The 57,671-nt window shown below is 37.9% G+C and carries 45 protein-coding genes (2 of these 45 cut by a window edge); 16 read left to right on the top strand and 29 right to left on the bottom strand.

Features of this window, described 5'->3' with window-relative positions; genetic code table 11:
- The 11 genes from LPB89_RS09325 to LPB89_RS09275 form a co-directional block, all read right to left on the bottom strand.
- Positions 1-1,032 carry the start of a GH92 family glycosyl hydrolase gene (locus LPB89_RS09325; protein ID WP_230701484.1) on the bottom strand. 1,161 nt of this gene lie to the left of the window's left edge, so the window shows 1,032 of its 2,193 coding nt (coding positions 1-1,032); its start codon is at positions 1,030-1,032; its stop codon lies beyond the left edge, outside the window.
- Between the two features lie 58 nt (positions 1,033-1,090).
- Positions 1,091-2,575, bottom strand: a complete 1,485-nt coding sequence (locus LPB89_RS09320) for an alpha-L-fucosidase (protein WP_230701483.1) — start codon at positions 2,573-2,575, stop codon at positions 1,091-1,093.
- Positions 2,576-2,609: 34 nt separating this feature from the next.
- Positions 2,610-4,931 carry a glycoside hydrolase family 20 protein gene (locus tag LPB89_RS09315; protein ID WP_230701482.1) on the bottom strand — a complete coding sequence of 774 codons (2,322 nt, stop codon included), beginning with the start codon at positions 4,929-4,931 and terminating at the stop codon, positions 2,610-2,612.
- Between the two features lie 6 nt (positions 4,932-4,937).
- A complete protein-coding gene (locus LPB89_RS09310) occupies positions 4,938-8,078 on the bottom strand; it encodes a glycoside hydrolase family 2 TIM barrel-domain containing protein (protein ID WP_230701481.1) in 3,141 nt (1,046 codons plus the stop codon).
- Between the two features lie 356 nt (positions 8,079-8,434).
- A complete protein-coding gene (locus tag LPB89_RS09305) occupies positions 8,435-9,457 on the bottom strand; it encodes an isoaspartyl peptidase/L-asparaginase family protein (RefSeq protein WP_230701480.1) in 1,023 nt (340 codons plus the stop codon).
- Positions 9,458-9,493: 36 nt separating this feature from the next.
- Entirely contained in the window at positions 9,494-10,570 is a 1,077-nt protein-coding gene (locus tag LPB89_RS09300) for a putative glycoside hydrolase (RefSeq protein WP_230701479.1), read from the bottom strand.
- Positions 10,571-10,577: 7 nt separating this feature from the next.
- Positions 10,578-11,645 (bottom strand): carbohydrate-binding family 9-like protein, encoded by a 1,068-nt coding sequence (locus LPB89_RS09295; RefSeq protein WP_230701948.1) that lies wholly within the window; start codon positions 11,643-11,645, stop codon positions 10,578-10,580.
- A gap of 6 nt (positions 11,646-11,651) precedes the next feature.
- Positions 11,652-12,617, bottom strand: coding sequence for a glycoside hydrolase family 130 protein (locus tag LPB89_RS09290; protein ID WP_230701478.1), 966 nt, complete (start codon positions 12,615-12,617; stop codon positions 11,652-11,654).
- Between the two features lie 40 nt (positions 12,618-12,657).
- Positions 12,658-12,834, bottom strand: a complete 177-nt coding sequence (locus tag LPB89_RS09285; RefSeq protein WP_230701477.1) for a hypothetical protein — start codon at positions 12,832-12,834, stop codon at positions 12,658-12,660.
- Between the two features lie 22 nt (positions 12,835-12,856).
- Positions 12,857-14,734, bottom strand: coding sequence for a sodium:solute symporter family protein (locus tag LPB89_RS09280; RefSeq protein WP_230701476.1), 1,878 nt, complete (start codon positions 14,732-14,734; stop codon positions 12,857-12,859).
- A 37-nt stretch (positions 14,735-14,771) separates the two neighbouring features.
- Positions 14,772-17,015 (bottom strand): GH92 family glycosyl hydrolase, encoded by a 2,244-nt coding sequence (locus tag LPB89_RS09275; RefSeq protein ID WP_230701475.1) that lies wholly within the window; start codon positions 17,013-17,015, stop codon positions 14,772-14,774.
- Positions 17,016-17,137: 122 nt separating this feature from the next.
- Here LPB89_RS09275 and LPB89_RS09270 point away from each other — a divergent pair, with 122 nt between their 5' ends.
- A complete protein-coding gene (locus LPB89_RS09270) occupies positions 17,138-18,196 on the top strand; it encodes a sensor histidine kinase (protein ID WP_230701474.1) in 1,059 nt (352 codons plus the stop codon).
- 68 nt (positions 18,197-18,264) lie between these two features.
- Positions 18,265-18,981, top strand: coding sequence for a LytTR family DNA-binding domain-containing protein (locus LPB89_RS09265; RefSeq protein ID WP_230701473.1), 717 nt, complete (start codon positions 18,265-18,267; stop codon positions 18,979-18,981).
- 1,100 nt (positions 18,982-20,081) lie between these two features.
- On the opposite strand, the gene nagB is transcribed toward LPB89_RS09265, so the two are convergent.
- Positions 20,082-21,995 carry a glucosamine-6-phosphate deaminase gene (gene nagB, locus LPB89_RS09260; RefSeq protein ID WP_230701472.1) on the bottom strand — a complete coding sequence of 638 codons (1,914 nt, stop codon included), beginning with the start codon at positions 21,993-21,995 and terminating at the stop codon, positions 20,082-20,084.
- A gap of 146 nt (positions 21,996-22,141) precedes the next feature.
- Positions 22,142-24,244, bottom strand: a complete 2,103-nt coding sequence (locus tag LPB89_RS09255; RefSeq protein ID WP_230701471.1) for an alpha-L-fucosidase — start codon at positions 24,242-24,244, stop codon at positions 22,142-22,144.
- 453 nt (positions 24,245-24,697) lie between these two features.
- Here LPB89_RS09255 and LPB89_RS09250 point away from each other — a divergent pair, with 453 nt between their 5' ends.
- A complete protein-coding gene (locus LPB89_RS09250) occupies positions 24,698-25,144 on the top strand; it encodes a response regulator (RefSeq protein ID WP_230701470.1) in 447 nt (148 codons plus the stop codon).
- A gap of 11 nt (positions 25,145-25,155) precedes the next feature.
- Entirely contained in the window at positions 25,156-28,755 is a 3,600-nt protein-coding gene (locus LPB89_RS09245; protein WP_230701469.1) for a PAS domain S-box protein, read from the top strand.
- An 89-nt stretch (positions 28,756-28,844) separates the two neighbouring features.
- Here the strand turns inward: LPB89_RS09245 and LPB89_RS09240 are convergent, their stop codons facing one another.
- Positions 28,845-29,273 (bottom strand): lipocalin family protein, encoded by a 429-nt coding sequence (locus tag LPB89_RS09240; protein ID WP_230701468.1) that lies wholly within the window; start codon positions 29,271-29,273, stop codon positions 28,845-28,847.
- A gap of 397 nt (positions 29,274-29,670) precedes the next feature.
- Between LPB89_RS09240 and LPB89_RS09235 the strand changes: the two genes are divergently transcribed.
- Complete coding sequence (locus LPB89_RS09235; protein WP_230701467.1) at positions 29,671-31,032, top strand: GH1 family beta-glucosidase; 1,362 nt, start codon at positions 29,671-29,673, stop codon at positions 31,030-31,032.
- 48 nt (positions 31,033-31,080) lie between these two features.
- On the opposite strand, the gene LPB89_RS09230 is transcribed toward LPB89_RS09235, so the two are convergent.
- Positions 31,081-31,269 carry a hypothetical protein gene (locus tag LPB89_RS09230; RefSeq protein WP_230701466.1) on the bottom strand — a complete coding sequence of 63 codons (189 nt, stop codon included), beginning with the start codon at positions 31,267-31,269 and terminating at the stop codon, positions 31,081-31,083.
- A gap of 110 nt (positions 31,270-31,379) precedes the next feature.
- On the opposite strand from LPB89_RS09230, the gene LPB89_RS09225 reads away from it, so the two are divergent.
- The 3 genes from LPB89_RS09225 (at position 31,380) to LPB89_RS09215 (ending at position 33,224) form a co-directional block, all read left to right on the top strand.
- A complete protein-coding gene (locus tag LPB89_RS09225) occupies positions 31,380-32,231 on the top strand; it encodes an AraC family transcriptional regulator (RefSeq protein WP_230701465.1) in 852 nt (283 codons plus the stop codon).
- A gap of 184 nt (positions 32,232-32,415) precedes the next feature.
- Positions 32,416-32,883 carry a type II toxin-antitoxin system antitoxin SocA domain-containing protein gene (locus LPB89_RS09220; RefSeq protein ID WP_230701464.1) on the top strand — a complete coding sequence of 156 codons (468 nt, stop codon included), beginning with the start codon at positions 32,416-32,418 and terminating at the stop codon, positions 32,881-32,883.
- The gene (locus LPB89_RS09215; RefSeq protein WP_230701463.1) at positions 32,883-33,224 is read left to right on the top strand and encodes a hypothetical protein; all 342 of its coding nucleotides are present in this window, start codon (positions 32,883-32,885) and stop codon (positions 33,222-33,224) included. The genes LPB89_RS09220 and LPB89_RS09215 overlap by 1 nt, the downstream gene beginning before the upstream one ends.
- 77 nt (positions 33,225-33,301) lie before the next feature.
- Here the strand turns inward: LPB89_RS09215 and LPB89_RS09210 are convergent, their stop codons facing one another.
- From LPB89_RS09210 to LPB89_RS09175, 8 genes are all read right to left on the bottom strand, one after another.
- Positions 33,302-34,735 (bottom strand): TolC family protein, encoded by a 1,434-nt coding sequence (locus LPB89_RS09210; RefSeq protein ID WP_230701462.1) that lies wholly within the window; start codon positions 34,733-34,735, stop codon positions 33,302-33,304.
- Positions 34,728-37,895 (bottom strand): efflux RND transporter permease subunit, encoded by a 3,168-nt coding sequence (locus LPB89_RS09205; RefSeq protein ID WP_230701461.1) that lies wholly within the window; start codon positions 37,893-37,895, stop codon positions 34,728-34,730. Before LPB89_RS09205 ends, LPB89_RS09210 begins: the two co-directional genes overlap by 8 nt.
- Before the next feature lie 34 nt (positions 37,896-37,929).
- Positions 37,930-39,012, bottom strand: a complete 1,083-nt coding sequence (locus LPB89_RS09200; RefSeq protein WP_127339536.1) for an efflux RND transporter periplasmic adaptor subunit — start codon at positions 39,010-39,012, stop codon at positions 37,930-37,932.
- Between the two features lie 172 nt (positions 39,013-39,184).
- Positions 39,185-39,565, bottom strand: a complete 381-nt coding sequence (locus LPB89_RS09195) for a hypothetical protein (RefSeq protein WP_230701460.1) — start codon at positions 39,563-39,565, stop codon at positions 39,185-39,187.
- A 251-nt stretch (positions 39,566-39,816) separates the two neighbouring features.
- Positions 39,817-40,221, bottom strand: a complete 405-nt coding sequence (locus LPB89_RS09190; protein WP_230701459.1) for a GNAT family N-acetyltransferase — start codon at positions 40,219-40,221, stop codon at positions 39,817-39,819.
- A gap of 49 nt (positions 40,222-40,270) precedes the next feature.
- Positions 40,271-42,142, bottom strand: a complete 1,872-nt coding sequence (locus LPB89_RS09185) for a M1 family metallopeptidase (RefSeq protein WP_230701458.1) — start codon at positions 42,140-42,142, stop codon at positions 40,271-40,273.
- A 275-nt stretch (positions 42,143-42,417) separates the two neighbouring features.
- Positions 42,418-43,998, bottom strand: a complete 1,581-nt coding sequence (locus LPB89_RS09180) for an NADP-dependent glyceraldehyde-3-phosphate dehydrogenase (RefSeq protein WP_230701457.1) — start codon at positions 43,996-43,998, stop codon at positions 42,418-42,420.
- Positions 43,999-44,073: 75 nt separating this feature from the next.
- A complete protein-coding gene (locus LPB89_RS09175) occupies positions 44,074-44,385 on the bottom strand; it encodes a rhodanese-like domain-containing protein (protein WP_127339532.1) in 312 nt (103 codons plus the stop codon).
- A 1,032-nt stretch (positions 44,386-45,417) separates the two neighbouring features.
- On the opposite strand from LPB89_RS09175, the gene LPB89_RS09170 reads away from it, so the two are divergent.
- Positions 45,418-46,044, top strand: coding sequence for a Crp/Fnr family transcriptional regulator (locus tag LPB89_RS09170; RefSeq protein WP_230701456.1), 627 nt, complete (start codon positions 45,418-45,420; stop codon positions 46,042-46,044).
- A 319-nt stretch (positions 46,045-46,363) separates the two neighbouring features.
- On the top strand, positions 46,364-47,149 hold the full coding sequence (locus LPB89_RS09165; RefSeq protein WP_230701455.1) for a sulfite exporter TauE/SafE family protein: 786 nt from the start codon (positions 46,364-46,366) through the stop codon (positions 47,147-47,149).
- 265 nt (positions 47,150-47,414) lie between these two features.
- On the opposite strand, the gene LPB89_RS09160 is transcribed toward LPB89_RS09165, so the two are convergent.
- The 6 genes from LPB89_RS09160 to LPB89_RS09135 all read right to left on the bottom strand — a co-directional run bounded on the left by LPB89_RS09160 (position 47,415) and on the right by LPB89_RS09135 (position 53,222).
- On the bottom strand, positions 47,415-47,834 hold the full coding sequence (locus LPB89_RS09160) for a helix-turn-helix transcriptional regulator (RefSeq protein WP_230701454.1): 420 nt from the start codon (positions 47,832-47,834) through the stop codon (positions 47,415-47,417).
- Between the two features lie 188 nt (positions 47,835-48,022).
- Positions 48,023-48,781, bottom strand: a complete 759-nt coding sequence (locus LPB89_RS09155; RefSeq protein WP_230701453.1) for an SDR family NAD(P)-dependent oxidoreductase — start codon at positions 48,779-48,781, stop codon at positions 48,023-48,025.
- Positions 48,782-48,880: 99 nt separating this feature from the next.
- Entirely contained in the window at positions 48,881-49,471 is a 591-nt protein-coding gene (locus LPB89_RS09150; protein ID WP_230701452.1) for a Crp/Fnr family transcriptional regulator, read from the bottom strand.
- Positions 49,472-49,818: 347 nt separating this feature from the next.
- On the bottom strand, positions 49,819-50,895 hold the full coding sequence (cydB, locus tag LPB89_RS09145) for a cytochrome d ubiquinol oxidase subunit II (RefSeq protein ID WP_230701451.1): 1,077 nt from the start codon (positions 50,893-50,895) through the stop codon (positions 49,819-49,821).
- Positions 50,896-50,897: 2 nt separating this feature from the next.
- Complete coding sequence (locus LPB89_RS09140; protein ID WP_230701450.1) at positions 50,898-52,244, bottom strand: cytochrome ubiquinol oxidase subunit I; 1,347 nt, start codon at positions 52,242-52,244, stop codon at positions 50,898-50,900.
- A gap of 387 nt (positions 52,245-52,631) precedes the next feature.
- Positions 52,632-53,222, bottom strand: a complete 591-nt coding sequence (locus LPB89_RS09135) for an HD family hydrolase (RefSeq protein ID WP_230701449.1) — start codon at positions 53,220-53,222, stop codon at positions 52,632-52,634.
- A 343-nt stretch (positions 53,223-53,565) separates the two neighbouring features.
- Between LPB89_RS09135 and LPB89_RS09130 the strand changes: the two genes are divergently transcribed.
- The 6 genes from LPB89_RS09130 to LPB89_RS09105 form a co-directional block, all read left to right on the top strand.
- Complete coding sequence (locus LPB89_RS09130) at positions 53,566-54,981, top strand: rhodanese-like domain-containing protein (RefSeq protein WP_230701448.1); 1,416 nt, start codon at positions 53,566-53,568, stop codon at positions 54,979-54,981.
- 84 nt (positions 54,982-55,065) lie between these two features.
- Positions 55,066-55,635 carry a YeeE/YedE family protein gene (locus LPB89_RS09125; protein ID WP_230701447.1) on the top strand — a complete coding sequence of 190 codons (570 nt, stop codon included), beginning with the start codon at positions 55,066-55,068 and terminating at the stop codon, positions 55,633-55,635.
- A gap of 10 nt (positions 55,636-55,645) precedes the next feature.
- Positions 55,646-56,125 carry a DUF6691 family protein gene (locus LPB89_RS09120; RefSeq protein WP_230701446.1) on the top strand — a complete coding sequence of 160 codons (480 nt, stop codon included), beginning with the start codon at positions 55,646-55,648 and terminating at the stop codon, positions 56,123-56,125.
- A 22-nt stretch (positions 56,126-56,147) separates the two neighbouring features.
- Entirely contained in the window at positions 56,148-56,663 is a 516-nt protein-coding gene (locus LPB89_RS09115; protein WP_230701445.1) for a GNAT family N-acetyltransferase, read from the top strand.
- Between the two features lie 396 nt (positions 56,664-57,059).
- Positions 57,060-57,524, top strand: a complete 465-nt coding sequence (locus LPB89_RS09110; protein ID WP_127339519.1) for a MarR family winged helix-turn-helix transcriptional regulator — start codon at positions 57,060-57,062, stop codon at positions 57,522-57,524.
- Positions 57,525-57,528: 4 nt separating this feature from the next.
- Positions 57,529-57,671: the beginning of an NAD(P)H-dependent oxidoreductase gene (locus LPB89_RS09105; RefSeq protein ID WP_230701444.1), read on the top strand. Its footprint extends 490 nt past the window's final position; only the first 143 of its 633 coding nucleotides appear in the window; its start codon is at positions 57,529-57,531; its stop codon lies beyond the right edge, outside the window.

Here is a 57,671-nt window from a genome sequence, read left to right as displayed (position 1 = left end):
TTCCGGGTATTCTCCATTATAATCATTTAAAGTATTGGGATGAATTAAAGTATGATACAGCGCTGTGTAAAAAATAGTCTTATCTTCTTTTGATCCGCCTTCGACCAGAATTTTCGAAAGTTCAGTATTCCATTCGTCACAGGTTTCTTTATAAACCGTTTCAAAGGATTTATTTCCGGTTTCTTTTTCTAAGTTTTCACGGGCATTTTCGATGCTTACATACGAAACCCCAATTTTCACCTCAACGGTTTCTTCTTTGTCAAACTGATACGAAAAATAGGTTCCTATGCTGTCCCCAACGACCATTTTCGTGGTGTTTTCCATCATTCTCGCTTTCCCGTTATAGGTCATCCATTGGGCTTCTGTGCCTTCATATTTTGATGGTTTTTTCCAAACGCCAAACTGATCGGCAGGTTTGGAAAATCTCGCCACAAAATAGACCGGATAAGCCGCTTCGGGACTGTTATAACAAAAAGAACCGACACTTCTCATGCCTTCAATTTCTGAGGGAGACACTACTTTTACCATTGCTCCTTCTTCGTTGGTTAAACCCAGACCAAGATTTAAAAGCACATTCGATTTTCCTTTTGGGAAAGTAAATTTACTGACCCCTACTCTTTTTGATGCTGTAAATTCTGCTTTTACGTTGTATTTGTCAATATTGACGCTGTAGTAAGCCGCCCTGGCCACTTCGTTTGAGTAGGTGGAGCCGTAAGTGAGATGATTGATTTCTACGGCTCCTGTTGTTGGCATTAACAATATAACGCCTAATTCGGGGCAACCTACTCCACTTAAATTGACCTGACTGAATCCGGTCAGGAATGTATTCTCCTGTACATACGGATTGGACAGCCACTGACTGTCTTTTTCTAATTTATTCTGCGATCCTGCTACGTTAAACGGACTAATACTGGCCATTCCTCTTGGCGCAATCGGTCCCGGAAAAGCAGCTCCGTAATTTGAAGTTCCAATAAACGGATTTACAAAATCTGCCGGTTGCTGTGCTAAAACAGCTGTGCTAAAAAACAGCATGCCCAAAAAACATGCTGTTTGTATTGTGATCCTTTTATTTAAAACCATATTCTAATTGCTATCGGTTAATGGCTTCCACTTTTAACGTCCAGGCTTCTTTTGCCGGTAAATTATTTCTTAAGCTTTCCGGAATTACAACTTTGAATCCCTGAGTTTCTTTGGTCCATTTTAAGGCTGTTTTTGAACCTAACATGGTGATTTTGGTTCCTTTTTTAGGATTTATGGATTTTACCACCACTTCCGCAGGAATTTTTGTTTCTCCTTCTTTCGCCAGATAAAACAGGAATACGTTTCCAGCTTTATTTTGCGTCATGCAAATGTTATTTTCCTTAAAAGGCTCGATTGGTCTGGTATTATAAATACCGGAACTGTTTACTTTCATCCAGTCTCCGTAGGCTTGCAGTAAATCATAAGCCCCCTGCTCCCATTCACCTTCCGGGCTTGGAGCCACATTCAGCAATAAGTTTCCGCCTTTTGCCACAACATCAATCAGCATGTGGATGCCTTCTCTTCCGGTCATGTATTTCGCACCCGGACTATACGACCATCCCCCGCCTGACGTAATACAGGATTCCCATGGATAAGGCAATGTTTTATCAGGAACACGGTTTTCAGGCGTTAAATAGTTTTGGTTTTTTCCGTGTACGGCTCTGTCCACCACGATTAATCCCGGTTGTTTTTGACGTGCTTTTACCACCAGTTCATCCATTTTTGGGTCCTGATCCACTACTCTGTGTTTGATAAAACCATTTTTGGATTCGTTTTCGGCAAACTTCTCTTCGTAGTTTTCTTTTAAGTTTTGCTGGTCTCTTTTTCTCACCCATCCGCCATCTAACCATAAAATATCAATTTTACCGTAATCGGATAATAGTTCTAAAATCTGGTTGTGCGTGAAATCAACATATTTCTGCCATTTCTCCGGATATAAGGCCGGATCATAGTTTACGTTTCTGTCGAATGGCGGAAAGTACGGATCCCAGTAATTTTCGTTATGCCAGTCCGGTTTAGAGAAGTACGCCCCAACGGATAAGTTTTCGTTTCTGAAGGCATTAAAAACTTCTTTGGCAATATTCGCTTTTGGATTTGTACTGAATGCACATCCGGCGTCAGTTACTTTATAATCGGAATATTTGGTATCAAACATATTGAAACCGTCATGGTGTTTCGTGGTAAAAACCATGTATTTCATTCCGGCATATTTAGCGGCTTTGGCCCATTTTGCAGGGTCGAATTTTACCGGATTGAATGTTTTTTTCAGGCCTTCGTATTCTTTTACATACGCGTTGTAATTACCGGGATTGCTTCCTTTTTTACGTTCGCACCATCCATAATCTTCCGGGCAGATGGACCAGGATTCTACGATTCCCCATTCGCTGTATGTTCCCCAGTGCATGAGCAGACCAAATTTTTCGCCCTGCCAGGTGTCTAAATTTTTTAATACTAACGGATCGGTTTCCGGCACGTATCTTTCATCTTCGTAAATGGCTTGTGAAAACATTTGAACCGAAAATAAAATGGCGATTATGAATATTCCTCTTTTCATTTTTACTCTATTTATCATGTTTTATTTATTCTTTTTAATTCACTAAAATTTCATCGACAAACAACCAGGAACTTTCTCCTTTCGGGCTCTTTTTTAAATTACCTGCGATTACTTTTACATATCTGGCATTTTGTTTCGCAAAACTGATTTTAAAATCTTTCAGTTCCGAAGCAGGATTTACGGCGTACGGACGCACTATTTTTCCAACTTCTTTGTATTTAATGCCGTCATTGGATACCAGCACTTTCAGGAATATGGGAAAATTAACCCCGGCGCCCTGACTTTCCAGCGTTCCGATCGTTACTTCTTCGACACTTTCGACTTTATCAAGATCAACCACTAATTCCATATCATTGACCAGCCAGGCCTGCCATTGTCCGTCATGAAAATTTTTGCTTCCCCTGATGGCATTGACCATCTGAAAAGGGCCGTCTCCTTTGTAATTCTGATTAAAAGGCGTTAGATAATTCACTTTATGTCCCACTCCCTTGTGGAATACAATACTGTCTGTGAACGTTTTCCCAACCGGTTTATCATTTTGAAATAAGGATGCTTTTAAAACCGTTGTTTCTGTAAACGCTATCGGGCTGGTGTATTTTAAGGCATTGTGATCGATATTTTTATTGCCTAAAACGTAACGGATATCCGGGTTTGGAAATTCATTTTTTAAAGTCACATTGATTTTCTTTTGTGACATGTCTGCCGCAGATGAGGCCGTCACCAGATAAGCACTTTTTGCATAGTTGATTCCGAGATGGTCATAACGTCTTAATAATGAAGCCAGTCTTCCGGTAAAATCTACCCAGTTGCGGCTTTCTTTCGTGCTCCATAAGGTTTCAGACAAAGCAGCTAATCTTGGAAAAATCATATATTCTGAATCTTTTGGCCCCGGTAAATGCTCGGCCCATAAATTCGCCTGTCCGCCTAATACATGTGCCGCTTCCTGAGGCGTCATTCCGGGAACAACAGGATCAAATTTGTACACTTCATTGAGTGGATTATAGGCATCAAAAGCAATGGGTTCTTCGTTTTGCGGGCCCTGGTAAAAATTAAAATAACAGGGAGATTCCGGTGTCATAATAACATCGTGACCTTGTTTTGCCGCATCAATACCGCCCTGTGTTCCTCTCCAGCTCATCACGGTTGCTTCCGGAGCTAAACCTCCTTCTAATATTTCATCCCAGCCAATGATTTTTTTGCCTTTCGAATTGATGTATTTCTCCATTCTTTTCACAAAATAACTTTGCAGTTCGTGGGTGTTTTTCAAACCATTGTCTTTCATTCTTTTTTGGCAGTTCGGACATTTTTCCCAATTGGTTTTGGTGGCTTCGTCGCCTCCGATATGAATGTATCTGGAAGGAAAAATGGCAATGACCTCATCGATTACGTTCTGTAAAAATTCAAACGTAGTTTCTTTCCCGGCACAATAAATATCGGTAATAGGCCATAATCCGCCTGACGGAACTCCGATACGCTGATCGAAACACGCCAGTTCAGGATAAGAGGCAATCGCGCTGCTGACGTGTGCCGGCATTTCGATTTCGGGAATAATTTCGATGTTTTTGGCAGCGGCGTATTTTACAATTTCTTTTAATTCTTCCTGAGTCAGAAATCCGCCGTAGGTTCCTTTTTCATCCGGATTTACGGTAAGTCTGGCATTCCAGCTTGTGTTTTCCTGATCTACTCTCCAGGCTCCTACTTCTGTAAGTTTCGGGTATTTTTTTATTTCGATTCTCCAGCCCTGATCGTCCACTAAGTGCAAGTGCAAAACATTCATTTTGTGCATGGCGAGACGGTCGATAGTCTGCAGGATGTACTTTTTATCAAAGAAATGGCGTGACAGATCCAGCATGAGTCCTCTCCACTGAAAGCGCGGCTGATCATTTATGGTAACAGCCGGAATTTCCCATCTGGCAGAAGTCACCACGTACTGACTTTCTATCGCTTCGGGAAGTAACTGCCTGATACTTTCCAGTCCATAAATAAAACCGGCATTGCCCTTCGCAGTAATGGTGATGCTTTTTGAATTTACGTCCAAAACATACGCTTCATTTTTTAAAGCCGGATCAACTTTGAATTGTACAAAGTTACTAGCCGGAATGGCAGTGGCGATTTCAGGTTTCCAGCCTGCAGCGGTTTCAAATTTCTGAATTAAAGCTGCTGCGGCTTCTTTTTGAAAATCACCGCTCACCACAAATTTAGTTTCTTTGGAAAATTTAAAAACACTTTCTTTTACCACCAGCTGTGTGGGTTTCGGAATGATTTGAATATCCTTTTCGGTATAGGTTTTCTGACTGTAACCTGAACTTAAAACAGCCAGGAAGAGTACGACAAGGAATGGTTTTAATATCCTCATAATGAATTATTTTAGGGATGGTGTTATTTTAAACTGATACTGATAGGTTTTGTCTCTCAGGAGATATTTCTCCATTGGCCATGCCTGCCAGCTATCAATACCGCCAACGCCCATTTGTTTGTAATCAATTTTTAAACTGGTTAAATCTCTTTCTTTCAATTCGGCAGCGTGTCTCTGGTCTTTTTGCAGTCCGTCATCCAGATCTTCGTTTAAAAAGTGCAAAGCCGTTGTCGCCAGTAACTCATTTGAAGTAACCGTTATTTTCAACTTATCGTTTGACAGCTCCAGCCAGCGAACATCAGTTTTATTTCCGGTTTCCTGCGGACGGATGTACGGATAATATTGCTCGGAAACCGTTTGGTTGTAAAGACCAACCTGTGAACTGTAATTTCTGTCGATATAATTTTCGTGCGGCCCTCTTCCGTAATAACTCAGCGTACTGAAATTTTTCGGCAAAATGATTTCCATTCCAAATCTTGGCAATACGGGTGTTTCTTTTGTCTTATCAATGTTCAGCTGCTCTTTTACGCTTAGTTCCCCATTGCTGTTAATTTCATAATTTAATTCCAGAGTCGAAGAAACGGCAGGCAGATTGTAGGTTGCTTTTACTAAAATGGTATTGTCTTTTGTAGCGGAATAAACCCAATTTGCTAATACCGGATTCTCTGTGGCGTCTTTCCAGGCTTTTAATTGTACCTGAAGATTTGCTCCGAAATCATTATCATTTGGTGCTCTCCAAAAGTTGGGACGCAATTGGTAGCCTTCTTTTAAAACAGTTTCATTATTGAATGTGTACCCATTCATAAATCCTGTTTTTTTATCGAAAGTTATAGTCGCTTTATCACTTTTAAATACGGTATTACTGGCTTGTTTCTCTACTGAAATTTTCCCTGTACCCGTTATTTTGATATCATTTTTCCATGTTCCTTTATACGCTAATTGCTCTGTCGCAATTTGGAAACCTTTCGGCAAAAACGGCTCGTCTTGTTTTAACTGATAGGTGATATTTACAAAAGCTTCCTGAAATTTTTTATCTCCTAATTTAATTGGCAATGTATAGGTTTTGGACTGATTGGGATCAATGGCCAGGTAATCGATAACGCCTGTGTCTTGCTTGATTCCGTCTAAAACTAATGTCCAGTGCAGGGTGACATTGCTTAAGTCTTTAAATGAAAATTCGTTGTAAACTTTAATCGTTTCAGTGGCCTGATTATCCCAGGACGTCAGGATATTCTGCAGTACATTTCGCATTTCCAACGCGTGCGGATTTGGCTTTCTGTCTACTGTAAAAACTCCATTATTCACGAAGTTGTTGTCGCTTCTTACATCTTTTGGTCCAAAATCTCCACCATAGGCCAAAATACGGGTGCCATCAGCTGTTGTTTTATACACTGACTGATCGATCATATCCCAGATAAATCCTCCCTGAAAGTTTGGATATTTGCGAATCACATCCCAATAATCTTTAAAATTCCCCATCGAATTCCCCATAGCGTGTGCATATTCGCACTGAATATAGGGCCTTGATGGATTTGGATTGGCCAGAATGTATTCTTCCATTTTGTTGGGAGAACTGTACATGGGGTCTATAATATCAGAGTCCCATTCGAATTTCAGGTCTTTTCCGTCCCAGGCTCCGGCAGTGGCTCTTTCGTACTGAATCGGCCTTGATTTGTCCCTGTTTTTAATCCACAGATAACCTCTGTAAAAATTATAACCGTTTCCGGCTTCATTTCCCATACTCCAGATAATTACCGAAGTGTGATTTTTATCTCTTTCGATCATACGCTGCATACGCTGAATGTGTACCAGTTCCCAATCCGGTTTGTTGCCCAGCGTTTTGGTAATATCATAACCCATTCCGTGTGATTCTATGTTGGCTTCATCCACCACATAAATGCCATATGTATCGCATAATTCGTAGAAATATTCGTCGTTTGGATAATGCGACATCCTTACGGCATTGATATTAAATTCTTTCATCAGTTTAATATCTTCTTCCATCCGTTCTCTCGAAATCGTTTGCCCGGTTACCGGATCCGTTTCATGTCGGTTTACACCTTTTATGTAAATGGCTTTTCCGTTTACTAAAAGCTGTCCGCCTTTGATTTCTACTTTCCTGAAGCCCACATTTTGACGAATGACTTCGACCACTGCTCCTTTTTTATCTTTTAAAATAAAATGGACCTGATACAGGTTCGGAATTTCAGCACTCCATTTTTTAGGATTGCTGACAGCGAAATCAAAAGTTTGTTTTTCGCTTAAAGCGGAAATATTTTTTGAAGTGACGATTTTATCGCCGTCTTTTAACTGAATGTCTAAAGTATAGCCTTCTTTTTTATCTAAGCCTGTAAATTCCGCAGCAATTTTAAGCGTTCCGTTGACATAGGAAGCATCTAAATCGGGAATAATTTCATAATCTTTTAAGTGCGCTTTGTTTCGGGCCACCAGATAAGAATCCCTGGTGATTCCGCTCATTCTCCACATGTCCTGACATTCTAAATACGAACCGTCACTCCATTTCATTACTTTTAAAACGATGTTGTTTTTACCGGTTTTTACATATTTATTCAAATTAAATTCAGAAGGCAATTTTCCGTCTTCGCCATAGCCCACATACACTCCGTTGACCCAAACCGTAAGATTTGATTTTGCAGTACCTACATGAAGAAAAATATCTTTTCCTTCCCAGGATTTATCAATCGTAACTTCTCTTCTGTACACTCCTGTCGGGTTGTAACTTGTGGGAACAAACGGCGGATTGGGCTTCATTAAATAATCAAAATCATAAGTGGTATTAACATACACCGGATATCCGTAGCCATTTACATCCCAGCTTGCCGGAATTCTGAAATTATCCCAGGCCGCATCATTAAAAGTGCTGTTTTCGTATCCAGTTGGTAAATTACCCGGGCTGTCCACATATTTAAATTTCCAGGTTCCGTTTAGATTGAGATAGTTTTTAGATTCTTTCCAGTCGTTTTTAGCAGCCAGTGCTTCATTTTCAAAAACATAATAGGCAGCATGCATCGGCTCCCGGTTCTCTTCATTTATTTTTTCATTTTGCCAAAAGGGAACTTTTTCCTGTGCGTTAACCGTCAGCATTGCAGTAAGGAATAATGATACTATGGATATTGTTTTTTTCATTTTTGTTTTTGTTTGAACACATAGCCCGATAGCTATCGGGATAGATTTTAAAAGTTTAAAAAATGATCTGACATTTATTTAAATCTTTGTGAGAGAAAAAATCTATTTTTCTATGTGTTTAAAATTTATTCGCAATTCAACTTTCTCAAAGTTTGTCATTTCGACGAAGGAGACTCGAGCGATGCGAACAGACGAAGTAAATCTCCGTTAGTAATTCCGCATAGAAGATCGCCACTCTTTGTAGAGCTTCTTGCGAAGATTTCTTCTTCGTCGAAATGACAATATTGCGTGTAATATTATGAGCGTAATTTAGCTTTGTCAAAGTTTAAAACTTTGACAAAGCTTCTGTACGATAATTATTTATCCCACGACATTTTAAACTTCGCATCTTCCATTCGGTGTCCTTTTTCCTCGTCGGAAATGGCATAATTAAATCCGGATCTTAAACTGTAACCGGCATGTTCCCCGTTTTTATTCAGGGCGATAAATCCGACCTGCAGGTATTCCATGTCTTTATGGTTTTTATGTTTGTTGTAAATACGTTCTGTAATTTCCTTGCAGGCATCAAAAGGTGATTTTCCCTGACGCATCAATTCGACTACCATCGCACTTCCGGCAGTTCGGATTACTGCTTCACCTAAACCGGTTGCGGCAGCAGCTCCAACTTCATTATCAAGAAAAAGACCCGCGCCGATGATTGGGGAGTCACCGACGCGACCGTGCATCTTCCAGGCAGCTCCACTTGTGGTACAGCCACCAGACAGATTACCGTCTTTATCTAACATTAGCATGCTTATGGTATCGTGATTTTCTATATTGATAACCGGTTTGTATTTGGAATCTTCCAGCCATTTTTTCCAGTCTTTTTCAGATTCCGGAGTCAGCAGATTTTCTTCCTTAAAGCCTTCGGCCAGTGCAAACTGAAGTGCGCCCTGTCCGGCCAGCATCACGTGAGGTGTATTCTGCAATACTCTTTTGGCTACCGAAATCGGATGCATGATGCCTTGCAGAAAACAAACCGAACCACAATTGCTGTTATGGTCCATGATGCAGGCATCCAAAGTTACTTTCCCTTCGCGATCCGGATATCCACCATAACCAACACTTCGGACATTCGGATTTGCTTCAGGAATTTTCATACCGGCTTCAATGGCGTCCAAAGCTGATTTTCCGGCTTGTAATTCTTTCCAGCTTTCCTGATTGGCAGGTAAACCATGGTTCCATGTTGAAATGATAACCGGTTTTTTTTGCTTTTTTATTGGATTTTCTAAATCTGCTTCCTCATCTTTGTTTTTTGCAAATCCGCTATAGCCTAAAACCGAACTTAGGGCCAGTGTACCTAAAGTTGTTTTTTTTATAAAATCTCTTCTATTTGACATCTGTTTACTTTTTAAATGAAATATACCGGAAAAATACTATTTTAAACTGGCTTTTGTTGCAGCGATGGTCTTTAAATTACCATCGGATAATGCATTCCCGTCAAAGAAAGAAACCCCTGTTGCACCGTTCTCTTTTGCCAGTAAAATGGCTTCCTTCAGTTCGGCATCTGATTTTAATCCCGGGATATAAATTCCAGTATTGATTTTTGTCTTTTTTCCTTCTAAATCAGCAACTCCCTGTTTTGTAGCATACCCAACCCAGGCCGTTTCCTCATTGTAAAAACTATGGTAAATCATTGGGTACACCTCATCGATATTCCATTTATCCCATCGCTGGCGCACCATATGATCTGCCATTTCAGGATAAGGGAATACGGCTGCCGTTAATTTTACATGGTGTTTGTGCGCAATTTCATAGGCATCATCAACCACGGCTTTTATCGCATTCAGTCTGAAGTTTTTCCACTCCATATCAATGGCTGTATTGTGGCTTGTTTTTGGATTTTTATGATGTTCTTTTTCGAATTTACTGACACAGGCGTCACAATAACAGAAATCAAATTGCGGTAATTCTTCGTCCTGCACCAAATTGTATTTTGGAAGTAAACTGATCGGAAGAAAAATGTCCGGAAAACGGATGTAGTCTAAATGTACGCTTTCAATTCCTTTTACTTTTGCCAGACCTTCCACAAGACCCAGAACATGTTCCCTGGATTCTTTTTTTGTGGGGCACAGCCATTGGTAATAGTCTACGTAAGGTCGATTATCAAAACAGGACTTTCCGTCTTTACTGACCTGGTACCAGTCCGGATGCTGTAGGGCTACGGAATCGTTGGGGCGGTTCATGGTCATAATCCAGGCGTGTACTTTTAATCCTTTTTCTTTCGCTATCGGTACTAGTCTTTCTAAAAGTTTTGGGTCTGTATTGGTATTGATCAAAACCTCATCGATACCGCCTTCTTTGTATTTTTTGAATTCTTTGGCGTACTCTTCATCGGTTCTTTTGGCGTCGGCAGTAATCCATACCCCAAATTTAAAAGTAGTTTCCTCCTTTTTGGCACACGAAAAAAGAGTTAATGCCAAGATAAAAAGTAATAGTTTTGGTAGTTTCATAGTCGGTTTAGTTGGTTATAATTTTGCCATCTTGTCTGATAATAAATGTTTTATCGGAAAATGGACTTTTTACTGCAATATTAAATCCGGTGGTGTGGTTTTCCAGTTTCGGTTTTAAAACGTTGGTGTCAATGGTAATCGGTTCTTTCGTTAGACTTGCCAGAGACGTTGCCCATGTATTGTTCTTTTGATAATATTCTTTTTGTGCCCTGTAAAGCGTGTACAATTCCCATTTTACTTTTTCATCCTGCGGAATTGTAAAACTGTCTTTTCCTTCTTTGGAAGAAAAATAAACATAACCCCATTTTTCCGGTTCATGCATATTGATGACACCCATGGGCGACCACACCCAATTGTACTCCGGTAAAAATTTGCCGTCTGTACCCTTTTTGCGTTCGTAGCCTTTTTCGGTTACGGTGTGCTGCCAGTTTACCCTGGAAAAATTGACGCGCCAGAATTTATCTGCGGGTACATTTTTGTCAAAATACGAAGTTTTATAAGATGCCCAGGGAATGGCCATTTCTAACACCCATCCTTCATCAGTATCTTTTGGGTTATTCAGCGTTCCTTTGATTTTTACCGCGGATTTCAGGCCCGGAATATTCCAGTCGTTTAAAACAACATTATCATTTTCTCTGTAAGGTTTTGACAAAAACAGATCCCAGGCTGTATTTAATGCATTAATTTCTAATTCGTAATAATTAAAAGTGTCGCTATCGGGGTCAATAAAAACTTCAAAATCATTATTGTAAAAAATAATCGTATCGCGCTGTTTTAAATTCGCCCAGACATGGGGTTCCTCAAGCTTAGCTAAAATATAAAAATTGGTTTCATCCCAGAGCATTTTTACTTTTGTGCCATATTTCGGTTTTACGTTATTTTCGATATCTTCAAAAAGAGCTGTCCATTCTGCTTTATTCCAGGCAGCATCATTATCCTCTCCATCAATTACAATTGGATTTGCTGTTTTTGAAGCCACATAGGTTTTAGGTGTAATCCCCTTGCCTGACTGAGCAAAGCCAGACAAAGAGAAACACCCGAAGATCAGTACCAATAACTTGCTTTTAATTCGCATCATTTTCTATAAACTGTTATCTTTTGTGAACTGTACCACTTCACTTAATTTACCAAACGCCATCGCCACCACGGTATCTGCTGCTCCGTAATAAACGGCTAATTTATCTTCTTCCGCATCATGCAAAGCGGCGCATGGGAATACCACATTTGGCACATCGCCTACCTGTTCGTAAAGCTCTGCCGGACCTAATAAATAAGGCTGTGTTCTGTATTTTACATTCTCCGGTTTTTCTGTTTCCAAAAGGGCTGCCCCCATTGCATAACGGAAACCGTTGCAGGTATTGATTACCCCATGATAAAGCATCAGCCAGCCTTCATTCGTAAGAATCGGAATTGGCCCTGCCCCCACTTTGGTACACTGCCAGGCACTGTCTTCAAAAGGAGTTGGTTTCATTACGAGTCGGTGTTCTCCCCAGTATTTCATATCAGGACTGTAACTGATCCAGATGTCTCCAAAAGGCGTATGTCCGTTATCACTCGGACGGCTTAACATCGCGTATTTTCCGTTTATTTTTTGTGGAAATAAAACACCGTTTCGGTTGAAAGGCAGGAAGGCATTTTCGCACTGGAAAAATTCTTTAAAGTCAAAAGTATACCCGATACCAATTGTAGGTCCGTTATACCCGTTACACCAGGTGATCCAGTAACGGTCTTCAATAAATACAACACGCGGATCGTATTTATAAGCCGATTCAATCATTTCTGTATTACCCGACTGCATTACGATTGGTTCGTGATTAATATCCCAATCGATACCATTTTTACTGAAACCGGCAAAAATATTCATTTGTACTGCTTTGTTATCACATCTGAAAACACCAGCAAACCCATCTTCAAAGGGTACTACAGCACTATTGAAAATACTGTTTGAGGAAGGAATTGCATATCGGTCAATAATTGGATTTTCAGAATATCTCCACATTACATCATTACTGTTTTCGGGTCTGTCTTGCCAGGGAATAGTGCTCATTTTTTTGTTTTTTATTGTTTGTTTTTTTATTCTAAAAGCTTTAGTCGAAACTTTTACCAAAGCGTGCTACTTTTGATAGTAAGCGTATTTTTGTCATTTCGACGAAGGAGAAATCTCCACCAGTACTTCCGTATAGTGAATCTCCAATCTTTGTCGAATTTCTCACGGGGATTTCTCCTTCGTCGAAATGACAAACTATGGCGTAAATCTTTGTCAAAGTTTAAACTTTGACAATTTGCCTAATCCGCTATTTTTCTAACTTTATCTAACCACGTAAATTTCAAAATTGTTGTCGTCACCAGGAAAACTGCCAGGGCCACTATTGCTTTTGGATAATCTTTGATAATAAAGAATATCGGAAGCAAAATCATACTCGACTGCCATACAATTCCGACGGCACAATTGAGCATGTCCCTGTAGAAATCATTATTTTTTTCGAAAGTATGATCTTCCAGTTTCAATGTTCTGTACACCGGATTCCACCAGCCCCAGGGTCTTACATTGGTATAGAAAGATTTTAAAACTTCCATATCGGTTGGTTTGCTCAGGAAAGTTCCCAAAAGACAGCCTAAGATAGAAAATCCAAATATGACAGGAAACAAATAAATGGCCTGCACTTCCGACAAATCGTACAAAAAGGATCCGGCTGTGAAATTTCCTTTATTCTGTCCCAAAATAAATTGAAAAGAAGCTACCAGTAATCCGGCAAACATTCCCCAGAAATAGCCCCATCCGTTAAAACGCCACCAGATCCATTTCAGGAAATTGGCTGCAACGTAACCGCCGTATAAAGCACTGGTAATCCATAAGGTCAGCGAGTTGATCGAGTCTGCAAAAAAACCCATAAAAACCCCAAGTCCTACTACAAGGAAAGAAGAAATCTGGCTTACCTTGATGTAATGTGCATTAGTGGCCACCGGTTTGAAATATTTTTTATAAATATCATTTACAATGTACGCCGGGCCTGCATTTACGAAAGCAGAGAATCCGGACATGAAAGCCGCCAGTAAACCCGCCAGTAAAATTCCCTTGATCCCAACCGGGATGTATAAATTCACCACTTTTGGCATTAGTAATTCTAAATCGGCTCCGGTTAAAACTGTATTGGCATTTAATTCCGGTGCTAAATTCATCAGGGCGATGACTACAATTCCGGTGATTAACAAATACCTCGGAATGAATAAGATCAAATTGGTAAAACCACTCATGTATGCCGCTTCTTTGACCGATTTCGTCGAAAGAATTCTTTGTAAATCATAACTTGGCGTCGGGCCTGCAATACTGGCGAAAAATCCTTTGAATAAGGTCATTCCTATAAAAGCACCAAACATTTTATAACCTTCAGAATCGATCAGGTGATTAAAAGTTTCAAACTTATCACTCCACTGGGTTTCAAACTGCCATCCGAAGAAAACATTTTTCCATTCTTCGGTTATCACCGAATTGATCTGAATATCGGTATAATGGATAAAAGCATAACCGGCAATCAGTACACCGGCAATAATCATGATTAAATACTGCACGACTTCTGTGGCTACAACAGAAAACATTCCGCCTTTAACGGTATAAATCGTAGTTAGAAATATAATAATCAAGGCATACGAGCGCTCTGAAGTCAGTAAAATCAAATCGCCATAATGAAGCGTTAAATCCCACGGAAGAATAATGGTTACAAATTTCCCGATACCTTCAAAAAAGTAAGCAATGAAACCAATAGTCGAAATAATGGCGAAAATAGCCACAATAATATGCGATGCTTTTCCGGCCCTGTCACTTCCAAAACGGGTTAGAATCCACTCAGAGCCTGTCATTACTTTTGATCTCCTGATCCAGACGGCCAGGAACATCATGACAAAAATCTGGTTCCAGATCGGCCACAGCCACATAAACATAAAACTTTTTACGCCATATAAAAACAGCACGCCAATCATCCAGGAAGTTCCTGAAACATCAAACATTCCTGATCCGTTGCTCAGTCCAAGGAAATACCATTTGATGGTTTTTCCGCCAAGGAAATAATCATCTAATCCTTTTGATGCTTTTCGTGAAATCCAGATTCCTATTCCTACGGAGAGCAGGATGTAGGCTACGATAATTGATACGTCAATAATGTCCATTAATTTTATGTTTATTTATAGTTAGTTACGCTAATTTTTATTTTTTTATTCCCCAGTTTTTATTCGGTTCCGCTCCCATTACAAAATGAAGTATTCCTCCTTTTAAAATCTGCTGATGTGTAATTACGGTCTGATCGAATGCAACGCCGTTTAAGGTGGCCGACTGGATGTAGAAATTTTTCGCCGAAACATTTTCTGCCTCGATGACAAAAGTTTTTCCTTCCTGAAGATGAATGGTTGCTTTTTCGAAAATCGGACTTCCTATTTCATATGCTCCCGAAGCCGGATTCATCGGATACAATCCCATCGAACTGAAAACATACCAGGCCGACATTTGTCCGCAATCTTCGTTTCCGCTTAAACCATTGGGTGTGGTGTTGTATTGGGTATCTAAAATATGACGCACCCAGTATTGCGTTCTCCACGGCTGATTCGCATGATTGAACATATAGGCAATATGATGGCTTGGCTCGTTTCCGTGGGCATACTGGCCAATTAATCCGGAAATATCTGCCGAAACATTATTTCCTGTAATCTCGGAACTTTCGGTAAAAAGCTGTTCTAAACGGTTTGTAAAAATTTCATTACTGCCGTGTAACCGGATAAAGTCTTCTACATTTTGCGGTACAAACCAGCTATGTTGCCAGGCATTTCCTTCGGTGTAATCGGTATGTTCCCTGTGATTGGAATGTTTGGCATCGAAAGGTTCGTTCCAGGACTTCCCGTCTTCAGATTTTCCTCTCATGAATCCTGTTTTCGGATCGAATAAAAACTGGTAGGCTTTAGAACGTTTCAGGAAAAATTGATAATCGTCATTTTTACCCAATGCTTTTGCCATTTGCGCCACACACCAGTCATCGTAAGCATATTCTAAAGTGATCGTAACGGACTCGTCTAATAAATTGTATGGAATATAGCCGTATTTTTTATACAAATTCAGTCCGCGTTCATCCTGCATCATGGTTGCTTTCATGGCCTGATAGGCTTTTTCGGCATCAAAACCTTTAATGCCTTTCAGGTAAGCATCCGTAATTACCGGAATCGAATGATATCCTGTCATGGTATTGGTTTCATTGGCAGACAAGGTCCAGACCGGCAATATTTTTTTAGTATCATAATACGCCAGCATGGAGTTGACAATATCTGAAGTTTTGTCCGGGGCCAGTAAAGTTAGTAAAGGGTTTTCGGCCCTGAAAGTATCCCATAGTGATAAGGTCGAATAAGCGGTATAGTCTTTTGCCGTAGCAATCTGATCGTCCTCTTTTCTAAACTGACCGTTTTTATCACTATAGGTTACAGGGGCAACCTGAGCGTGGAACATCGCGGTGTAAAAAATTGTTTTTAGGGAGTCGGTCGGGGTCTCGACTTCAATTTTACTTAAAGCTGTATTCCAAATCGAAGCTGCCTGGGATTTTGTAGTATCGAAAGTTGATTTTTCGCCGTCTAAATTGGTTTTGGCATTGGCCACACTAACAGAAGAAAGGGCTACTTTTACCAATAATTCATTCGTATTAGCAGCTTCAAAAAATAATTGCGCTGCTGTGTTTTCTCCTTCTGCTTTAGTGCCGCTAATGATTTGTTTATTCGCCAGTAAAACGGATTCAGAAATTGGTTTTGAAAATTTTGCCACAAAAAACACTTTCTGATTTTTGGCCCAGCCGGTACTGAAACGGTACCCGCTTATGGTATATTGATCTTCAATTGTGATTGCTGTTTTTACGGCTTTATCCCAATTAATGGCAAAACCAAGATCGATGACTACAGACTGCGGATCGTTTTTGGCAAAGGTATATTTATGAAATGCGGTACGTTGTGAAGAAGTTAATTCTACATTGATTTTAGGATCTTCAAGAAAAACCTGGTAAGAGCCCGGTGTTGCTTTTTCGTTAACATGACTGTATTTTGATTTATAAGGTAATTGATCGCGTGAAGTTGTTTTGGTTGTTAAGTCCAGTTTTTTATTGACAGGCATCAATAAAATATCTGCCAGATCGCCGATTCCTGTTCCGCTGAGGTGTAAATGACTGAATCCCGAAACAATAGAATCTGAATAATGATATCCGGAACACCAGTCCCAGCTCGAAATTCCATTATCAGGACTTACCTGAAGCATGCCGAAAGGGACAGTGGCACCAGGATAGGTATGTCCGTGTCCGCCAGTTCCTATAAAAGGATCAACATGGCCCACAAAAACATCTTTTTTGCTGTTATTATTATTTACCTTTATTTTACAGCTTGTAACTAATAACATAAAGAAAATAACTAAAGTAAAGTTCCTCATATAAAACAATCTTAATTTAACTTTAAATTTATATAATTTCCATTTTTATTAAAACTAATTTAGACGGACAACACATAAACTTAGATAAACATCAAAAAAAGTCACAAAATACCACCAATACCATGATTTTAAATTCAGGCAAATTATACCGCATCCAATTGCAATATCACATTATTTTTTGGTTAACTTATTTCGTTTTTAACACGTTTCGCTGGGGCAGTTATTTCAACGATTATGCCTATTCCCTAAAAACCAATTTATTGGGTTTTCCCATACACATGGCGCTTTGTTACCTGAATATCCTGATTCTGATGCCCAATCTGATTTATAGAAAAAAATACCTGTTGTATGTTATTTCTATTTTATCTGCCATCTTTATTATGGTTGTGGTAAAATTCAATATGACCTACTTATTAATCACGCACAATGTCTGGCCTGAAGGACCTGAAACGATCGATAAATTAACGCTCAATTACACCATTGACATGATGATGGGAGAGCTTTATGTGATGACTTTTGTAACGGCCATTAAGATTACTTTTGATTTTCTAAGGGAACAAAAAAGAGTTACCGACCTCGAAAAATCGCAATTAGAAACCGAATTATTATTCCTGAAATCTCAGATTTCCCCTCATTTTTTCTTCAACACGCTCAACAACATTTATTCTTTAGCGGTAGAAAAATCGGATAAAACGCCCAAAATTGTCCTCAAACTTTCAGAGCTGATGCGTTATATGCTTTATGACACGAAAAACAAAAAACAAAGCCTGGAAAATGAAATTCTTTGCATTCAGAATTACCTGGATCTGGAGAGAATCAGAAACGGGGAAAGGCTCGAAGTAAAAATGTCTGTTTCGGGAGATATTCATGACAAGGAAATCAGTCCCATAATATTGTTGACTTTTATCGAAAATGCATTTAAACACGGCGTAAACAAAAACACCGGAAAAGTAACGATTGACATCAATTTTAAGGTCAAGGAAAATTTCCTTCATTTTACGATTTCAAACCCTACACCAGAAATTACCGTACATAAAGACAATTTTAACAAGTCAAGTGGTATAGGAATTGAAAATGTAAAAAAAAGACTCGAATTAGGATATAATAAAAATGACTATAAGCTTTCATTTAAGAATAAAAAGAATATTTTTGTCGTAAAGCTAGTGATTAAGGTATCTTAGTTCTGTTTAAACTATTTTTTTATACTATCCCCCCCGATTCTTTTATAAAGAATAAATACTATACTAAAATGAAAATAAATTGTTTGATCATAGATGACGAGCCGTTAGCAATCAATGTTATTAAAAATTACTTAGAGGCCGTTGAAAATTTTGAGGTTGCAGCTACTTTCAGCAATCCCATAGAGGGCCTTAATTTTGTAAAAAACAACAAAGTTGATGTGATTTTTCTTGATATTAATATGCCGGTTCTGGATGGTATCAATTTCATTAAAAGTTTAGAAAACCCTCCTTTACTTGTTATAACCAGTGCTTATAGTCAATTTGCAATAGAAACCTACGAACTGGATGTTTTGGATTATCTGGTAAAACCTATTGAGTTTCCGAGGTTAATGAAAACACTCAATAAAATCAGCAAGAGATTAAGCAGCAGCACTACTACTACTCCACTGGAAAACAGCGCTGAAAGCCCCTTTATTTTCGTTAAAATTGATAAAAAAAGAATGAAAAAAATCTTTTTTAATGAGATTCTGGTGATCGAGAGTTTAAAAGATTATTTAAAAATAAACACCTTAACAGGCAAATACATCATTCACAGCACCTTATCTGATTTTACAGATTTATTGCCCGAAAGAAACTTTTTAAGAATACACCGTTCCTATACCATAGCCATTGACAAAATTGATGCTGTTGAAGGAAACAGCATCGAGATTGAAGGCCTTCGCTATGTCATTGGAAGATCGTATATCGATCATGTCAAGCAAAGGATTTTAAATTCCCCGATGTAAATAAACACTTTGTCCTCCTGAGCGAAGTCGAAGGATACGCTGCATAATCTGCAAAGATTGGGAATTTCTGTATGGAATTACTTTGTGCCCTTCGACTTCGCTCAGGGAGACAAAAAATCAAATTGTAACATTTATTTTTCTAACACACGATTTGTCCTCCTGAGCGGAGTCGAAGGATACGCTGCATAATCTGCAAAGATTGATGAATTTCTATACGGAATTACTTTACGCCCTTCGACTTCGCTCAGGGGGACAATAAATCAAATTGTAAACATTTATTTTTCTATTATACCGTTTGTCCTCCTGAGCGGAGTCGAAGGATACGCTGCATAATCTGCAAAGATTGATGAATTTCTATACGGAATTACTTTGTGCCCTTCGACTTCGCTCAGGGAGACAAAAAATCAAATTGTAACATTTATTTTTCTAACACACGATTTGTCCTCCTGAGCGAGGTCGAAGGAGCACTTGGTTAATCTGCAAAGATTGGGCAATTTTCTGTATGGAATTACTTTACGCCCTTCGACTTCGCTCAGGGGGACAAAAAATCAAATTGTAAACATTTATTTTTCTATTATACCGTTTGTCCTCCTGAGCGGAGTCGAAGGATACGCTGCATAATCTGCAAAGATTGGGAATTTCTGTATGGAATTACTTTGTGCCCTTCGACTTCGCTCAGGGGGACAAAAAATCAAATTGTAACATTTATTTTTCTAATATACCGTTTGTCCTCCTGAGCGGAGTCGAAGGATACGCTGCATAATCTGCAAAGATTGGGGAATCTCTGTATGAAATTACTGTGCGCCCTTCGACTTCGCTCAGGGAGACAAAAAATCAAATTGTAACATTTATTTTTCTAATATACCGTTTGTCCTCCTGAGCGGAGTCGAAGGATACGCTGCATAATCTGCAAAGATTAGGGAATTTCTGTATGGAATTACTTTGTGCCCTTCGACTTCGCTCAGGGGGACAAAAATTATTGGTGAGAAAAAAAATAACATAAAAAAATGCGACCCTAAGGCCGCATTTTCAACATACAGGTAACTAACCAAAATAAACCATTTTAAAAAATAATTTATTGTATTTTAAACCAATGAAAACTAAAAATAATAACGTTTGAATGCTTCAATAGCGGAGTAATCTGCTAATCCTAAAGCATGATATTTTTCTGCTGTTAATCTGTTTCTGTCTTCCACCCTTACCCAGAATTCACGACTGTCATCTCCCTGGAACATAACACCGTCTTTTTGAGACTGATGATAAAAAATAGCATGACGTTTTTTAAGCACCTGATCCGGACTCATTGGAACCGCCATCTCAATCTGATAGGATTCCCATTCATGCCACGCTCCGCGATACAGCCATACCCAGCAATCATCCATATAAGGTTTGCTTTTCAGTCTTTTTAACGCTTCAAACAAACTATCCAGACACACTTTGTGCGTTCCGTGCGGATCTGCCAAATCTCCGGCGGCGTAAATCTGATGCGGTTTTATTCTTTCGATGATAGCACACATGATTTCAATATCGGCTTCCGAAAGATTATTTTTCTTTACAGTTCCGGTTTCATAGAAAGGCAGGTCAAGGAAATTGACATTACTATCCGGCAAGCCCAGATATCGGGTTGCTGCCAGCGACTCACTTCTTCTGATTAATCCTTTTAATTTTCGAACTTCCAATAAGTCAATATCATTGCTTTTTTTGCTTTTCAGAAAATTGATGATATTTTCAGATTCCACGGAATTGGCATTTAATGCTTTTGAAATTTCAGCAAATTTTAAAGCTTCTTCATTCGAAACGGCAATATTCCCTGAGGTCTGATAAGCAATATGCACATCATGCCCCTGCTCTACCAGTCTGTCAAAAGTTCCTCCCATCGAAATCACATCATCATCCGGATGCGGACTGAAAATGATGATTCTTTTTCTTTCCGGTGTCGCGCGTTCCGGTCTGTAGGTATCGTCAGCATTTGGTTTTCCGCCAGGCCATCCGGTGATGGTCTGCTGCATTTTGTTGAACATTTTAATGTTCAGGTCATAGGCTGTTCCTTCTTCGGTCAACAAACTCGACATACCGTTGTCGTTATAATCTTTATCTGTTAATTTTAGGAAAGGTTTTTTGGTCAGTTCACTTAACCAGGCAACGGCTTTCAGTTTTAGTTCTTCTGTCCAAATCACCGATTTAACCAACCACGGTGTTTTTACTCTGGTTAATTCAGACGAAGCTTCTGTGTCTAAAACAAATGTTGTGTTGTTGTGCTCTTGTAAATACGTTGCCGGTACTCGTGAAGAAATCTCTCCTTCTATGGTGTCCTTTATAATTCCCGCTTTGCTGATTCCCCATCCAAGCAGTACAATTCTTTTGGCATTTTTTACCGTACCAATTCCCATTGTAATGGCTTTTCGGGGTACATTATCAATTCCTAAAAACGAAGAGGCAGCATCAATTCGTGTCAAATGATCCAGCGTGATACTTCTTGTTCCTGAATTTACGTGTGATCCGGGCTCATTAAAACCAATATGTCCGGTTCTTCCAATTCCTAAAAGCTGAAAATCCAGTCCGCCATAGGCTTTAATTTTCATTTCGTAATCGATGCAATATTGCTGTAAATCCTCATTACTTATGTTTCCGTCGGGAATATTGATATTTTCCGGAAGAATGTTCACATGATTAAAAAGGTGCTCATGCATAAAGTGATGGTAACTCTGAATATTATTTCGGTCCATCGGATAATATTCATCCAGATTGAAGGTCACTACGTTTGAAAAATTCAAACCTTCTTCTTTATGTAATCTAACTAATTCTTCATAAACTTTAATTGGAGAAGATCCTGTTGCCAGTCCTAAAACGCAAGGTTCATTTAATTCTTCTTTTCGCTGAATTATATTTGCTATTTCCTGAGCCACTAAAACTGAAGCTTCCTGAGACGATTCAAAAATCACATTGTGAATCTTTTCAAAACGTGTTTCCTCAAACTTTCCAGCTTCTTTAAAATGTATACCTTCTTTAATCATTTGATTCTAATTCATTTATTAATATGTTAAAATTAGATATTTATGAACGTAAAAAATTAAAAATTCGACTAATAACGCAAAACCTTCGGCAAAGGACATAATTCCAAACTTTAAAAAAATAAACGGCTAATTAACAGCGTCAAATACTATTCGATAACATTTATTTCGGCTATCGAAACCGCCTGTCCTTTTCCGACTCCAGCAAGAGCAACAAAGCGCAGAAAGCGCGCCTTAACCTCATGAAACACTTTAAATTGCTCAATCGGATTATTTTTGATATTCGAAAATTCCCCTTCCGATTGTCTGGTCCAGTTTACCGCGTCTGTACTGGTGTAAAATTCGTAATGAGAGATCAGGTTAAGATTGTTTCCCACTTGCTGCGGAACATAGCTGAACCCTTTTATTTTCAGAACAGCTCCCATATCTAATATGATCTGCTGTGGAAGTTTGTTGGATTCATTGCCAAAGCCCCAGTCTGTATTTGGATTTCCGTCTATAATACGGCTTGCAGTATTGAGATCCCCGCTTGTGGCAGAAAGCACTTTCCATTTTTCTTTAGAAACGCCGTACTTCGCTGTAGTTACGGCACTGCTTATTTTTTCTTCCTGATTCACGGCAATTGCTTTGATCTGAACTGCTTTATTGTACTGGAATGTTCCTTTATATATATTGCTTTTTAGGGTTGGCTTTTTTCCGTCTACAGTATAATATACAGCATTTCCCGGTTCAGAAGTAATGGTTACAGTTCCGTTTTTATCACGTTGAATTTCAGGGGCACGTACAAATGTTGGCGCATTGTACCCCTCAATATTCGAGATAACCACACTGGCTTTTGAATCGGTAATATTTATTTTAAGAGCCGATGCCACCACCCTTTCCAGTCTTAGAATTCGTTTGTAGCCAATAGTGGTTTCATTTGCAATAGTTCTCCATTGACCGTCCACTTTAGCTTCCACCGTAAAAGCTTTCACGCGTTGTCCTAACTTTATATACTCCTGAAGCAGGATTCGGTCAATTGCCGTTGGCTGGTCAAAAGCAAATTCAATAGAGGCCGCTTTTATAGTGTCATCTGTTGCCCAAAAAGTATCTTTATTGCCATCGATAACATTTTCTACAGCAAACTCCGCTTTGTTTCCCTTTACATTAGTAGTAGTTACTTTGCTTTTGAATAGTAGTTCTGTTTTAAAATCTGCTTTTATAGTCGCCACTAATTCTTTCAGTCGGGCTACATCATTTTCATGCACCAGACCTCTTCTGTCAACAGGAAGATTCAGTAATAGATTGGCATTTCGGCCTATAGATTCATAATAAATATCGACCATTTCATCCAGCGGACGAACTTTATCATCTTCAACCGCATGATAAAACCATCCCGGCCTTATAGACACATCAGCTTCCCCCGGAACCCATTTTTCTCCGTCTTCATGTCCGGACATAAATTCTGTGTAATGTACTTTTCCGGCCAGTTCGTCCTTTTGGCGCAAAAGGCTCCAGTTTGTTTTTCCGGCACGGCCTTCTTCATTTCCAATCCATCTGGCTTCAGAAGGCCCCACTCCCCAGACCAGTGTTTTGGGTGCCAGTTCATAGATCATCTTATAGGTTTCATCCCAATTATAATATTCTAATGTATTTATCTTTCGGGTTTCATTTGCGCCTCCGTAATAACCGTCACCGCCGTTGGCACCATCAAACCACATTTCGAAAACATCTCCGTAATTCGTCAGTAATTCTTTCAATTGATTTCTGAAATACGTAATATATTCCGGTTTGCCATATTCAGGGTGATTTCTGTCCCAGGGAGACAGGTATAAACCTAATTTTAAGTCATACTCTTTACAGGCTGCAGCCAATTCCTTTACCAGATCACCTTTTCCGTTTTCCCAGGGAGAATTTTTCACCGAACGTTCTGTATATGCCGACGGCCACAGGCAAAATCCATCATGATGTTTCGCCACCAGTATAATGCCTTTCATGCCTGCTTCCTTTACTACACGTGCCCATTGGCGTACATCCAGATTAGACGGATTGAACAATTTGGGCGATTCGTCTCCATATCCCCATTCTTTATTGGTAAAAGTATTTAGCGAAAAATGCACAAACGCATAAAACTCCATTTCATGCCAGTCCACTTGCTTTTGTGTAGGCAGCGGACCAAATGGTGCGGGGGATTTCACCAATTGCTGAGATTTAATTGATGTTGTGACAAAGAAAAAAAGCAGCAGCAGAAAAGAAGTTTTAATCAGGTTCATAAGTACTCTGGTGTTTGTAAGCTAATTAAAGTTTAAATTTAAAGTAAATTTGTATACTGCCCCATACTATTTCGACCAACAACAATTTTAAAAGAGTAACGGGAAAATTAAATGTTCCGGCTACGAAAAAATTTTGGAATATGTCAGTTAAGGTTCCCTTTCATTCCTAATTTTAGTGGAAATTATAACACAACTTTTCGCTCTTTTTTCTTGCTTAAATTGACTAATTTTGATAAAAACCTTAATAAAATTAGTTTTATATTAGCAGAATAAAAGCCAGATACGATTTAAGATTAATAATCCGTTTTAGTAGTCCTAAATTTAATTACCCGTTAGCCACATAAAATGACTGGAACGTTTGAAACATTTTATGTAAAAACACATTCCGATTTAATGTAAAAGACTTGTTTTTTTTATACAAAATCGCATCACATTAAATTTTACAGTAACAAAATGAAACAAAATTACAATCTTTTACTTGCAGACGATGACGAAGATGATTGTGCTTTTTTTAAAGAAGCACTGGAAGAACTGCTTTTACCAGTATCACTTGTAACGGTTAATGACGGTGTACAGCTTATGGATTTTTTAGCTGATAAATCGGCTGCCAATCTTCCTGACATCCTTTTTCTGGACCTGAATATGCCCAGAAAAAATGGTTTTGAATGTCTTACTGAAATAAAAAAAATCGACAGGTTACAAAAGCTTCCGGTTATCATATTTTCGACTTCACTTGACATGAATATTGTGGATAACGTGTATGAAAAAGGAGCATTGTACTACATCCGGAAACCCGGCGATTTTTCTAAATTAAAAAAAGTGATCGGAAATGCACTTGCCATAACTGCTAAAAATAATTTCAAACAACCTGTAAAAGAGCATTTTATACTTCAACCATAAATTTTATTTGCATGGGGCGTACCAATAATGAGCATTATTTTCTGGCGGGTGGCGGAGAAATGGGCGAAGAGATTCGTGCCAGGGACTGGAGCAAAACTCCTTTGGGAGATCCTGAAAACTGGCCACACAGTCTTCAGACCATGGTTACGGTTATGTTGCACAATCCTTTTGGAATGTATATTGCCTGGGGCGAAAATTATACCCAATTGTATAATGATGCATTTCGTCCTATTCTTGGCACCAGCAAACATCCTCAGGCTTTAGGAATAAGCTCGGAAATAACATTTTCTGAAATCTGGGAAACTATTAGCCCGATGTTTGATGAAGTGAGGAGCGGGAAAGCTGTTGGTTCTCCTGATTTTATGGTGCCTTTAAACAGAAACGGATTTACAGAAGAATGCTACTTTGATTTCTCCTACAGCCCGATTAAAAAAGAAGACGGAGAAGTAGGCGGTATACTGGTGACGGTTATAGAAACTACTGAAAGAAAAAAAACTACTGAAGCATTAAAAGAAAGCAATGCCCGGTTTATCAATAATATCATGCAGGCCCCTGTTGCCATGTGCGTCTTTAGAGGTAAAGAGTATATCGTTGAAATTGCCAATAAACAGATGATTGAATTATGGGGCGTAAAAAGTGAAGACATACTCAACAAACCTATTTTTGAAGCATTACCCGAAACCAAAAATCAATATCTCGTAGACGTACTGGAGAATATTTATCGCACAGGCGAAAAATTCATTGCCAACGAACATCTTGTGCAGCTACCACGAAAAGGCAACATAGAAGATACGTATATCAATTTTGTATATGAAGCCCTGACAGAACCTGATGGAAACATTTCGGGTATTGTAGCAATTGCCATAGAGGTGACAGCGCAGGTACTGGCCCGCTCCAAAGTAGTTGAGAACGAGCAGAAAATGAGGCAACTGGTCGAAAATGCTCCTTTTCCAATTGCGGTGTATGTTGGAGAAGAGATGAACATTGAACTTGCCAATGAATCGATTATTAATTTATGGGGCAAAGGAAATAATGTTATCGGAAAGTCCTTTAAAGATGTACTTCCGGAACTTGATAATCAGCTTGTATTTGAGCAGATAAAAAGTGTTTTTGATACCGGAAAATCTTTTCATACTACAAATACACCTCTTGACCTGACTATAGACGGGAAGCTGCAGACCCATTATTTCAATTACAGCCTGACACCATTGTACGATATAAATGGGAATATTTATGGCGTCATGAACACCGGAGTTGATCTTACCGATCTGAACGTTGCAAAGAAAAAAATAGAAGAAAGCGACAAACGTTTCCGTAATACCGTAAAACAGGCCCCTGTTGGAATAACCATTTTGCGCGGTCCCAATTATATGGTCGAAATGGCCAATGAAGCCTATTTAAAACTGGTTGGCAGAGCGGAAGCTGATTTTGTCGGCAGGCCTCTTTTCGATAGCCTGCCTGAAGTTAAAGAAACTGTAAATTCACTTTTAGAAGGTGTTTTTAAAACAGGTGTCGCATATCACGGAAATGAGGTTCCTGTCCCTATAAACCGATATGGAAAAGAAGAAATCTGCTATTTTGATTTTCTTTATCATCCTTTAAAAGAAGAAAATGGCGAAATTTCGGGAATCATAGTTACCGTAACCGAAGTAACCGAAAAAGTCGAAGCCAGAAAAAAAACAGAACTGAACGAAGAAAGACTAAATATCATTGTAGAAGCCAGTGAACTTGGTACCTGGGAACTGAATGTAAAAACCAAAGACTTCCACTACTCTGAACGGTACATAGAAATTGTAACCGGGAATAAAAATATTTTAAATTTAAGTCACAGTGAGCTGGTAAAACACTTGCATCCTGATGATCTTCATGTTAGAGAGAAAGCGTTTAAAGAGGCTTTTGCTTCGGGATACATACATTATGAAGCACGATTGATCTGGGAGGATCAGTCGATTCATTGGGTAGAAGCCAAAGGAAAAGTGTTTTTTGATTTAAACAACCAACCTGAAAAGCTTTTAGGTACGATACGGGATATTACGGAAGAAAAACAATATCAGCAAAAAATTGAGGAGAGCGAAAAAAGATTCCGCAATCTCGTTATGCAGTCTCCCGTGCCAAAAGCAGTACTGAAAGGAAGCGATTTGATAATCGAAATGGCCAATGTAGCCCTATTGAAAAACATCTGGAAAAGAAAAGAAAGCGACGTTCAGGGCAAAAAAATATTTGATGTATTTCCCGAGCTTAAGCAACAAAAATATGCACGCCTTTTAAATGAAGTTTCTAAAACCGGAAAAGTACATTCCGAATCTGAATCCTTACTTTTTATTGAGGGAGAAAATGGAAAACAAAAATTTTATATTGATTTTGAATGCGCTCCCTTAAATGAGGCAGATGATAACATCTCGGGAATAAAAATTACACTGATTGATGTAACGGAAAAAGTAGAAGCCCGAAAGAAAATAGAAGAAAGCGAGAAACGTTTCCGTTCGCTGACCGAAAGTATTCCTCAGCTAATCTGGGAAACAGACGAAAAAGGAAATGCCTTGTTTGCTTCGGGAAAATGGCTGGAATTCACGGGAATTCATCCGAAAGGGGAAGAAGAATGGAGATCCATGATTCATCCAAATGATTTTGAAGAAAATGCCAAAACATGGAGTCATAGTCTGGCAACAGGTGAACCTTATCGTTGTGATGTCCGTCTAAAAAATAAAAACGGAGGTTACCGATGGCATACGGCAATTGGCGAACCCGTTTTGGATAAAGACAATAAAATTATAAAATGGGTTGGTGCTTTTACAGATATTCAGACCGAGAAAGCTTTTACACATGAATTAGAAAAACAGGTGGCAGAACGAACAAAGGAACTGGAGAAAAACAATATTGATCTGGAGAAAATGAATAAGGAACTTCAGTCTTTTGCTTATATCTCGAGCCATGATTTACAAGAGCCTTTAAGGAAAATCCAGACTTTTGCAACACAAATTATAGAAAGAGAATCTCAGAATCTTTCTGAAATCGGGAAAGACAAATTCCAGAGAATGCAAAATGCAGCCCAAAGAATGCAAACCCTGATTAATGATTTACTTTCCTATTCCAGAACCAGTACTTTGGAAAGGGTATTTGAAAAAACGGACCTTTCTGAAATCATCAATGAAGTTAAAGAAGATTTAAAAGAAGAACTTGAACAAAAAAATGCTACCGTCGAAATTATTGAAGGTTGTGAATTAGGTGTTATCCCATTTCAATTCCGACAATTGATCTATAATCTTGTCAGCAATTCTATTAAATTTTCAAAACCGGAAATTGCACCGGTCATAAAAATAAAATGTAAAATAGATAAAGGTGAAAACTTTAATAATGAACTTCTTAAAAGTAAAAAACAATACTGCCATATAAGTATCTCTGACAATGGTATTGGTTTTGACCAGCAGTACAACGCAAAGATATTTGAAGTCTTTCAGCGTCTCCACGGAAGAGAATTATACAACGGAACAGGAATTGGCCTGGCCATCGTAAAAAAAATTGTGGAAAATCATAAAGGATTTATTTCTGCTAAAGGAGAATTAAATGTTGGTGCTTCTTTTGATATTTATATTCCTTATTCTGAAATTTAAATTAAGGACAAAAAAAAACGGAAACAACTTCACAAGTCGTTTCCGTTTTAATCCCAATCATAAAATCAGGGTTGAGCTCAAAGTTTTTACTATCTGGTATATACTGTAATGATACCTGTAGTTTTGTCTTTTAGTTTTAATTCTTTGTTAGTAAGATTCATGATATCTGAAGTCGTAGTTACACCACCGATAACAAGAGTCAAATCATTATGAGATCTTACGTAAGTCCCTGTAGTTTCTACTAAGGCACAACTAGCACCGCTATAATCACCTACAACTGCTGAATTACTTAATTTTAATTCTAAGTAATCTCCAGGACATCCACTTTGATTTGCAGGAGCATCAGTCAATTGCTCACTTCCGTCTGGACCAACAATACCTTGTTTACTAAGATTGTATTTTCCCTGAATAGGAACAATTGTTTCTCCTTCGTTATCATCGTTACTGCAAGACATTGCGAACATACCTAAGCCTAAAGCTACTACTAATACTAATACTATTTTTTTTAAATTTTTCATGATCTGATTTGTTTAATTATTTGTTGTTTGAATTATATATGACAAAATTAACAGGAAACAACTTGAGGAATGTTCTACAATTTTTCGATTTTCTTACATAATTTATATTTTAAGATAATTTTAACCTGAAAGATTGCATTATCATCAGGTTTTTGTTTGAATCATTTCTTTAATCCTATTCGTGGTTTTCAAAAAGCGAAACAACAGTTAACTATTTCATAACCTTTACATTACGATTAGTTTATATCTTTTTTATTAATTTGATTAAAACTAAATACCATGAAATTCTTCAGCCTAAAATTCCTGACGTCAATTAAAGAATGGCTTTTTTTAAGAGCTATGCAATCTACTTTCCTTCATTAATACACTTCAAATCATAAAGGAAAGCAGTACTTAAATGAATAAAACAGAAAACGCACTTTTAAATAAAGAACAATTTGGAGAGGATTTCCTGTGGGGTGTTTCCACCGCCGCTTTCCAAATTGAAGGAGCACACGACGCCGATGGTAAGGGAGCTTCTATCTGGGATGTTTTTACCTCGAAAAAAGGTAAAATAAAAAATGGCGATCATGCCCTTTCAGCCTGTGATTTCTACAATTACTATAAGAATGACATTGCATTAATTCGTGAATTAAACATTCCCAACTTTAGATTCTCTATCAGCTGGCCACGGATTATGCCCACCGGAATTCACCCCGTAAATCAATCCGGCATTGATTACTATAACAAAATCATCGATTTTTTATTAGAATGCAATATAGAACCGTGGGTGACACTTTATCATTGGGATTTACCCCATGCTTTAGAAGAAAAAGGAGGCTGGACCAACCGTGAGTCGGTTTCCTGGTTTTCAGACTATACGGAAGTATGCGCACAACATTTCGGCGACCGCGTAAAAAACTGGATGGTAATCAATGAACCGTCTGTTTTTACAGGTGCAGGCTATTTTCTTGGAATACATGCGCCGGGCCGAAAAGGCCTGACCAATTATCTTAAAGCCATACACCACGTCACACTGGCTACAGCTGCCGGAGGAAAAATATTGCGAGAGAAAGTTCCAAAAGCCAATATTGGCACCACCTTTTCCTGTACACATATTGAGCCCGAAACGGAAAAACCAAAAGATGTAGAAGCTGCAAAACGTGTCGATACTTTACTCAACAGAACTTTTATAGAACCTGTTTTAGGGCTTGGCTATCCAAAAGAGGATTTAGCTGTTCTTAAAAAACTGAACAGCTATATTATAGGAGGTGATTTAAATAATTTGTCTTTTGATTTCGATTTTATCGGCCTGCAATGCTACACGAGGGAAATCGTAAAAGCCTCCTTGCTGACTCCCTATATTGGAGCCGAATTGGTAAGCGCGGAGAAAAGAAATGTAATCGCTACCGAGATGGGCTGGGAAGTCTACCCTCCTGCCCTTTATCATACAATCAAAAGATTTAATGCCTACAAAGGCATAAAGAAAATTATCATTACCGAAAACGGTGCCGCTTTTCCTGACGAAGTCAAAAACGGAAAAGTATATGATATCCGTCGTACACAATACATCCGCGATCACTTAGAGCAATTATTAAAAGCAAAAAAAGACGGCTATAATGTTGACGGTTATTTTGTCTGGAGCTTAACCGATAATTTTGAATGGGCCGAGGGATACAACGCCAGATTCGGACTTATCCATATTGATTTTGAAACCCAGAAAAGAACCATTAAACAATCCGGATTGTGGTTTCGTGATTTTTTAGGTCAAAGCATATAAATCAAAAAAGAGGAAAAGAGTTTAATTCTTTTCCTCTTTTATTTTAAATTAAATGCGGATAATTGCCCTATTTTTCAAAGTGTGGTTTTCGAGACCATTATAAGCTTCTTCAATGTTTTCAAAAGAAAAATCTTTTAGGTTAACTGCTGGTTTTAGCTGGCCGGAATTAGCAAGCTGAGTAGCATTTTTTTTAATCTGAAAATCGGACTTAAATTCTTCAGGGATAAGTGCTTTCATGTTTTTATATTTTGTATTATTGTTAGTATTAAAAATTTCTATTACAAAATTCTGCAATGTTTGACTGTAAATTGTTGTAAATTCATGTTCTAAAAGTATTTTTTTTTGTTATGACAAACGATGTATTACATGAACCTTACGAACTGGTTCTGAAAGATTTAACGGAAGAATACCCAAGAGGCGGACACATGCACAGTTTTTTCGAACTGGCGTACATAGTACAAGGCAAAGGAATACAGCACATTAACAGTAATACACTTCCCTACAAAACAGGTGATTTGTTTTTGCTGACTCCCGACGACCTGCACAGTTTTGATTTTGAAGAACCCACACAATTATTTTTCATTCGATTTAATAATTATTACTTAAGCGGGATTTACCAGCAGGAATTATTACAGCGAATTGAAATAATCCTTAAAAATGCTTCACACGAACCGGGCTGTGTTATAAAAAATGAAGACGATATCATTATCGTTCAGCCAATTATGGAAGCCATCATCAGGGAACACGGCAACAGAGGATTGTATCACACCGAATTACTTTCACATTACATCAAAACAGTACTGGTCATCATTGCACGAAATATCATGATGAGCCTTCCGGAGAAAATCAACGAACATAGTGATCAGAAAGTGGTTCGCATCTTACAATATGTACAGGCCAATATTTATGATCCGGAAAAGCTGAAAGGATTTCATATCAGTAATAAATTCGGCATTTCCGAGACGTACCTGGCCCGATTTTTCCGCAAACACACCAATGAAACCTTACAGGAATACCAAACCAATTATAAGCTTAAATTAATCGAAAACCGACTGTTGAATACTGACATGCGTATTAATGAAATTTCTGCCGAATTTGGCTTTACCGATAAAAGCCATTTTAATAATATGTTTAAAAAACACAGGGGCGTAAATCCTACGGAATTCAGAAAGATGTTTTTTGGGTTTGGAAATTTTTAAATAACCACCAAATTTTTTCTGCCTAAATACGGAATTTACAAATTCCTGAAACTATCAGCACTGAAAAAGTGGTTCATTAGAAGTTTTTATTTCAAATAAAATTAATTACATTTGTGAGAAATTTTATACTAATTATAGTAATATCCATTATATAACCTATATTTGTAAAACTAAATCTTTAGAGGTGGCACAATCAGCATTATTTTTATCCGGAGAAATTTTAAAACGGGCAAAAGAACAGGACATTGAGATTTCTAATATGTCGTTACAAAAACTTTTGTTCATTGCCAATGGATTATATCTTGCCAAAAATGGCGTTCCGTTAATTCAGGAACCTATTGAAGTCTGGCCATATGGTCCGGTTATCAAAAGCGTTTATCAAGAATTTAAAGAATATGGGAACTCTGCCATAAAAAAAATTCCATTGAGTTATTCTCTCAATCAAAACAAAGAGCTTGATAAAACTGCAGATGATGTTATAGAATTTGCTCTGGAAGTAGCCAAAAATCTTAATGCCATACAATTATCCAACTGGACACATCTTCCCGATTCTCCCTGGACGGAGGCAAAAAGAAACAACGACAAGGAAATATCAAACGACCTCATGATTCAATATTTCAAGAAATTTGTAAATAAACCAATCAGCGAATAATGGCAGGGGGCTTTAATCTGGGCGGTCTTATTAGCGATGTAGCTAATGCGCCAGCGAGTTCGGTATCTATTGCAGAGTTTATTTCTTATGAGAAACACCGCTCCGATATTCAAAATTCCAATCAGAACATGGTGGAAAGAAAACGATATGCAGAATATATTTTTTCTTTTACCTGCATCTGGTGCATCTGTATCTTCTTTATCCTGATGTGGAAAGGTCTTGGAAAACTAAATTTATCTGATGAAATCATCATAACGTTAATTGGTTCTACCACATTGAATATATTGGTTTTCTTTACTCTGGTTACCAAATATCTTTTTAATTCGGAGAAATCTACCTAAGCGGCAAACTAAAAAAATAAAAAACCTTCCGAAAGCGAACTCTCGAAAGGTTTTGATCTACAACTTAATAACAATTTTTATTTCCAACCTCCGCCTAAGTCTTTGTAAACATTGACTGCAGCATTTAATTGGTCTTTTTTCGTTTCTATCAGTTCTAATTTAGATTCCAAAGCATCACGCTGCGTCATCAGAACTTCGAAATAATCTACTCTTGCAGATTTAAACAAGTCATTAGAAACATCGATGGATGTGTTTAAGGCCGCTACCTGTTGCGATTTTAAATCGTAGCTTTTTTCTAAATTACTAATTTTGGAAAGTTCGTTTGAAACTTCTATATACGCGTTTAAAACCACACGATCGTAATTGTACAAAGCCTGAAGCTGTCTGGCATTGGCATTACTGAACTCGGCTTTGATCGCATTTCTGTTAATCAAAGGCGCAGCCAGATCACCGGCTAAGGAATACAAAAGCGATTCCGGAAACGTCAACAGGTACGAAGGATTAAAAGCATTTACACCTACTGCAGCCGAAATATCCAGTGAAGGATAAAATTCTGCACGGGCCACTTTTACATCCAGTTTTGCAGCTGTAAGCTCCATTTCTGCCTGTTTAATATCAGGACGGTTCTGTAATAATTGAGAAGGGATCCCAGAATTAACAGTTGATGGCAACAAACTTAAAAAGTTGTTTCTATCTCGCTTAATTTCCTGTGGATATTGACCCACCAAAAAGTTAATTCTGTTTTCCGCTTCTTTTATTTGCTGAAGAATGTCAAACTCTTTGCTTTTAGAATCCATAACTTCAGCCTGAAATTTCTGAACACCCAGCTCCGTTGCTCTGGATGCCTGTTTCTGAATCTTTACGATTTCCAAAGCATTGGATTGCAATTCTATAGTTTGTTTTACAATATCTAACTGGCTGTCAAGCGCTAACAATTCATAGTATGAGTTGGCGATTTCAGCAATCAGATTGGTCACTACAAAGTTCTTTCCTTCTACGGTTGATAAATATCTGCTTACTGCCGCTTTTTTGGAATTGCGCAGTTTTTTCCAGATGTCTACTTCCCAGTTGGCATAAGCTGCTACCACAAAATCACCAAGCGGGTCCGGTGTTTCTTTACCGGGTTTAATTTCTGTAGTCGCATCACCTGCACCCTGGCTGGTATATCTTCCTACTTTCTCTACTCCTGCACCCGCTCTGATACCAACAGTTGGCAAATAAGCCCCTTTTTTGATACGAACATCGTTCTTTGCGATTTCAATTTCCTGCAAAGTGATCAGTAATTCCTGATTATTTTTCAGGGCCGTATCGATCAGATTGACCAGGTTTTGATCTTTAAAGAAATCGCGCCACGGAAGCGTAGCCATATTTATTGTGTCCTTGCTGTTGGTGTAAGCTTCAGGAACAACTGCTTTGTTTGGCGTTTCGGTAGTGGCCTGCGGAGCCTTGCAGCTCACCGCTGCAAGACAAAGACCTAACGCAATACTATATTGTAACTTGAATTTATACATGATTATCATCAATTTCTTCTGTTAATGGATTCTCCTCTTCATTTTTTACCAGTTTGTGTTTCTCTGATATTTTGGCAAAAATGTAATACAATCCAGGAATAACAAATACTCCGCAAATGGTTCCTATAAGCATACCCCCGGCAGCTGCTGTACCAATAGTTCTATTCCCAATTTTACCCGGTCCTGAAGCAAAAGCAAGTGGCAGTAATCCGGCTATAAAAGCAAATGAAGTCATTAAAATAGGACGGAACCTTGCTTTGGCACCTTCCATGGCTGATTCTAAAACCGTTTTTCCTGCAGCATGCCTTTGTATGGCAAATTCTACAATCAATACGGCATTTTTACCCAAAAGACCAATAAGCATTACCATGGCAACCTGAGCATAAATATTATTCTCTAATCCTGTTAATTTTAATAAAAGGAAGGCTCCAAAAATACCTGCCGGTAAAGAAAGAATCACTGATAATGGCAGAATAAAACTTTCGTATTGTGCTGCTAAAACCAGGTACACAAATCCCAAACAGATTAAGAATACCCAAATGGCCTGATTTCCCTGTGCTACCTCATCGGCAGAAATACCTGCCCAGTCAATATCATAACCCCTAGGTAATTTTTCGGCAGCCACTTCCTGAATCACTTTAATCGCTGTACCACTACTATATCCCGGAGCGGCACCACCACTAATTTCAGTAGAAGTATACATATTATGTCTCGTAATCTCAGAAAGACCGTATACTTTTTCTAATTTCATAAAGGCAGAAAAAGGAACCATTTCATCACGATTGTTTTTCACGTAAAGTTTTAAAATATCATCTGGCTGCGCACGGTATTCCGGAGCTGCCTGAACGATTACTTTATAATTAATTCCGTACTTGATGAAACTGATTTCGTAGTTACTTCCCACAAGAGTGGACAAGGTATTCATTGCATTTTCGATAGAAATTCCTTTTTGCTGTGCCAGGTCATTGTCAACTTTCATCATGTATTGTGGAAAACTGGCACTAAAGAAACTAAAGACATTCGATAGCTCTTTGCGTTTGTTTAGTTCTCTTACAAACTCATTATTGATGGTTTCCATTTTTCTGTAATCACCAGAGCCTGTTTTATCCAGCAAACGAAGTTCAAATCCTCCTGCTGCTCCATATCCCGGTACTGCAGGCGGCTGGAAAAATTCGATATTGGCACCCGGAATATCTTTCGATTTTTCTTCCAGTTCCGTCATAACTTCCTGAACAGATTCTTTACGATCGTTCCAGTCTTTTAAGTTAATCAAACAAGTTCCGGCATTAGATCCTGTACCTTCTGTCAAAATTTCATAACCTGCCAAAGAAGAAACCGATTTTACTCCGTCTATTGTTTCGGCAATTTTTTGTAATTTCTCGGCAATATTATTGGTTCTTTCCAAAGATGAACCCGGAGGCGTCTGAATAATAGCATAAAACATACCCTGATCCTCATTCGGAATAAATCCGGAAGGAACGGTACTACTGATTAACCATGTTCCGGCGCAAAAACCTAAAAGCGCAATAATGGTAACAGCTCTTCTGTTTACAATTTTAGCTAATACGTTTTGGTATTTCCCTTGTGCCAGGTTGAACTTGTTGTTAAATCCGTCTATAAATCTGTTTACAGGCGTTTTCTTTTTAGGTTTACCGTGATTATTTTTCAACATCATTGCACAAAGTGCCGGTGTCAGCGTCAAAGCCACAATACCCGAAAGTATAATCGCTGTTGCCATTGTAATCGAAAACTGTCTGTAAAATACTCCAACAGGACCGGACATAAAGGCCACCGGAATAAATACCGCAGCCATCAGGAACGTAATCGCAATAATAGCTCCTGCAATCTCGTGCATCGCTTTTTTAGTTGCCTTAAGTGCCGACAGATGTTCTTCTTCCATCTTGGCGTGAACGGCTTCAATAACCACAATCGCATCATCGACCACGACTCCAATAGCAAGTACTAAGGCAAATAATGTGATCAGGTTCAATGAAATATCAAAGAAGGTCATGAAGATAAAAGTTCCGATCAGGGAAACCGGTACCGCAATCGCCGGAATAATCGTTGAACGCCAGTCTCCTAAGAAAAGGAATACCACCAATCCTACCAGAATAAAAGCTTCAATCAAAGTGTGAATTACTTTTTCGATAGAAGCATCCAGGAATTTAGAAACGTCATAAGAGATTTCATAATCCATTCCTTTTGGGAACTTTTGCTTGATTTTCTCCAGTTTGGCTTTTACATCTTCAATAACCTGATTGGCATTACTTCCAAAAGATTGTTTTAATACAATAGCCGCAGATGGCTTACCATTCAAATTTGAATAAATATCATACATCGAACTTCCAAATTCAATTTTGGCCACATCTTTAAGACGTAAAAGTTCTCCGTTACTATTTGATTTTACGACAATATTCTCATATTGTTCCTTAGTTGTAAAACGTCCGGAATATTTCAGTACATATTCGAATGCCTGAGATCTTTTACCGGAACTTTCTCCTGTTTTACCAGGTGAAGCTTCTAAACTCTGGCTTGATAATGCTTCCATTACCTCATCGGCAGATATTTTATAAGCTAACATACGGTCAGGTTTCAGCCAGATACGCATTGCATATTCACGTGTTCCCAAAATATCTCCCGATCCGATACCATTTACCCTTTTCAGCTCTGATAACACATTGATATCTGCATAGTTGTACAAGAACTTCATGTCGGTATTTGGATCGGTACTGTAAAGATTCACATACATCAGCATACTCGGAACCTCACGGGTGATCTTTACACCTTCTCTAACTACCAACGGAGGTAGTTTGTTTGTAACAGAAGCCACACGGTTCTGAACGTTAATCGCAGCCTGATTTGGATCTGTACCAAGATTAAATACGACCTGAATACTTGCTTCACCGTCATTTCCGGCATCAGAAGTCATGTATTTCATTCCGGGAACTCCATTTAAAGCTCTTTCCAACGGAATAACAACCGATTTGATCATCAATTCACCATTAGATCCAGGGTAATCTGCCGTAACGTTTACCATTGGCGGTGAAATGGATGGGAATTGGGTGATCGGTAAATTCAATACCGACAATACCCCTAAAAAGACAATAATCAGCGATATCACTATCGACAGTACTGGTCTTTGAATAAATTTATTAAACATTTTTATATTTTTTTAATGATTAAACCAATTAAACCTATTCAGCTTTTAAGCGCAAATGATTCAGTACCTCTTTAGGAGATTGGAACTCATATTTAATTTTATCGTTGTCTCTTACTTTCTGAACGCCTTCCAGTAAGATTTTATCATTTTCAGTAAGTCCGCTGCTAACGACATATAAATCAGGAATTTCGCCTGTAATCGTAATTTCTTTTGAACTTACTTTATTGTTTTTATCCACCACAAAAACATATTTTTTGTCCTGGATTTCATACGTTGCTTTTTGTGGAATTACGATAGCATTTCTCAACGGTACAAGCATTTGAACCTGCCCTGTTTCACCATTTCTAAGTAATTTACCTGTATTAGGGAATCTTGCTCTGAAAGCAATGTTTCCGGTTTCATTGTTAAATTCACTTTCGATTACTTCTACATTCCCTTTGTATTTAAAGGTATCTCCGTTAGCCAGAACCAAACCTACTTTGGTTTCTGCACGGTCTTTTATATCAGTTTGATATTGTAAATATTCCGGTTCTGAAACATTGAAATAAGCAAACATCTGACTGTTATCAGAAAGGCTTGTCAATAATTCCCCTTCGTCGATAAGACTTCCTAATTTTAACGGAATTCTGTCGATAGTTCCGTCAAACGGAGCTCTGATTTCGGTAAATGATAAATGAAGTTTTGCTAATGCCACCTCAGCTTTTGCAGATTGTAATTTGGCCTGGGCCACACTTAATTCGTTTTTGGAAACGATGTTTTTATCGGCCAGTAATTTAGAATTTTGCAATTCAATTTCTACTGATTTTTGTTCCGCCTGTGCTTTTAATAATTCCGCCTGATACATGTTTGGCATAATTCGGAACAAAAGCTGACCTGCTTTTACAAACTGGCCTTCATCAACATAAATATTTTGCAGGAATCCTTTTTCCTGAGCACGGATTTCAATATTTCGGACAGATTTGATCTGCGAAACATATTGTTTGGTAAACGAAGTATCAATTTTTACAGGATTGGTTACTGTAAATTTTTCAGCTTCTTCTTTTTCTTCTTTTTTTGATGTACAACTGGTAAGGCACAACAAGGCATATAAGCCTGTTAACACGACAATTCTTTTCATGGTATAATAAATGGAAATTAAGCGATTGAATAATGGGAATAGAAACTTTCCCGGTCTGAAAATAATCAGTCGCCAGAATAAAACGTGAAATGTAGAATGAAAAAGTATTTTAAAAATACTGTCCGCACTTATGCATGATCACGCTTATTGGTAACCGATGTATAAAAGGGAATCAGATTCTTAAAACTCTCTGAGTAATATAGATAGGATTTGACTCGCCACAAGATGGCGCTAAGAATTCAAAACGATTATAGGAATTTACAACCAGCTGACGAGAGAATGTCAAATAGAGTTTAGCTACTAAGCTGTAATTGGCTGTAAAATATTTATTTAAAAGTCCATCTTTAAGAGTATCGTTACCAAGACATTCTTCATCAAGATCTACATCGGCATCTTCAATAACTGAATTACCCTGATCCTGATTGGTGAATTTTACGCGGTGTCTTTTCTCAAGATTGTGATGAGGGCCCTGGTGAGTTTCAGCATTAAGATATTGCCCTCCGCCCAGCAGAAGGAAATTCATGAATACTAAAAATACTATTAACTTTCTCATTTGAGTGCGAAAGTAATAAAAGATTGGAATAAAAAAAATAAAATAAGAAAGTCTTAACACCTTGAAAGAAACGAAAACGTTTTCATTTTTTCATTCTGTTAATTTTAGTCGTTACTGCCTGAAAAGACAAGGCTTGAGACATTGTGAATTCAATAAAAAACAAACCGCATAAATAAACATCAGGTTATAAATCAGGGATTTAAAAACAGATTATTTAAAAATTCAGGCAGGATGTTTTTTAAGTGCCTGTTCTAAAATAAAATCTCCATTATGGTAAAATTTTTTCCGGTTTTTGTAAAAATTTTATGCGTGTCTGACATTCCGGATCTTTTATAAAATGATTTTTTATTCGTCCGGGCATTGCACCAGACTTTTTTCAATCCTTTTTCTTTTGCCAGTTTTAAAATAAAATGCAATAATTCAGAAGCAATTCCTTTTCCCTGATATTCTTCTAAAGTGGCTAATTTTCGAAATTGCATTTCATCTCCATCAATAAAACAGGAAACTATTGAAACCAGCTTTTCTTCGATAAAAACCCCAAAATGCAATCCTGAATCATCTTCGTCCAGCTGCACAAATTCAAAAGGCTGACCGGGCCACATTACTTCATGCCTGATTTTCCAGGTTTGTGGCGCTTTAATTGCTCTGATTTCCATATTAATTTGAAAAAAAAGTCCCTTTACTCAAGGGACTTTTAAATTTTAATTATTTGCTTTTCCAGGTATTATTCGCTGGCGTTGCGTCCAGAAAAATACCATTGTCAACTGTGATTTCTTTAATTTGCTTTTTACTTTTTAAAGCAATTACCGCCAATTTTTGATTCTTTTCCCAAATAGCAGGAGTCTGATGCAGCGATTCTTTTGTATCGTCTGCATACACAATATTCACCTCAAACGGAATCGAAAAACCACCTATATTTTCTATCGAAACCGTTTTGGCATCTGCACTTTTAACGGAAAGATCGATGTAATTATTCGTAAAAAACCAGTTGTTGAAAAACCAGTTCAGGTTTTTTCCTGAGGCAGTATTCATCGAATTAAAATAATCCCACGGAATTGGGTGTTTGCCATTCCAGTTGTCCATATAGGCGTGCAATGACTTTTTGAACAAATCATCGCCCAGCAGATCTTTTAAGGCGATATAAGAAAGGGAAGCTTTACCGTATGAATTATTTCCGTAACCCGGTCCTGAAACCTGCGTAGACATAGAGATAATCGGCTGATCTTCTTCTGTTGAAGGATCGTTGATGTATTGCGCCACCCTGAATTGTTTGTAAAATTTATCGGCAGCTTCTTTTCCGTGTTCTGCTGTTCCGATTAAGTATTCGAAGGTGGTAGCCCAGCCTTCATCCATAAATGCGTAACGGGTTTCGTTGATTCCCATGTAAAAAGGAAAATAAGTATGTGCCACTTCATGATCCTGTACCAGTTGTGCGAAAACAGGATCTCCCATTTGCGAATCATTACACATCATTGGGTATTCCATGTCGGCAAATCCCTGGAAAGCAGTCATTTTTGAAAAAGGATACGGAACTCCCGGCCAGTTGTTCGAAAACCAGTCTAAGGCGTATTGGTTGTTTTTTACTGAAGCTACAAAATCAGTTCCTTTTACATCATACGCTGCCTGAACACTCGCACGGCGATTTGTCTTTTTATCTACTAAAACGCTGCTGGCATCCCATAAATAATGATCACTTAGTCCGAAACATACGTCTGAAATGTTTTTGGCTTCAAATTTCCAGGTATTCCAGTCGTTTTGTTTTGTTACAGCACCACTTTTCATTTCCTGTTCGTTAGCGATATGAAGCACTTCATCGGTTGTATATGACTTTTTTAAACGTGCTGAAAATTCCGGATTCAAAACTTCATCCGGATTCAATAAATCCCCGGTGCCGTAAACCACATAATTTTTGGGTGCTTTAACCGAATACGTATAATCATTAAAATCATTATAAAACTCCTGACGGTCTGTATGTGGCAATCTGTCCCAACCGTTATAATCATCAAAAACGGTTACTCTCGGATAACTATACGCTACAAAGAAAGTAGTATTGTCAATTTGTCCTTCTCTTCCGCTTTCTTTAGACAAAGGATAATTCCAGTCAATATTGATAGTGATTTTTGAATGTGGAGGAATCGCTTTTTTAAGTTTTACATTCCCTACCGTACCCCAGCTTCTGGCGTCTTCCTTATAAACTTCGCCTTCCACTTTCAATAAAGTGATGGTTAATCCGTCACTTAGAAAATCATCACTGACAGATCCGCCGCGTGGAGAAGATGGTTTATGAAGATTGTTTACAAAACGAATAGGTAAATTCCTCAAACTATCCGGACTGTTGTTCTCATAGACAATAGTTTCAGTTCCGCTGACTACTTTTGTAGCTGCATTTACCGTAAGATCCATAGTGTACTTACCATGATTCTGCCAGTATTTTTTTCCGGGCTTCCCGTCTGTCGAACGAGTGCCTTTTGCATAAGATTCTTTGATATTTCTGGGCATATAAAGCTCCTGCGAAAAGCCATATTGCATTAAAAACAGAAAACCAAACAATAACAATTGGTGTGCTTTTTTTCTCATAGTTTTATAAATTGATGATTTAGTCGATTACAATATTAGAAGCTTTATTTAAATTATGTTACATTTTATCTAAATAATATTTTCGTCGATTTCTGATTCCATCCAATTCTAAATGTTGCAGTTTTGGATGAAGAAAAAAATACAGACCTATTTTACAAGAGATAAAATAAACTCAGAACCTCAGTATCTCAGAACCTCAGCAACTCAAAAAGAAAAAACCGCCTTTTTCAAAAAAGAAAAAGACGGTCATCTACAATTAATATATAACCCTGAAACTACAAAATATAATCGGTATTAATGAAATTCGATTCCTTGCTGTTCAGCAATTCCTGCAGGATTTCATTATTATAAGCGATATCTTTTGAAGCTACGAACGTACGAATAGAGAAAGAACGTAAGGCATCCGGGATACTTAGGGTACCTACTGCAGAATCTTTACGTCCTGTAAAAGGAAAGGCATCAGGACCTCTTTGGCAGGAGCTGTTCAGATTTACCCTGCAAACTAAGTTTACCAGGGAATCGATAAGCGGTGCTAAGGTTTTGATATCTTTTCCGAACAAACTTACCTGTTGCCCGTAATTTGATTCGGCCATATCATCAAGAGGTTCATCAATATGTTTAAAAGAAATAATAGGCACCACAGGTCCAAATTGTTCTTCGTGATACACTCTCATTTGTTTATTTACAGGAAATAAAACGGCCGGAAAAATATAATTATCAGTATGTTTTCCTCCTTTTTCGTTCAGGATTTTTGCTCCTTTTGAAGTTGCATCATCAATTAAACCCTGAATATATTTTGGCTTATCTGCTTCAGGAAGCGGTGTTAGTGCAACGCCTTTTTCCCATGGATTTCCAAACAGCAATCCGTCTACTTTTTCAGAAAAACGTCTGTTAAATTCTTCTGCAATAGATTCATGTACATACAAAACTTTCAAAGCGGTACAACGCTGACCGTTGAAAGATAAAGTTCCTGCAATACATTCCTGAATCGCCAGATCTAAATCGGCATCCGGTAAAATAATTGCCGGGTTTTTAGCTTCCAGACCTAAAATCAGACGTAATCTGTTTTTATTCGGATGCTGATCCTGCAAGGCAATTGCTGATTTACTGTTTCCAATTAATGCCAAGACATCAATTTTTCCGGATTTCATGATTGGAGAGGCAATTTCGCGTCCTCTTCCGTAAACAATATTAATAACACCTTTAGGAAAACTGCTTCTAAAAGCACGTAATAATGGTGAAATACATAAAACGCCATGTTTTGCCGGTTTAAAAATAACCGTATTCCCCATAATCAAAGCCGGGATCAGCAATGAAAAAGTTTCGTTTAACGGATAATTATAAGGTCCAAGGCATAATACAACACCAAGAGGTCCGCGGCGAATCATGGCATTTACGCCCTGCACTTTTTCAAAATGCGAACTGCGTCCGTTTAATTCTTTATAACTGTCAATTGTATCCTGAATATATTCGACTGTTCTGTCAAATTCTTTTTGCGAATCGCCAAGGTTTTTTCCAATTTCCCACATCAGAAGTTTTACCACTTCTTCGCGGGTATCCTTCATTTGTCTTACGAAATTTTCCATGCATTTAATGCGATCGGCCACTTTCATCGTTGGCCATAAGCCCTGACCTTTATTATAGGCACCGTTGGCAGCCTCAACTACTTCAGCAGCTTCTTTTTCTCCCATAAACGGAATGGAACCTAGTACAGTTGGTGCATATTTTTCTGTAGATGAAATGGTAGAAAAAACAGGTGTGGTCTGCCCTGTCCATTGTTTTAGCTCCCCATTTACAAGATACGTATCCTGATTGATAAGGGTTTTAATCTGAAATTCTTCGGGTATTAAACTCATAGTCCGGTAATTTATAATTTGGTTATTAATAGCGTTTGAAAAGAAAAAAGAGGCTTTTCAGGCCTCTTCATTTTTTTATGGATTTACGGTTTCGCCTTCCCAGTCAAGGATTCCGCCCAGTAAATTATAGGCATTTTCGATCCCTAACTCGTTCATAACCTGACATGCTTTCGCACTTCTGGCTCCGGAACGGCAATACACGTAATAATTTTTGTTTTTATCTAATTCTTCGATTTCGTAAATAAAACCTTGTCCTTTATTAATATCAATATTAACGGCATTTTCGATGTAACCGTCATTAAACTCGTCCTGAGTTCTTACGTCAAGTATAACTGCATTCTCGTCAGCAGCCAGTTGGGCAACCCAATCTTCTTGTGATAAATTCATAATAAATGTGTTTTTTGTAAAATTACGACGTTTCTGTTAATTAAAAACGTACCAAATGCGATTTCGATTATTATTCTCAGAAAACGTTTTAGAGAAAGGATTATAATCAGTGAATTACAAATTTACTCACTATTTTCAAAAATCCAGTCTATAAAATCGATAGAAAATAGGATTTTTTCATTTGACCAGATACCTTCTAAAAATAGTTTTCTGGCAATTAATGCCAATCCAATCTGCTATCTTTGTATAAATTTAGATGTTTTAATTTTAATTTGATAAAAATGGGTGTTACGAATTAGTTCATACTGAATTGTGAAATTATTTTTTTGCCACAGATTAAGAGATTATAATGATTAAAAAAAGTTGCCACGAATTTCACTAATTTTCACTAATTGATTTCGTGCTAATTCGTGAAATTAGTGGCAAAAAAATAGATTAAGAATTTATATTGAGTAAAAAAAAGTTGCCACGAATTTCACTAATTTTCACTAATTGATTTCGTGCTAATTCGTGTAATTAGTTCGCTGTCGCTGTCGCATTCTATGATAAAATGCAACTAAATTAGATTGAGAAATTATATTAATTAAAAAAATAGTTACCGCGAATTTCAACTAATTAATTCGTGCTAATTCGTGAAATTAGTGGCAAAAAAATAGATTAAGAATTTATATTGATTAAAAAAAAGTTGCCACCAATTTCACTAATTTTCACTAATTGATTTGTGCTAATTCGTGAAATTGGTTCGCTGTCGCTGTCGCATTCTATGATAAAATGCAACTAAATTAGATTGAGAAATTATATTAATTAAAAAAATAGTTGCCACGAATTTCAACTAATTAATTCGTGCTAATTCGTGAAATTCGTGGCAAAAAAATAGATTAAGAAATTATATTAATTAAAAAAAAGTTGCCACTAATTTCAACTAATTAATTCGTGCTAATTCGTGAAATTCGTGGCAAAAAATAAATCAAAATAATTGTGAAAATCCGTTCAATCCGTAAAATCCGTGCCCAATAAATAAACAATCAAACCATGCAAAACTCACTTAAAAATATATTTCCCAACTTCTCCAGTGAACTTATCTCAACGATTGAAGAAAACGGAAGCCTGCAGGATTTTGAAGCCGGAACCATTTTAATGCGAACGGGACAATACATCAAAAACACGGTTTTGATCACCAAAGGAAAGATCAAGATTTACCGCGAAGGCGAAGATGGCGGCGAATTCCTGATGTATTACCTGCAGCCCGGACAAGCCTGCGCTATTTCGATGATTTGTACCGCCAAAAGCGAAAAAAGCCAGATCATGGCCAAAGTAGTCGAAGATGTTTCGGTGATGATGATTCCGCTGCAAATGATGGACAAATGGATGATGGAACACCGGTCCTGGTACGAATTCGTCATTGAAACTTACAGAAGCCGCTTTGAAGAAGTCCTTGAAGTGGTTGACAATATCGCCTTTCGCTCTATGGACGAACGTTTGGAATTTTACCTCAAAAGACATTCCGATGCCTGTGGCTGTTCTGAAGTAAAACTTTCGCATCAGGAGATTGCAACCGAACTCAATACCTCCAGAGAAGTCATTTCCAGATTACTCAAAAAAATGGAACAGCGTGGTCTGGTGAAACTCAACCGCAATCAGATTGAGCTTTTGAAATAGTCTTTACCACGACCAGAGCGACAGTGAACAGACAAAACAATTTCACTAATTTTCACTAATTTCTTATTGCCACATCGAGCAAAGTCGAGATGCGTTGTATTCCCGACTCCGCCCTAACTGACAAACACTTTCTAATTTACCTTTATTGCCACATCGAGCGGAGTCGAGATGCGTTGCGTGTTCTCGACTCCGCTCGAACTGACAAACATTCTCTTAGTTCCTTATGGCTAATCAAAAATATTTGCATTTAATAAATTCTATGTGATAAATGTTACTGTAGATTTATTTTTAACGAAGCACCTTTGCATAAAAACATGCAATGGAATATTTAGGATATTTTGCTTCAATCATCATCGGAATATCACTAGGCTTAATCGGGGGTGGAGGATCTATCCTGACCATCCCGATTTTGGTCTATTTATTCAAAGTAAATCCCGAGCAGGCTACTTCTTATTCTTTGTTTATTGTTGGACTGACTGCTATGTCCGGAAGTTACAGCCATTATAAAATGGGAAACCTCAAACTCAAATCGGCGTTGTATTTTGCCATTCCTTCTGTGATTTCGATTTTGATTATTCGTGAAGTTATCTTTCCACAGATTGCTTCGACTCTATTTTCTATCGCTTCGTATTCTGTCTCCAAAGATTTTCTGATTATGGTTATCTTTTCGGTTTTGATGATTACAGCGGCTATTTCAATGATTCGAAAAAACAAACCCGAAATTAAAGCAACCGAAACCAATTACCTTCAACTTAGCTTCATTGGATTTGTAGTCGGAATCATCACCGGATTTCTGGGCGCCGGAGGCGGATTTCTGATCATTCCTGCCCTGCTCTTTTTCGCTAATTTACCTATGAAACAAGCCGTTGGAACCTCATTATTAATTATCTCAATCAATTCATCGATAGGTTTTGGAGGTGATTTATATATCGGTACTCCCATCAATTATCCTTTTTTATTGGGCGTTTCGGCAATGGCACTTTTGGGAATGTTCATCGGCAGCCGGCTTTCCAAAAAAATTGATGGCGCCAGATTAAAGCCTATTTTTGGGTGGTTTGTTCTGGTGATGGGATTTTATATTATTACTAAGGAGGTTTTGTTTTAAGTTTTTTCTCTCGCAGATTTGCTTCGCCAGTTCGCTATTGCTCGGGTTGCGGATATGGCAGATTTTTTTGTCTTCTTTTTGTGTAATCTTTGCCAAAGATGAACTAAAAAATCCGTTTATTCCTGAGAGTAAACGGATTTTGATATTTTGGGCGTTCCCTTCGGTCGGGCTATTCGCTAAATCTTTTCCTTGCTAAAGAAGCAAGAAAAAGGATATCGCTCCTATCCCTAACGCAAATTCACGTGAACTTAAGTCTTTTATATTTCTATTTATTCAAAAGTTTTTCAAGATATTTTACTTTTTCTTTTTCTGCATTAGCTACTTCTTTTTCAGCCAGAACCAAACGTTCGTAAAGTTCGACCATTTTATCTAAAGGATTGAAATTAAAAATAGGACCAGATGCACCCTGACCATTGCTATTACTGACACTATTGTCGTAAAAGTTATTAAAAAAATTAAAAACTGATTCTTCCGAAAAGTTTTCAATTGCTTCTACTGTAACTCCAAGAACTTTTGCAATTTCTACAAGTCTTTTAGTATCAACTTCTTCATTTCCTTCAATTCCGAAAACAGTTTGCTGGCTTACGCCAATTGCTTCTGCAAGCGCTTCCTGTTTCATTCCTCTAAGCTCTCTGATTCGGCTTATATTGCGTCCGATATGTTTTGGTTTTGTTGCTGTGCTCATAGTTCAAAGATATTTAAAATTCTTAAACGAATTATTAATATAATAAAATACAACATTCTTTCGATAAGTTACACTTTTGTATTTCGATGCTCAAAAATACAATTTTTCGTGCAAAAAATAAAAAATTCAATAACAGGAATAATCCCATTATTGAATTTAATAACTTTTCTATTTCAATAAAAGTTCACTTAGCGTTGTCCACCGGCCACAGCGATAGTTTCACCAGTAATCCAGTAAGAATCATCAGAACCAAGAAATACAGCCACTTTTGCAATATCTTCAGGTTGACCTGCACGTCCTAGTGGTGTTTCAGAAACATGCCATTTTTCTTCATCTCCATTCATAACTCCGGAACTGTGAGAACCTTCTGTTTCGATTAGTCCGGGATTAATAGAATTGACACGGATTTTCTTCGGACCAAGTTCTTTAGCAAGAATACGGGTCATGGCATCAACTGCATATTTGGTTTGAGTATAAATCAAAGAAGTTGGCATATCAAGCGTTGATACAATCGAACCTGTATTAATGATTGCACCGCCTTTATCTCCAAATAATTTTACCGCTTGTTGAATCGTCAATATACTTCCCAGCACATTAATGTTGAACATGCGGTGAAAAGATTCTTCCGTAATATCGTCAATACCCGCAAAGCTATAAACACCTGCATTGTTAACCAGTATATCAAGTTTACCAAATGTTTTGGCAATCTCTTCAAAAATACGTTTTACATCAGCTGCTTTCTCCACATTACCTTGTATTGCAATCGCTTTTCCGCCATTACCGGTAATTTCCTTAACGACTTTATCAGCGCCGTCTTTGCTGCTTGCATAATTAATAACCACTGTCGCGCCCTGATTGGCATATTCTTTAGCGATTCCTGCACCTATACCTTTTGATGCACCTGTTATTAAGGCTACTTTCCCCTCTAATTTTCTTAAATTTTCCATCTTTGTTTTGCTAATTATAATTGTTAATTAATAAGGCAAAGTTGGGTATTTAGTAAGGTTGAAAAGTTGAAGTATCTTAGGAAAAAAGGTTGAACTACTTCAACTTTTCTTCTTCACTTTTTCATTACGTATTTTCGATAAAAACTCTGTAGTCATATTAAGATAAGACGCAAGAGCGTATTGTGGAAGACGTTGCGCAACCTTTGGGAACTTTTCCAGAAACTCACTATAGCGCTGTTCTGCATTTTGTGTAAGCATTGCAATAATGCGACGTACATAGAATGCAGCAGATTTTTCGGCCATTAAACGAAATAAGGTTTCCAGATTATGAGTGGAAGATTTTAATTTTTGTTCGGCTTCATAATTTATCTGTAAGATCACACTATCTTCTAATGCTACAATAAACATAGTCGCCGGAGTTTGGTATATATAACTATTATAATCGGCTATCCACCAGTCTTCAATCGCAAACTGAATCGTATGTTCCGTACCTTTTTCATCTACAACATAGGCACGAAAAGCACCTTCAAGTACATAAGTTCTTTGTTTGTTTACAAATTCCGGTTGTACGATAAACTGTCTTTTCTTTATTTTTCGCACTTTAAACTCAGACAGCAAGGCATCCATTTCGTCTGGTAATAAGATGACTTTCTTATTAATATTTTCAATAAATGATGTCAGGTCTTCCATGTAATTTTAAATTATGATTTATATTCTGCCCCAGTACCTTGACAAAATTATCGCAAATTAATATCAGTCCAAGAAATTAAGATTGTTTGTTTTGGCGTTTTAACCGCGGCGAACGGGCTATTCGCTAAGCAAACTTAGGCAAACTAGAAATTTCGAATTTATAAAATTGAATAGCCGTGGTTTTAACCCAAGGAATATCGAATAAATCTTCCTGGCTTTAGCCAAATATACAGCTCATTTTCGGCTAAAGCCAACTTCATTCAAAAATTAAAAAACCGTTGGTTAAAACCAACGGCTATGCATATAAATAATTCGTGAAAATTCGTGAAATTGGTGGCTAAAAAAGCTTAATGCTCCCCATACCCCACATCATCCATTTTCCCATTAAAAACACGGTACTGAATAATAAAATAAATAATGACCAGAAACAGCGCGACAAAAAACCAGCTCAGTCCGGCGTTTAATCCGTAAGCTCCGGCGGCGGTATTGTAAATGGTTAAAGACGGATTTACTTTATTCGTTGAAGGCAAAACATTCGGAAAAATAGAAACGGCTGTTGAAGCAAATCCGCCAACGAGAAATAAAGTTGAGAATATAAAACCGTGCCCGTCTTTTTTATACGAACGCACTTTGAACAACCCTAAAATCCCGACAAAAGTCATCACAGGAAAAAACCAAAGAACCGGATTTTCTACAAAATTATGAAAAGGTTCCGGCTCAATAAAATGCCAGATCTGCAACGAAATACAAACCAAAACCAATAAAACAATATTCAGTTTAAAAACCAGGTTTTTAAGCTGTGGATTCAAAGACGAATTGGTTTTAAAGATAATCCAGTTGGCGCCGTGAATCGTTAAAGCTACCACACTCACAATGCCAAGAAACAGGGTAAACCAATCGATAATCCCCAATTCATTGGCTTGCGGACTGAAAGTCGGATTCCATAAGGGCAAAAAGAAGTAATGTGCTTCCTGAGTCGAAACGCCGTTGGTGACCATTCCGAGATTGACCCCGCGCACGATATTTCCCAAAGCAATCCCGAAGAACAACGCCAGAAGCAGACTTGCGATTCCGAAAGCCTTGTCCCAGATTGTTTCCCACATCGGGTGATGCACCTGCCCGCGCATTTCCAAACCGATGGCACGGAAAATCAACAGCCATAAAATCATAATCAGCGGCAGGTAAAATCCACTGAAAGAAGAAGCATATAAAGTCGGAAATGCGAAAAACAATACACCTCCGGCCGCAATAATCCAAACTTCGTTGGCATCCCAAAACGGACCGATAGCGCTTGTAATTACTTTTTTATCTTTCTCTGTTTTAGCCAGAAATAAATGAATAATTCCTGCCCCAAAATCATAACCGTCCAAAACAATGTAAACGGCCAGAATTCCCATTAAAACGACGTACCAAAAAAATTCCATACTTATATTTTTTCTGTTGAAAGTTCCACATGATGAGGCCCTTTATTGATAATTTTTCCAATCAAAAGCAAAAACAGCATTCCAAGTAAAAGATACAATCCGATAAAACCTAATAAGGTAAACAAGGTATTTCCGGACGAAACTGTTGGGGATGCCCCCGCAGAAGTTCGCAATAAATTGTAAACCAGCCAGGGTTGTCTGCCTAATTCGGCGGTGTACCAGCCTGTAGTATTGGCGATATACGGGAACGGCATCATAAACATCAGCGACCATAAAATCCATTTGGTCTGGTATAATTTTCCCCGAATTAACTGAAAAAGTGCCAAAATCATCAAACCAATAAACAAAGTCCCGAGTCCTACCATAATATGATAGGCATAATACAGTCCCGAAATATTGGTCGGATGCAGGTCTTCTTCGAACTGATCCAGTCCTTTTATTTCCTGTTCCCAGTTTCCATACGTCAGGAAACTCAAAATATTGGGAACGGCAATTTTATTATCCAGTTTTTTATCTTTTACATCGGGCTGACCGATTAAAACAATTTCGGAACCTTTTTTCTCGGTATGAAAAATTCCTTCCATTCCGGCAAAAGTCACCGGTTGGTATTTCACTACATTTTTGGCCAGTAAATCTCCCGTTGGAACTACCACAATAATACTCGAAATCAATCCGAAAATGACTCCCGTTTTAAGAAACAATTTTCCAAAAGAAACATTTTTCTGACTCAGAATATAGAAAGCGCCGATGCCGGCCACAACAAACGAACTCGTTACCAAAGACGCAGCCTGATTGTGCAGATAAGAAGGCCACAGCCACGGATTTAGAAATAAAGCTTTAAAATTGGTCAGTACAAATTTTCCGTTTTCCAGAATTTCATAACCAACCGGATTCTGCATCCAGGAGTGTGTGGCTATAATTAAGTAACCGCTGGCCCAGGAACCAATCATGATTAATACTCCCGTTACAAAGTGCCATTTATGTCCCAGTATTTTTTCACCAAATAAAAATATCCCAAGGAAAGAAGATTCCAGGAAAAACGAAAACATCCCCTCCATGGCCAGTGTCTGACCAATAATTCCACCCGTCAGCTCAGAGAATTTGGCCCAGTTGGTTCCGAACTGAAATTCCATTGGGATTCCGGTTACGACACCCATGGCAAAATTAAGGGCAAAAATTTTCATCCAGAAATGCGTGGCGTGATTGTACTGTTCGTTTTTTGTTTTTAAGTATTTCCATTTGAAATAAACAATGATCAGCGAAAGACCCATTGTAAGTTGCGGAAAAAGGTAGTGAAAGGTAATCGTGAAGGCGAATTGCATTCGGTCATAAAAAAGCATTTCTTCCATGAGTGGTATTTTAATTATGAAGTCCCACAAATTTACCCATTAAAACCCAAATTAATGACCTTAAAAAAAAGTTTATCGCCCTATATTTGTTAAACTTTTCAACAATTTAACATGTATAAATAACACTTATGCCTGCAGCAATTTTGCCAAAGTTTGTCATTTCGACGAAGGAGAAATCTCTTTAAGGAACTCCACAAACAAAATCTAATCTTTGCCGAACTTCTCGCAAAGATTTCTCCTTCGTCGAAACGACAGAAATGACAGGATTGTGTATAGATGTACGTATCAAATAAGCCCGCGGTTTCAACCGCGGGAACGCAATGCATAATCAAATATAGCCTGCGGTTTCAACCGCAGGCTATATTTGATTATGTTCGCTATATTTGATTATTTCTTTAAAATTCCTTTTTCGACACTTTCATTTATCAGGCCTTCCGCGTACGTCCATAAAGTCCGGGAGCCTTCTTTTATCACACTCTTTTTTTCGTAAACTTTTTGGTACCCTACGCCAAACTCTTTCCAGGTGCCACCGTTGTTAGAGGTGTTTTGCAGTAAAGGCTCTAATCTGTCCATCGATTTGGCAAATTTGGCTTCGTTGGTTTCCCCGGCTTCAAATTCTTCCCAGATTTCAATAAAGGTTTCGGCTTGTTTTTTTGGAAGCAGGCCAAAAATGCGGATCGCGGCCAGACGTTCTGCATCGGTATTCGAATGATTGATTTGCAAATCATACAAAAAAACATCCCCGGCGTCGATTTCTACAATATCGTGTATCAAAACCATTTTAACCACTTTCAAAACATCAATTGGTCTATCTGAATGCTCGGCCAGAACAATCGCCATTAACGCCAGATGCCAGCTGTGTTCAGCATCGTTTTCATTTCGGTCACTGTTAAACAGCTTCGTTTTCCGCTGAATGTATTTTACTTTATCAATCTCTTTTATAAAAGCAATCTGATCCAATAAGTCTTGTGTATTCATAATAAATGATTTTCGTAGCGTTGTAAAATTACGGAGATTTTTTTTCTAGCCTATAAGTAATGTAAGTTCATTTTAGTTTTGCATTTTGTCAGACTGAGCGAAGTCGAAGTCCTGTTAGTGAAACCTTACTTTTATTTAAATGGGTTTATATTTTTTCTACCATGTAAGTCATAGAAGTCCATATAAGCTTAACGTGGATTGCGTAACGCCTTAAATGAACTTACATCACTTACATGGTGAAATTCCTTTTTTTTATTTCAAAAATGAATTTCTGTAACATTAGTCACTTATTCTTTAGAAAAACCGAGTTATCTTTGTACACCATTATTTAGATTCCCAAATCATGAAAATTGAACAAATTTACACCGGATGCCTTGCGCAGGGTGCTTACTATATAACTTCAGACGGTGAAGCTGCGATTATTGACCCGTTAAGAGAAATTCAGCCTTACTTAGATCGTTTAGAACGTGATGCCGTTAAATTGAAATATATTTTTGAAACGCATTTCCATGCTGATTTTGTTTCCGGACATATCGATTTAAGCAAAGAAACTCAGGCGCCAATTGTTTACGGACCTAATGCGACCTGTGAATTTGACTGCATTTCCGCGAAAGACGGACAGGAATTTAAAATCGGAAAAATCACGATTAAAGCCCTGCACACTCCCGGGCACACCATGGAAAGCACTACCTATTTACTGATTGATGAAAACGGAAAAGACCATGCGATTTTCTCCGGAGACACTTTATTTATCGGAGATGTGGGAAGACCGGATCTGGCACAAAAAGCAGCCGGAATGACACAGGATCAGCTGGCCGGAATTTTATTTCATTCGTTAAGAGATAAAATTATGACTCTGGCAGACGATATCATCGTATATCCTGCACACGGAGCCGGAAGTGCCTGTGGAAAAAACATGAGCAAAGAAACAGTTTCGACTATTGGAAATCAAAAAGCAACCAATTATGCTTTGCGTGCCAATATGACCGAAGCTGAATTTATTACCGAAGTGACTGACGGATTATTGCCTCCTCCAGCCTATTTCAGTATGAATGTGGCCATGAATAAAAACGGTTACGAAAGTTTTGAATCGGTTTTGCATAACGGAATGAAAACCATAAAAGCCGAAGAATTTGAAGCTGTAGCCGAAGAAACCGGAGCTTTGATCCTGGATACCAGAAGTGCTGCCAATTTTAGCAAAGGGTTTATTCCACAGTCTATTAATATTGGAATCAATGGTGATTTTGCACCTTGGGTGGGAACTTTAATTGCCAATGTAAAACAACCTATTATATTGGTTACCGAAATTGGTCTCGAAGAAGAAACGGTAACACGCTTAAGCCGTGTTGGGTTTGATGCAATCATCGGACATCTGGAAGGTGGTTTTGAAGCCTGGCAGCAAGCCGGTTTTGAAATTGATACTGTTAACCGAATTACCGCTGCACAATTTGCAACTGAATTTAAAATTGACGAAGACAAAGTAATCGACATTCGTAAAGAAACCGAATACGCTGCAGAACATATCGATGAAGCTTACAACAAACCATTGGCTTTCATCAACGACTGGGTAAAAGATATTAATCCGAATGAGCATTTTTACCTGCATTGTGCCGGAGGTTACCGCAGTATGATTGCGGCGTCTATTTTGCAGGCACGCGGGTTTAGAAATTTTTCAGAAGTGGAAGGCGGTTTTGGGGCGATCTCGAAAACTGAAATCCCAAAGTCTGATTTTGTTTGCCAGAGTAAAGTATTAAAATAAAGTAACAAAGATACAAAGGCACAAAGTGACAAAGGTTTTAGCCTTTGAACCTTTGAACCTTTGCCACTTAGAACCTTAAAAAAAATGAATCTACTAGAAATTTTGAGAGAACCCTGGCCTTGGTACGTTTCAGGTCCGTTAATCGGGTTGACTGTACCTATTTTGTTAATTATCGGAAATAAATCATTTGGAATTAGTTCTTCCTTGCGACATATCTGTGCGGCTTGTATTCCGGCAAACATCTCCTTTTTTAAATACGACTGGAAAAAAGAAAGCTGGAATTTATTTTTCGTTTTCGGAATTTTCCTTGGCGGAGTTATTGCGGCTTATTTTCTTTCAAATCCAAATCCGGTTGAAATTACGGCGAAACTTTCAGAACAATTAACTACTTACGGAATCACGGATCGTTCCGGATTAATGCCCAAAGAACTTTTCTCGTGGGAAAGTTTATTGACACTTCGCGGCTTTATTATGATGGTTGTTGGTGGCTTTTTAGTAGGCTTCGGAACACGTTATGCGGGCGGCTGTACGAGCGGACATGCCATTATGGGAATTTCAAATTTACAATGGCCTTCATTAGTTGCGACCATCTGTTTTATGATTGGCGGTTTTTTTATGGCCAATTTGATTTTACCTTATATTCTTTCACTTTAAAATTTCAAAAATGAATCATTTAGAAAATCAAAATACAGACACAGAAGGAATCAACGGAAGCCAATTGAAAGATTCCGGACTCTCCAATCTGAAATATGGTATTGTTGGAATCTTCTTTGGAATTATATTCGTAAAAGCCGAAATCATCAGCTGGTACCGCATTCAGGAAATGTTTCAATTGCAATCCTTCTTTATGTACGGTGTCATTGGCAGCGCAGTCGTTGTCGGAATTATATCCGTTCAGCTGATCAAAAGATTCAATATTAAAACCATTCAGGGCGAAAAAATAGAAATTCAGCCTAAGACCTTTAATAAAGGGCAAATCTATGGCGGACTGATGTTCGGATTTGGCTGGGTCCTGACAGGAGCTTGTCCCGGGCCTTTGTTTGCCCAAATCGGAACCGGAGTTACGGTAATTGTTGTCACTTTGGTCAGTGCCATTGCAGGCACCTGGGTGTATGGCCTTATTAAAGACAAACTGCCTCATTAATACCTTAATAGCAGATTAAAAAATGAGCTTAACAGAATTACAATTAAGAAAAGCAAATCTTTCAGAAGTACCTCAAATTTGGGAAATTATACAAGATGCTATCGAACAAAGACGATTAGAAGGAAGTAAACAATGGCAAGACGGTTATCCAAATGAACTTTCAATTACAAATGATATCAATACTGGTTTTGGCTACGTTCTTACCGAAAACGAAACCATTTTGTGTTACGCTGCCATCATTTTCGACATCGAACCCGCTTACGAAGAAATCGAAGGCCAATGGCTTAGTAAAGGTGATTATGTCGTGGTACATCGTGTAGCTGTTTCAAAACTGGCAAAAGGAAAAGGTATCGCTACAAAACTCTTTCAAAAAACAGAAGATTTAGCAATTCAACAAAACGTGTATAGTATTAAGGTAGATACTAACTTTGATAACACTCCAATGTTGAAAATCTTAGACAAACTAAACTATACGTATTGTGGTGAAGTCTATTTTAGAGGGGCGGCACGAAAAGCGTACGAGAAAATGTTAGCTTAAAATAAATAAAGTCAGGTAGTACGAGAAACCCGACAGTGTTTAAAAACCTGTCGGGTTTCTCGTATCGTGCGCCCGCGTGAGGGATAGAAGCTGTCCGCCGCAGCGGAGCGTATAGCCCGACAGCAGACCGATGAGAGGGCGTATAATCGCCAGGTAAATTTTGCCCTCTCATCGGTCTGGTGGCACGCCCCTACTCTATTTTAGATTTCTGAGTTTAGATTTTTGATTTTAAACTTTCATTTCAATAAAATTTTGCATTACTTTTATACTAATTTTATAGAGTTAGTGCAATTAAAAAATACCCGTTAATTTAATTAACAAAAAATTAACATGACATTTGTATATACAACTATCAAAAGTTATACATTTGTATATACAAATTATACACTTACGACTATGACAATTGAAGAGGTTATAAAAAGTACAGTTAAGATGGATAATGCGAAAAAAGTTATTCTGAATATCATGTACACACAAAATGTGATTCAGGATCATTTCAACGAGTTGATAAGACCGTATGATTTATCCGGAGAACAATATAATGTGCTGCGCATATTGAGAGGGCAAAAAGGAAATCCTGCCAATATGTGTATGATACAGGAACGTATGCTGGCCAAAACAAGCAACACGACACGGCTGGTTGATAAACTTTTACTGAAAGATTATGTAACCCGGAATGTTTGTCCGGGCAACAGACGAAAAATAGAAGTTGCCATAACCCAGAAAGGACTGGATGTTTTAAAGGAATTAGATCCGAAAGTAGATGAACACGAGCGTTTATTTGCCGAAAATATAAGTAAAGAAGAATTAGAATTATTAAATATATTATTAGAAAAATACCGAACCAATAAACAAATTTAAAATTATGAGCACATACTTAGAAAGTTTAAATTGGAGATATGCTACAAAAAAATTTGATGCTGCCAAAAAAATCTCTGATGCTGATTTGAATACCATAAAAGAAGCGGTACGATTAAGCGCTTCTTCATACGGATTACAACCTTATAA

Source organism: Flavobacterium sp. ENC (assembly GCF_020991415.1).
Lineage (GTDB): Bacteria > Bacteroidota > Bacteroidia > Flavobacteriales > Flavobacteriaceae > Flavobacterium.
This window is presented reverse-complemented; position numbering and strand designations above follow the sequence as displayed.

Bases quoted from the DNA above. Each gene is read 5' to 3' on its own strand.
- LPB89_RS09165 (WP_230701455.1), top strand. From the start codon at position 46,364: ATGGAATATTTAGGATATTTTGCTTCAATCATCATCGGAATATCACTA.
- LPB89_RS09250 (WP_230701470.1), top strand. From the start codon at position 24,698: ATGAAACAAAATTACAATCTTTTACTTGCAGACGATGACGAAGATGAT.
- LPB89_RS09215 (WP_230701463.1), top strand. From the start codon at position 32,883: ATGGCAGGGGGCTTTAATCTGGGCGGTCTTATTAGCGATGTAGCTAAT.
- LPB89_RS09175 (WP_127339532.1), bottom strand. From the start codon at position 44,385: ATGAATTTATCACAAGAAGATTGGGTTGCCCAACTGGCTGCTGACGAG.
- LPB89_RS09155 (WP_230701453.1), bottom strand. From the start codon at position 48,781: ATGGAAAATTTAAGAAAATTAGAGGGGAAAGTAGCCTTAATAACAGGT.
- LPB89_RS09140 (WP_230701450.1), bottom strand. From the start codon at position 52,244: ATGGAAGAAATGCTTTTTTATGACCGAATGCAATTCGCCTTCACGATT.
- LPB89_RS09315 (WP_230701482.1), bottom strand. From the start codon at position 4,931: ATGAGGATATTAAAACCATTCCTTGTCGTACTCTTCCTGGCTGTTTTA.
- LPB89_RS09160 (WP_230701454.1), bottom strand. From the start codon at position 47,834: ATGAGCACAGCAACAAAACCAAAACATATCGGACGCAATATAAGCCGA.
- LPB89_RS09200 (WP_127339536.1), bottom strand. From the start codon at position 39,012: ATGAAAAGAATTGTCGTGTTAACAGGCTTATATGCCTTGTTGTGCCTT.
- LPB89_RS09225 (WP_230701465.1), top strand. From the start codon at position 31,380: ATGACAAACGATGTATTACATGAACCTTACGAACTGGTTCTGAAAGAT.
- LPB89_RS09125 (WP_230701447.1), top strand. From the start codon at position 55,066: ATGAATCTACTAGAAATTTTGAGAGAACCCTGGCCTTGGTACGTTTCA.
- LPB89_RS09280 (WP_230701476.1), bottom strand. From the start codon at position 14,734: ATGGACATTATTGACGTATCAATTATCGTAGCCTACATCCTGCTCTCC.
- LPB89_RS09150 (WP_230701452.1), bottom strand. From the start codon at position 49,471: ATGGAAGACCTGACATCATTTATTGAAAATATTAATAAGAAAGTCATC.
- LPB89_RS09230 (WP_230701466.1), bottom strand. From the start codon at position 31,269: ATGAAAGCACTTATCCCTGAAGAATTTAAGTCCGATTTTCAGATTAAA.
- LPB89_RS09135 (WP_230701449.1), bottom strand. From the start codon at position 53,222: ATGAATACACAAGACTTATTGGATCAGATTGCTTTTATAAAAGAGATT.
- cydB (WP_230701451.1), bottom strand. From the start codon at position 50,895: ATGGAATTTTTTTGGTACGTCGTTTTAATGGGAATTCTGGCCGTTTAC.
- LPB89_RS09185 (WP_230701458.1), bottom strand. From the start codon at position 42,142: ATGAGAAAAAAAGCACACCAATTGTTATTGTTTGGTTTTCTGTTTTTA.
- LPB89_RS09115 (WP_230701445.1), top strand. From the start codon at position 56,148: ATGAGCTTAACAGAATTACAATTAAGAAAAGCAAATCTTTCAGAAGTA.
- LPB89_RS09320 (WP_230701483.1), bottom strand. From the start codon at position 2,575: ATGAAAAGAGGAATATTCATAATCGCCATTTTATTTTCGGTTCAAATG.
- nagB (WP_230701472.1), bottom strand. From the start codon at position 21,995: ATGATTAAAGAAGGTATACATTTTAAAGAAGCTGGAAAGTTTGAGGAA.
- LPB89_RS09275 (WP_230701475.1), bottom strand. From the start codon at position 17,015: ATGAGGAACTTTACTTTAGTTATTTTCTTTATGTTATTAGTTACAAGC.
- LPB89_RS09205 (WP_230701461.1), bottom strand. From the start codon at position 37,895: ATGTTTAATAAATTTATTCAAAGACCAGTACTGTCGATAGTGATATCG.
- LPB89_RS09210 (WP_230701462.1), bottom strand. From the start codon at position 34,735: ATGTATAAATTCAAGTTACAATATAGTATTGCGTTAGGTCTTTGTCTT.
- LPB89_RS09180 (WP_230701457.1), bottom strand. From the start codon at position 43,998: ATGAGTTTAATACCCGAAGAATTTCAGATTAAAACCCTTATCAATCAG.
- LPB89_RS09190 (WP_230701459.1), bottom strand. From the start codon at position 40,221: ATGGAAATCAGAGCAATTAAAGCGCCACAAACCTGGAAAATCAGGCAT.
- LPB89_RS09130 (WP_230701448.1), top strand. From the start codon at position 53,566: ATGAAAATTGAACAAATTTACACCGGATGCCTTGCGCAGGGTGCTTAC.
- LPB89_RS09240 (WP_230701468.1), bottom strand. From the start codon at position 29,273: ATGAAAAATTTAAAAAAAATAGTATTAGTATTAGTAGTAGCTTTAGGC.
- LPB89_RS09120 (WP_230701446.1), top strand. From the start codon at position 55,646: ATGAATCATTTAGAAAATCAAAATACAGACACAGAAGGAATCAACGGA.
- LPB89_RS09310 (WP_230701481.1), bottom strand. From the start codon at position 8,078: ATGAAAAAAACAATATCCATAGTATCATTATTCCTTACTGCAATGCTG.
- LPB89_RS09265 (WP_230701473.1), top strand. From the start codon at position 18,265: ATGAAAATAAATTGTTTGATCATAGATGACGAGCCGTTAGCAATCAAT.
- LPB89_RS09235 (WP_230701467.1), top strand. From the start codon at position 29,671: ATGAATAAAACAGAAAACGCACTTTTAAATAAAGAACAATTTGGAGAG.
- LPB89_RS09270 (WP_230701474.1), top strand. From the start codon at position 17,138: ATGATTTTAAATTCAGGCAAATTATACCGCATCCAATTGCAATATCAC.
- LPB89_RS09110 (WP_127339519.1), top strand. From the start codon at position 57,060: ATGACAATTGAAGAGGTTATAAAAAGTACAGTTAAGATGGATAATGCG.
- LPB89_RS09290 (WP_230701478.1), bottom strand. From the start codon at position 12,617: ATGAGCACTATTCCCTGGCAAGACAGACCCGAAAACAGTAATGATGTA.
- LPB89_RS09170 (WP_230701456.1), top strand. From the start codon at position 45,418: ATGCAAAACTCACTTAAAAATATATTTCCCAACTTCTCCAGTGAACTT.
- LPB89_RS09245 (WP_230701469.1), top strand. From the start codon at position 25,156: ATGGGGCGTACCAATAATGAGCATTATTTTCTGGCGGGTGGCGGAGAA.
- LPB89_RS09300 (WP_230701479.1), bottom strand. From the start codon at position 10,570: ATGAAACTACCAAAACTATTACTTTTTATCTTGGCATTAACTCTTTTT.
- LPB89_RS09305 (WP_230701480.1), bottom strand. From the start codon at position 9,457: ATGTCAAATAGAAGAGATTTTATAAAAAAAACAACTTTAGGTACACTG.
- LPB89_RS09295 (WP_230701948.1), bottom strand. From the start codon at position 11,645: ATGCGAATTAAAAGCAAGTTATTGGTACTGATCTTCGGGTGTTTCTCT.
- LPB89_RS09195 (WP_230701460.1), bottom strand. From the start codon at position 39,565: ATGAGAAAGTTAATAGTATTTTTAGTATTCATGAATTTCCTTCTGCTG.
- LPB89_RS09255 (WP_230701471.1), bottom strand. From the start codon at position 24,244: ATGAACCTGATTAAAACTTCTTTTCTGCTGCTGCTTTTTTTCTTTGTC.